Source organism: Lampropedia puyangensis (genome assembly GCF_004833285.1).
Lineage (GTDB): Bacteria > Pseudomonadota > Gammaproteobacteria > Burkholderiales > Burkholderiaceae_C > Lampropedia > Lampropedia puyangensis.
The window spans coordinates 1-57671 of record NZ_STFG01000019.1 but is presented as its reverse complement, the minus strand read 5'-3'; the positions used below and the strand labels follow the sequence as shown (position 1 = coordinate 57671).

Annotated in this window: 50 protein-coding genes and 1 tRNA gene (1 of these 51 running past the window's edge); 34 read left to right on the top strand and 17 right to left on the bottom strand. The window is 54.4% G+C overall.

Going from position 1 to position 57671, the window contains the following annotated elements:
• Positions 1-440, bottom strand: the beginning of a protein-coding gene (locus E9531_RS14095; protein WP_136574411.1) for an ATP-binding cassette domain-containing protein. Its footprint begins 1441 nt before the window's first position; only the first 440 of its 1881 coding nucleotides appear in the window; its start codon is at positions 438-440; its stop codon lies off the left edge, out of view.
• Positions 441-678: 238 nt separating this feature from the next.
• Between E9531_RS14095 and E9531_RS14090 the strand changes: the two genes are divergently transcribed.
• On the top strand, positions 679-1113 hold the full coding sequence (locus E9531_RS14090) for a cupin domain-containing protein (protein WP_136574410.1): 435 nt from the start codon (positions 679-681) through the stop codon (positions 1111-1113).
• A gap of 135 nt (positions 1114-1248) precedes the next feature.
• On the opposite strand, the gene E9531_RS14085 is transcribed toward E9531_RS14090, so the two are convergent.
• The gene (locus tag E9531_RS14085; RefSeq protein ID WP_136574409.1) at positions 1249-1950 is read right to left on the bottom strand and encodes a glutathione S-transferase; all 702 of its coding nucleotides are present in this window, start codon (positions 1948-1950) and stop codon (positions 1249-1251) included.
• Between the two features lie 153 nt (positions 1951-2103).
• Between E9531_RS14085 and E9531_RS14080 the strand changes: the two genes are divergently transcribed.
• Positions 2104-3321 (top strand): polyhydroxyalkanoate depolymerase, encoded by a 1218-nt coding sequence (locus E9531_RS14080; RefSeq protein WP_136574408.1) that lies wholly within the window; start codon positions 2104-2106, stop codon positions 3319-3321.
• Positions 3322-3460: 139 nt separating this feature from the next.
• Complete coding sequence (locus tag E9531_RS14075; protein ID WP_136574407.1) at positions 3461-4012, top strand: hypothetical protein; 552 nt, start codon at positions 3461-3463, stop codon at positions 4010-4012.
• 13 nt (positions 4013-4025) lie between these two features.
• Here E9531_RS14075 and E9531_RS14070 read toward each other — a convergent pair whose 3' ends face one another.
• Entirely contained in the window at positions 4026-6110 is a 2085-nt protein-coding gene (locus E9531_RS14070; protein ID WP_136574406.1) for an acetoacetate--CoA ligase, read from the bottom strand.
• Between the two features lie 141 nt (positions 6111-6251).
• Positions 6252-7820 (bottom strand): threonine ammonia-lyase, biosynthetic, encoded by a 1569-nt coding sequence (ilvA, locus tag E9531_RS14065; protein ID WP_136574405.1) that lies wholly within the window; start codon positions 7818-7820, stop codon positions 6252-6254.
• A 445-nt stretch (positions 7821-8265) separates the two neighbouring features.
• Here ilvA and E9531_RS14060 point away from each other — a divergent pair, with 445 nt between their 5' ends.
• Entirely contained in the window at positions 8266-8715 is a 450-nt protein-coding gene (locus E9531_RS14060) for an OsmC family protein (RefSeq protein ID WP_136574404.1), read from the top strand.
• A gap of 26 nt (positions 8716-8741) precedes the next feature.
• Here E9531_RS14060 and E9531_RS14055 read toward each other — a convergent pair whose 3' ends face one another.
• Complete coding sequence (locus E9531_RS14055; RefSeq protein WP_136574403.1) at positions 8742-9938, bottom strand: MFS transporter; 1197 nt, start codon at positions 9936-9938, stop codon at positions 8742-8744.
• A 213-nt stretch (positions 9939-10151) separates the two neighbouring features.
• On the opposite strand from E9531_RS14055, the gene E9531_RS14050 reads away from it, so the two are divergent.
• The 11 genes from E9531_RS14050 (at position 10152) to E9531_RS14000 (ending at position 21204) form a co-directional block, all read left to right on the top strand.
• Positions 10152-11111: a 2-hydroxyacid dehydrogenase gene (locus E9531_RS14050; protein ID WP_136574402.1), complete on the top strand. Its 960-nt coding sequence runs from the start codon at positions 10152-10154 to the stop codon at positions 11109-11111.
• A gap of 118 nt (positions 11112-11229) precedes the next feature.
• Positions 11230-12534: a replication-associated recombination protein A gene (locus E9531_RS14045; RefSeq protein WP_136574401.1), complete on the top strand. Its 1305-nt coding sequence runs from the start codon at positions 11230-11232 to the stop codon at positions 12532-12534.
• A 497-nt stretch (positions 12535-13031) separates the two neighbouring features.
• Entirely contained in the window at positions 13032-13418 is a 387-nt protein-coding gene (locus E9531_RS14040; protein WP_136574400.1) for a type IV pilin protein, read from the top strand.
• Positions 13412-13897, top strand: coding sequence for a pilus assembly FimT family protein (locus E9531_RS14035; RefSeq protein WP_136574399.1), 486 nt, complete (start codon positions 13412-13414; stop codon positions 13895-13897). The genes E9531_RS14040 and E9531_RS14035 overlap by 7 nt, the downstream gene beginning before the upstream one ends.
• Complete coding sequence (locus E9531_RS14030) at positions 13875-14315, top strand: PulJ/GspJ family protein (RefSeq protein WP_136574398.1); 441 nt, start codon at positions 13875-13877, stop codon at positions 14313-14315. Before E9531_RS14035 ends, E9531_RS14030 begins: the two co-directional genes overlap by 23 nt.
• Positions 14316-14377: 62 nt before the next feature.
• Complete coding sequence (locus tag E9531_RS14025; protein WP_136574397.1) at positions 14378-15157, top strand: PilW family protein; 780 nt, start codon at positions 14378-14380, stop codon at positions 15155-15157.
• Positions 15158-15168: 11 nt separating this feature from the next.
• Positions 15169-17427 (top strand): hypothetical protein, encoded by a 2259-nt coding sequence (locus tag E9531_RS14020; protein WP_158291797.1) that lies wholly within the window; start codon positions 15169-15171, stop codon positions 17425-17427.
• 172 nt (positions 17428-17599) lie between these two features.
• Positions 17600-18907, top strand: a complete 1308-nt coding sequence (gene serS / locus E9531_RS14015; protein WP_136574395.1) for a serine--tRNA ligase — start codon at positions 17600-17602, stop codon at positions 18905-18907.
• A gap of 261 nt (positions 18908-19168) precedes the next feature.
• Complete coding sequence (locus tag E9531_RS14010) at positions 19169-20011, top strand: AAA family ATPase (RefSeq protein ID WP_136574394.1); 843 nt, start codon at positions 19169-19171, stop codon at positions 20009-20011.
• Between the two features lie 112 nt (positions 20012-20123).
• The gene (locus E9531_RS14005; protein ID WP_158291796.1) at positions 20124-20594 is read left to right on the top strand and encodes a hypothetical protein; all 471 of its coding nucleotides are present in this window, start codon (positions 20124-20126) and stop codon (positions 20592-20594) included.
• A gap of 1 nt (position 20595) precedes the next feature.
• A complete protein-coding gene (locus tag E9531_RS14000) occupies positions 20596-21204 on the top strand; it encodes a GNAT family N-acetyltransferase (protein ID WP_136574392.1) in 609 nt (202 codons plus the stop codon).
• Positions 21205-21271: 67 nt separating this feature from the next.
• Here E9531_RS14000 and E9531_RS13995 read toward each other — a convergent pair whose 3' ends face one another.
• The gene (locus tag E9531_RS13995) at positions 21272-21853 is read right to left on the bottom strand and encodes a hypothetical protein (protein ID WP_136574391.1); all 582 of its coding nucleotides are present in this window, start codon (positions 21851-21853) and stop codon (positions 21272-21274) included.
• Positions 21854-21925: 72 nt separating this feature from the next.
• On the opposite strand from E9531_RS13995, the gene E9531_RS13990 reads away from it, so the two are divergent.
• Positions 21926-23113, top strand: coding sequence for a vWA domain-containing protein (locus E9531_RS13990; protein WP_136574390.1), 1188 nt, complete (start codon positions 21926-21928; stop codon positions 23111-23113).
• Between the two features lie 30 nt (positions 23114-23143).
• Here the strand turns inward: E9531_RS13990 and E9531_RS13985 are convergent, their stop codons facing one another.
• From E9531_RS13985 to pdxS, 4 genes are all read right to left on the bottom strand, one after another.
• Positions 23144-23614, bottom strand: a complete 471-nt coding sequence (locus E9531_RS13985) for a DUF6882 domain-containing protein (RefSeq protein WP_136574389.1) — start codon at positions 23612-23614, stop codon at positions 23144-23146.
• Between the two features lie 16 nt (positions 23615-23630).
• Positions 23631-25148 (bottom strand): succinyl-CoA:acetate CoA-transferase ScpC, encoded by a 1518-nt coding sequence (locus E9531_RS13980; protein WP_136574388.1) that lies wholly within the window; start codon positions 25146-25148, stop codon positions 23631-23633.
• A gap of 171 nt (positions 25149-25319) precedes the next feature.
• Positions 25320-25943, bottom strand: a complete 624-nt coding sequence (gene pdxT / locus E9531_RS13975; protein WP_136574387.1) for a pyridoxal 5'-phosphate synthase glutaminase subunit PdxT — start codon at positions 25941-25943, stop codon at positions 25320-25322.
• A 1-nt stretch (position 25944) separates the two neighbouring features.
• Positions 25945-26892 carry a pyridoxal 5'-phosphate synthase lyase subunit PdxS gene (pdxS, locus tag E9531_RS13970; RefSeq protein ID WP_136574386.1) on the bottom strand — a complete coding sequence of 316 codons (948 nt, stop codon included), beginning with the start codon at positions 26890-26892 and terminating at the stop codon, positions 25945-25947.
• A 230-nt stretch (positions 26893-27122) separates the two neighbouring features.
• Here pdxS and E9531_RS13965 point away from each other — a divergent pair, with 230 nt between their 5' ends.
• The 3 genes from E9531_RS13965 to E9531_RS13955 all read left to right on the top strand — a co-directional run bounded on the left by E9531_RS13965 (position 27123) and on the right by E9531_RS13955 (position 31061).
• Complete coding sequence (locus E9531_RS13965) at positions 27123-28574, top strand: aminotransferase-like domain-containing protein (RefSeq protein ID WP_136574385.1); 1452 nt, start codon at positions 27123-27125, stop codon at positions 28572-28574.
• A 440-nt stretch (positions 28575-29014) separates the two neighbouring features.
• Complete coding sequence (locus tag E9531_RS13960) at positions 29015-30193, top strand: acetyl-CoA C-acetyltransferase (RefSeq protein ID WP_136574384.1); 1179 nt, start codon at positions 29015-29017, stop codon at positions 30191-30193.
• A 43-nt stretch (positions 30194-30236) separates the two neighbouring features.
• Positions 30237-31061: a crotonase/enoyl-CoA hydratase family protein gene (locus tag E9531_RS13955; protein ID WP_211343448.1), complete on the top strand. Its 825-nt coding sequence runs from the start codon at positions 30237-30239 to the stop codon at positions 31059-31061.
• A gap of 17 nt (positions 31062-31078) precedes the next feature.
• On the opposite strand, the gene E9531_RS13950 is transcribed toward E9531_RS13955, so the two are convergent.
• Complete coding sequence (locus tag E9531_RS13950) at positions 31079-31996, bottom strand: NUDIX hydrolase (RefSeq protein WP_136574382.1); 918 nt, start codon at positions 31994-31996, stop codon at positions 31079-31081.
• A gap of 120 nt (positions 31997-32116) precedes the next feature.
• On the opposite strand from E9531_RS13950, the gene E9531_RS13945 reads away from it, so the two are divergent.
• The 8 genes from E9531_RS13945 to E9531_RS13910 all read left to right on the top strand — a co-directional run bounded on the left by E9531_RS13945 (position 32117) and on the right by E9531_RS13910 (position 41199).
• A complete protein-coding gene (locus E9531_RS13945; RefSeq protein ID WP_136574381.1) occupies positions 32117-33031 on the top strand; it encodes an SDR family NAD(P)-dependent oxidoreductase in 915 nt (304 codons plus the stop codon).
• A 345-nt stretch (positions 33032-33376) separates the two neighbouring features.
• A complete protein-coding gene (locus tag E9531_RS13940; RefSeq protein WP_136574380.1) occupies positions 33377-34351 on the top strand; it encodes a porin in 975 nt (324 codons plus the stop codon).
• Between the two features lie 211 nt (positions 34352-34562).
• Positions 34563-36602 (top strand): iron uptake system protein EfeO, encoded by a 2040-nt coding sequence (efeO, locus tag E9531_RS13935; protein WP_136574379.1) that lies wholly within the window; start codon positions 34563-34565, stop codon positions 36600-36602.
• A 72-nt stretch (positions 36603-36674) separates the two neighbouring features.
• On the top strand, positions 36675-38171 hold the full coding sequence (gene efeB, locus E9531_RS13930; protein WP_136574378.1) for an iron uptake transporter deferrochelatase/peroxidase subunit: 1497 nt from the start codon (positions 36675-36677) through the stop codon (positions 38169-38171).
• 229 nt (positions 38172-38400) lie between these two features.
• Positions 38401-39228 carry an iron uptake system protein EfeO gene (gene efeO / locus E9531_RS13925; protein ID WP_136574377.1) on the top strand — a complete coding sequence of 276 codons (828 nt, stop codon included), beginning with the start codon at positions 38401-38403 and terminating at the stop codon, positions 39226-39228.
• Positions 39229-39377: 149 nt separating this feature from the next.
• Positions 39378-40331: a ribosome biogenesis GTPase YlqF gene (gene ylqF / locus E9531_RS13920; protein ID WP_136574376.1), complete on the top strand. Its 954-nt coding sequence runs from the start codon at positions 39378-39380 to the stop codon at positions 40329-40331.
• A gap of 45 nt (positions 40332-40376) precedes the next feature.
• Positions 40377-40452, top strand: a tRNA-Thr gene (locus E9531_RS13915).
• 348 nt (positions 40453-40800) lie between these two features.
• On the top strand, positions 40801-41199 hold the full coding sequence (locus E9531_RS13910; RefSeq protein ID WP_136574375.1) for a PRC-barrel domain-containing protein: 399 nt from the start codon (positions 40801-40803) through the stop codon (positions 41197-41199).
• Positions 41200-41301: 102 nt separating this feature from the next.
• On the opposite strand, the gene E9531_RS13905 is transcribed toward E9531_RS13910, so the two are convergent.
• Positions 41302-41679 (bottom strand): DciA family protein, encoded by a 378-nt coding sequence (locus E9531_RS13905; protein ID WP_136574374.1) that lies wholly within the window; start codon positions 41677-41679, stop codon positions 41302-41304.
• A 111-nt stretch (positions 41680-41790) separates the two neighbouring features.
• Here E9531_RS13905 and E9531_RS13900 point away from each other — a divergent pair, with 111 nt between their 5' ends.
• Both E9531_RS13900 and secA read left to right on the top strand, forming a co-directional pair.
• Positions 41791-42753 carry a M23 family metallopeptidase gene (locus E9531_RS13900; RefSeq protein WP_136574373.1) on the top strand — a complete coding sequence of 321 codons (963 nt, stop codon included), beginning with the start codon at positions 41791-41793 and terminating at the stop codon, positions 42751-42753.
• Positions 42754-43097: 344 nt separating this feature from the next.
• Entirely contained in the window at positions 43098-45824 is a 2727-nt protein-coding gene (gene secA, locus E9531_RS13895) for a preprotein translocase subunit SecA (RefSeq protein ID WP_136574372.1), read from the top strand.
• A gap of 109 nt (positions 45825-45933) precedes the next feature.
• Here secA and E9531_RS13890 read toward each other — a convergent pair whose 3' ends face one another.
• Complete coding sequence (locus E9531_RS13890) at positions 45934-46692, bottom strand: sulfite exporter TauE/SafE family protein (RefSeq protein ID WP_136574371.1); 759 nt, start codon at positions 46690-46692, stop codon at positions 45934-45936.
• A 325-nt stretch (positions 46693-47017) separates the two neighbouring features.
• Here E9531_RS13890 and E9531_RS13885 point away from each other — a divergent pair, with 325 nt between their 5' ends.
• Positions 47018-48376: a branched-chain amino acid ABC transporter substrate-binding protein gene (locus tag E9531_RS13885; RefSeq protein ID WP_136574370.1), complete on the top strand. Its 1359-nt coding sequence runs from the start codon at positions 47018-47020 to the stop codon at positions 48374-48376.
• Between the two features lie 41 nt (positions 48377-48417).
• Here E9531_RS13885 and mltB read toward each other — a convergent pair whose 3' ends face one another.
• The 4 genes from mltB to E9531_RS13865 are packed head-to-tail and all read right to left on the bottom strand — an operon-like array spanning position 48418 to position 53722.
• The gene (gene mltB / locus E9531_RS13880) at positions 48418-49731 is read right to left on the bottom strand and encodes a lytic murein transglycosylase B (RefSeq protein WP_244610120.1); all 1314 of its coding nucleotides are present in this window, start codon (positions 49729-49731) and stop codon (positions 48418-48420) included.
• The gene (locus E9531_RS13875; protein WP_136574369.1) at positions 49692-51761 is read right to left on the bottom strand and encodes a transglutaminase TgpA family protein; all 2070 of its coding nucleotides are present in this window, start codon (positions 51759-51761) and stop codon (positions 49692-49694) included. Before E9531_RS13875 ends, mltB begins: the two co-directional genes overlap by 40 nt.
• A gap of 8 nt (positions 51762-51769) precedes the next feature.
• Positions 51770-52789 carry a DUF58 domain-containing protein gene (locus tag E9531_RS13870; RefSeq protein ID WP_136574368.1) on the bottom strand — a complete coding sequence of 340 codons (1020 nt, stop codon included), beginning with the start codon at positions 52787-52789 and terminating at the stop codon, positions 51770-51772.
• Between the two features lie 12 nt (positions 52790-52801).
• The gene (locus E9531_RS13865; RefSeq protein ID WP_136574367.1) at positions 52802-53722 is read right to left on the bottom strand and encodes an AAA family ATPase; all 921 of its coding nucleotides are present in this window, start codon (positions 53720-53722) and stop codon (positions 52802-52804) included.
• 161 nt (positions 53723-53883) lie between these two features.
• Between E9531_RS13865 and E9531_RS13860 the strand changes: the two genes are divergently transcribed.
• The 4 genes from E9531_RS13860 to E9531_RS13845 all read left to right on the top strand — a co-directional run.
• The gene (locus E9531_RS13860) at positions 53884-54834 is read left to right on the top strand and encodes a histone deacetylase family protein (RefSeq protein WP_244610119.1); all 951 of its coding nucleotides are present in this window, start codon (positions 53884-53886) and stop codon (positions 54832-54834) included.
• A gap of 83 nt (positions 54835-54917) precedes the next feature.
• Positions 54918-55694 carry an enoyl-CoA hydratase gene (locus E9531_RS13855; RefSeq protein WP_136574366.1) on the top strand — a complete coding sequence of 259 codons (777 nt, stop codon included), beginning with the start codon at positions 54918-54920 and terminating at the stop codon, positions 55692-55694.
• A gap of 28 nt (positions 55695-55722) precedes the next feature.
• The gene (locus E9531_RS13850; RefSeq protein ID WP_136574365.1) at positions 55723-57126 is read left to right on the top strand and encodes a mechanosensitive ion channel family protein; all 1404 of its coding nucleotides are present in this window, start codon (positions 55723-55725) and stop codon (positions 57124-57126) included.
• A 192-nt stretch (positions 57127-57318) separates the two neighbouring features.
• Positions 57319-57671 (top strand): electron transfer flavoprotein subunit beta/FixA family protein (locus E9531_RS13845; protein ID WP_425293583.1); only part of this gene is annotated, 353 nt, incomplete at its 3' end.

The window sequence follows — 57671 nt, the reverse complement described above, 5'->3', positions numbered from 1 at the left end:
AAGGTGCCGACCAGGGCATCTTTATCAAGGTGCAGGCGGTGCAGCGTTTCTTCAACGCGTTGCTCCCAGGTCCAGCCGTCGGCCGCTTCAATGCGAGTTTGCAGCGCATCAAGATCAACGCCGTCTTCATGGCGCAGGTACTGTTCACGCAACGCAATCACATCGGCCAAACCGGCGGAAACCGCCTCGAAAATAGTTTGCTGTACATCGAGCACAGGCTCTTGTGGCACATAGGCCATGCGCAGCCCACTTTGCAGGTGGATGGTGCCATCATCCGCATGGGCAATGCCCGCCATGATTTTCAACAGCGAGGATTTGCCCGCGCCGTTGCGGCCAATAAAGGCGATGCGTTCATTGGTTTCGACGGAAAAATCCGCCTTGTCCAGCAGGGCCACATCGCCAAAAGCCAGCTGCATGTTCAAAAGGGTAATCAGTGCCATGGGGCGTGATTATCCAGTGGAAGTGCGGACTAGGAAAGGTCTGCAAATTTGTTCTGCTACGGTCGTGAACATGCGTCTGGGAAATGCGGTGTGAAAACCTGCTGATGCACCAGAAGGCAGCACGGCAATAGGCACAAAAAGTGCTTAAAAAAATAAACACACTCCGCATAGGCCATTGAGTCAGGTGCTGCCATGCCGGTGTGCAACCCCATGGTCGAAATGAAGAGAGGAATTGAATATGAGCGATTCTGCAACTGAGTTTTCCCACGTTAAACCCGGCGATACCGCATTCAAAAGTGGAGGGCTGAGGGATTTTTTCCTCTATCGTGACTTAGGCGTTGCCGAGGCCACGCACGGCAAGGTCATTGCCCATTTGGTGAAAGCCAATATGGCACCAGAAAAAGGCACCGGGTGGCACCGCCATGAGGCGGACTTTCAAATCGTCATCATGGTAAAGGGCTGGGCACGTTTCATGTATGAAGACCGGGAAACCTTGGTGGAGGCCGGTGATGTGGTGCACCAACGGCCAGGTATTCGGCATTACTTGTTTGATTACTCCCCAGATATGGAGTATTTGGAAATTGTCTCCCCTGCGGATTTCAAAAGTGTCGATGTTGAGCCGGTTTGTGCCATTCCCGATCCAACCCCATGGCCTGAGGCCAAGGCCGCATGATGCACGGTTGAAAAGGCACACCAAAAGCACCATCGCAGCCACATCTGGATGGTGTTTTTTTTCATTGCCCATGGTGGTGAGAAAGAGGTGGGTGGGTTTGCAGTAAACCCAGCAGGGTTGACTTATGACGCCGCTTCAGAACTCTGCTTCCAACTCGTCAATGGCTTCAGGCTCCAACCTGGCTGCAGCCACCCACTCTTGCATGGCAGGCATGGCCATGATGGTGTTGCAGTAAGTGGCACACGCCGCATTCAACGCAATGTCGTAGGTGAGAAAGCGCGTAACGACTGGGGCGAACATGGCATCTGCCAGTGTGGGCTTGGAGCCGAAAAGATAAGGGCCGCCGTATTGCGCCAGACAGTCGTCCCAGATTTCAATGATGCGGTCAATGTCCGATTGCGCACGTGACCACACTTTGAAGCCAGGGCAATGTGCTTTGATATTCATGGGCAATGCGCCACGCATGGAGGCAAAGCCTGAATGCATTTCACCGCATACGGCGCGGCAATGTGCTTTGGCGGCGGTGCCAGCTGGCAGTAAGCCCGCTTTGGGAAACGTGTCGTTGAGGTATTCGCCAATGGCCATGGTGTCCCAGACCGTGATGCCTTGGTGAACCAACTTGGGCACTTGCATGGACGAGGCCAACAGCAAAATTTCAGCTTTCATGCGCGGGTCATCGGGCGAAATGGTCTCTTCCCTGAACGGCAACTGCGCCATTTTTGCCATGAGCCAGCCTCGCAGCGCCCATGCGCCATAGTTTTTGCTGCTGATGGTCAAAACCGCAAGGTTTTCTTTTTTGGTAGGTGCGGCAGGCGAGGATGATGGGGCGCGTGGCATGGCGAGTCTCCTTCATGGCAAAAGCAGAAACGGTGTTGAGAACCTGTGCTAAGAGACGCAAGCACTGTGCCAGCAGGTATGTACGGTTTGGGTGCATGGCATGTCGGCGCGAAACTTGCTGTGTAAAGGGAAACAGCCAACCTGACACTGCTTATGCTCTACCACGCATACCAACTCGCCAGTGACTCTCTTGCCCCTTGGCAGGCCCTTGCGCAATACAACAGTGCGGCCTCGTGGTGGGGCCAGACCGAACGCACGCTGCTGCGCCAATTCAGTGCGGCCAACCGCGTGTTCGCCCAGCTCAAGTTCACCCATGGCCGCCCTGACTACGATCTGGATGCGGTGGATGTGGATGGCCAATTGATGCCAGTGACGCAAACGGTAGTGGCGAGCAAGCCTTTCGCAAGTCTGTTGCAGTTCAAACGTGCGACTTCTGGCCACCAGCAGCTGCCAAAAGTGTTGCTGATGGCGCCCTTGTCGGGCCACTTTGCCACCTTGCTGCGCGATACGTTGCGCACCTTGCTGCAAGACCATGATGTGTATATGACCGATTGGCACAATGCCCGCGATGTGCCATTGCATGCAGGTGTTTTTGGCTTTGACGACTACGTGGACTATATGGTGCAGTTTTTACGCATGCTGGGGCCCGGCACGCATGTGATGGCTGTGTGCCAGCCCTGCCCTGCAACGTTGGCAGCTACGGCATTGCTGGCCGAAGACGATGACCCCGCGCAACCATTGAGCCTGACTTTGATGGCGGGCCCGGTGGATTGCCGTATCAACCCCACTGAAGTGAACAAGCTTGCAACCAGTAAACCGATTGACTGGTTTGAAAAAAATCTCATCAGCCATGTGCCGTTGCCACACCGTGGGTTTATGCGGCGTGTATACCCAGGTTTTGTGCAATTGAGCGCATTCATGAGCATGAACCTCGATCGGCACCAGGACTCGTTTACAGACCTTTACCACCACCTCTGCCAAGGTGAAATGGACAAAGCCACCACCACGGAGGTGTTCTACAAAGAGTACTTTGCCGTGAATGATTTGCCGGCGGAATTTTATTTGGAGACGGTTGAGCGGATTTTTCAAACCCACGACCTGCCCCGTGGGGTACTGACGGTAAAGGGGCGTGTGGTCGACCCCAGAGCCATTAGGCGCGCTGCCTTGTTGACGGTAGAAGGCGAGCGTGATGACATTTGCGCCGTTGGGCAAACGGTGGCTGCGCAAGATTTGTGCAGCAGCATTCGGCCTTATAAGAAGGTGCACCATGTACAAACTGGCGTAGGCCACTATGGCGTATTCAATGGTCGCAAATGGCAGCAGCAAATCTACCCGCGTGTGCGGGAGCTCATCCATGCAAGCCAAGGGTGAAAGAATGCTGGCGATGTGGGCTGCATAAGCCGATGTCTTGAGCAGTTCGATGCAATCCATACCAATGAGACACCTTACGCAACGCATGCTTTACAGAGCATGCGTATGCTGGATTGCGTTGCATTAGAAGGAGTCTCGCATGCATTCCAAAATCGTAGCCACAACGGCAGTGTCTGTGGCGCTGTTGCTGGGTAACGCAGCATCGGCACAATCCATACATGGGTATGACCGTGGCGGTTACGCCTATTACCCGGGCGCGAATTACCAAGGTGCCTATGGGCATGGGCCCGGGCAGCGACCATACAACGGATACTCTCATCGGCCGGACTACTCACATCGCCCTTCATCGGGCCGCAGCAGCCGTGATGCAGGCTTGGCATTAGGGGCGTTGGTTGTGGGGGGCATTTTGGGCTATGCGATCTCACAATCGAATGCGTCGCCCAGTGCTGCCTTATCTGGGCCTTATCCCTCTTACACGGCACCGCAGCCAAGCTACGGCGATGCCACTTATGGCCAGCCCTATCCGGTGGCCCCTTCTGCCAATGGGTATGCAGCACCCGTTTATTCGCAGCCTTATGCATCGGGTTCTGCTGTACCAGTCACTGCCATGCCGGTACAGGGGGCTGCCGTGCCTCAATACCAAACGGTGGTGGTCAATGGCCGCACCTACTATCGCCCCACCGCGCCTTGAGCTTTTGTGTTGGCTAGGCTTGGCCTTTTGATTGGTGCGCCAAGTGGTTCTGGGCAAACGCCACATACCAATCTAGACAATCTGGATTGGCCATGGTTTCGCGGTTGATGACTTTGTCCACGGGTTGGCCGAGCATGAGTTTTTTGATGGGTAACTCTTGCTTTTTGCCACTGAGGGTGCGGGGAATTTGGGCCACTTGTACGATGGCGTCTGGGACAAAACGTGGTGACAGGGCTTGGCGAATGGCGTTGGCCATGCGCTGCTGGAGAGCGTCATCAAGCTCAAGGCCTTCGCGCAGCACTACAAACAAAGGCATATAGCTCTCGCGGCCCAAGTATTCCAAGTCCACCACCATGGAGTCTAGTACTTCGGGCAAGGCTTCAATGGCACTGTAAAGCTCACTGGTACCCATGCGCAAACCATGGCGGTTGATGGTGGCGTCGGATCGGCCGTAAATCACGCAACTGCCGTCAGAGCCGATCGTGATCCAATCCCCATGGCGCCAAACTGCACCAGCGCTTGCAGGTAAATCACCACCATGGGGGTTACGCCCATGGCCTGCTGGAAAGCTATCGAAGTAGCTGCTGTGGTAGCGCTTGCCTTCGGGGTCATTCCACAGGTACAACGGCATGGAGGGGATGGGTTGTGTACACACCAGCTCGCCGACTTGGTCGAGCACAGGCTGGCCTACTTCGTCCCACGCTTGCACGGCAGCACCCAGCATGCGGCACTGCATGCGCCCAGGTGTTTGGGGCAGTTGGCGGTTGCCGCCCAGAAAGGCGCCTGCAAAGTCGGTACCGCCAGAAATATTGCACCACCAAATGCCTTGGCCGTTGTCGCCATGGACACCGGCTTTACGCATGAAGTCTGTGCCCCAGTTCTGCACATCTTCACTTAATGGCGAGCCCGTGCTGCCCAAGGCACGGATACGGCTTAAATCTCCGCAATCTGCCGGATCAATATTGGCTTTGGCACACAAGGCATAAAACGCGGCACCAACACCAAAAAACGTGACTCCATGGCGCGCGGCAAAGCGCCACAGTGTGGTCATGTCGGGCTTGTCTTTCGGGCCGCCTGGGTTACCGTCGTAAATCACAATAGTGCAGCCGCGCTGCAAACCTGCCACCTGCGCATTCCACATGACCCAGCCTGTGGAGCTGTACCAGTGGTAGCGTTCACCAAAGCTATTGGCGTCATAGCTGCATCCCAGATCGTTGTGCAAGGTCCCCAGTTGCATTTGCACCATCATCATGCCGCCGTGGCCGTGCACAATGGGCTTTGGCAAGCCGGTCGTGCCGCTGGAATAGACAATCCAGAGTGGGTGGTCAAACGGCAACCACAGCGGGGCAAAAGCGCGTGTGGCATCGTCTTGGCGCGCTGTGAGTTCAGCGAAATTGCGATAACCATCCCACTGCACAGCAGACGTGCGATTGCCCACCACAATGGCATGTTTCAGTGATGGCAAGGCCGCCCGAATCTGCGCACTCACGGTTTGTCGTTCCATGGCTTTGCCGCCATAGACCACGCCATCCACCGTGAATAACACCACCGGTTCGATTTGTTTAAAACGGTCAAGCACCGCATTGGTGCCCATATCGGGGGCGCATACGCTCCACACTCCGCCGACACTGATGGTTGCCATGAAGGCCACCACCGTTTGCGCAATATTGGGCAAATAAGCCGCAACGCGGTCTCCGGGTTGAACGCCCATTTCTTGCAAATGCACCGCCAGCGCAGCTACTTGCTGGCGCAATTGAGGCCATGTGAGTGTAGTGACCTGACCTTCTTCGTTGTCCGCAATGATGGCAGGCAAACCTGCCGCATCGGCGGCTTCAACGTGGCGCAGCATTTGCTGGGCCATGTTCACTTGCGCGCCTTCAAACCATTGCGCTCCGGGCATGACATTGGCTTTGAGTACTTGCTGGTAGGCTGTGGGAGATTGCACATCGCAGTACTCCCAAATGCTTTGCCAAAATGCCTCGATCTCGCTGGTGGACCATTGCCACAGCGCATCGTAATTTTCAAAATGCAAACCGCGGTTGCGTTCAAGCCACTCTTGGTAGAGCTGAATTTGGGGAGTGTAGGCAGGTTGTGTCATAGGCCTGAGGTTAAGGATTTGGCCTAGAGTTGCCTTCGGTGTTTCTACCAAGGAACTGTCACGCAGGGGATATTCAAACGACAAAAGCGGCCATGGTGGATGGCCGCTTTTGGAGGTGAGGACTTGGTTTTTACGGGACCTTTAGTCTGACGCTCTTAAAAAGAGTTGGTAGGCAGGGTTGCTGCTTTCTTCTACATACGGGTAGCCCAGTTCATTCAGAAAAGATTGGAAGGCGGCATCGTCTTCTTGGGGAACTTGAATACCTACCAGAATCTTGCCGTAATCAGCGCCTTGGTTGCGGTAGTGGAATAGTGAAATGTTCCAGCTCGGCTGCATCAGGCTGAGGAACTTGAACAGTGCGCCGGGCCGCTCCGGGAAGATAAAGCGCAAAAGTCGCTCGTTGTTGGCCAGAGGTGCTGGGCCGCCAATGAGGTGGCGCAAATGCTCTTTGGCCAATTCATCGTCAGTCAGATTAAGGGTTCTGAACCCGTTTTGGCCCAAATGGTCTGCGATTTGCTGAGACTCCCCTGGCCCGTTGGTTGACAGACCTACAAACACGTGCGCTGCTTGTTTGCCATTGAGGCGGTAGTTGAATTCCGTTACGTTGCGTGCAGCGCCTGGCAATTGCGCAATGGTTTCGCAGAAATTACGGAAACTGCCTCGCTCTTCTTTCATGGTGACGGCAAACAGTGCTTCACGCTGCTCACCGACCAGCGCCCTCTCGGCTACAAAGCGCAGGCGGTCAAAGTTCATGTTGGCGCCGCACAAAATCGCAGCATAGGTTTCCCCTTGCTTGTTTTGCAGGGCAGCATATTGCTTGGCAGCTGCGACTGCCAAGGCCCCTGCTGGCTCAACAATGCTGCGGGTGTCGATGAAGATGTCCTTAATTGCAGCGCACACTTCATCAGTGGTCACGGTGACATATCCATCCACTAGCGCACGGCTGATACGGAAGGTTTCTTCGCCAACCAGCTTCACGGCCGTGCCGTCGGAGAACAGGCCCACATCAGCCAACTCAACCCGGTGGCCGGCCTGGGCTGATTGCAGCATGGCGTCCGAATCGTTCATTTGTACGCCAATGACCTTGACATCAGGGCGCACGGCTTTGATGTAATTGGCTACTCCGGAAATCAACCCACCACCGCCAATGGCCACAAACACGGCATCGAGCCGATTGCTGCCCAAACTCTGCAACTGGCGCAGCATTTCCATGGCGATCGTGCCCTGCCCTGCAATCACGTCAGGGTCGTCAAAGGGGTGCACGAAAGTCAAGCCTTGCTCGTTTTGCAGTTTCAGTGCGTGCTGGTAGGCATCGCTGAAGCTGTCGCCTGAGAGCACCACTTCGCCACCAAAACCTCGCACCGCATCAATTTTGACTTGTGGCGTTGAAACGGGCATCACCACGACAGCCCGTGCGCCCAGTTTGCGCGCAGACAGTGCCACACCTTGTGCATGGTTGCCCGCTGAGGCACAAATCACCCCCCGCTCCAACTCTGCAGGGGTGAGTTTGGCCATTTTGTTGTAGGCTCCGCGCAGCTTGAAACTGAAGACAGGTTGCTGGTCCTCGCGCTTGAGCAATACGTGGTTGCCAATGCGTGCGGATAATTGACGTGCGGGCTCTAAGGCTGTTTCCACAGCCACGTCGTAAACGCGCGCTGTGAGAATTTTCTTCAGATAATCAGAAGGAGTGAGGCTAGATACAGTGGTCATGTGGGGCAAATACCGTTCCAAGTGACTGCCATGCCATGAAAAATGGCTAATGGCAGTGATGGGCAGTTGCAGCAATGCGGGTCCATCTGATGCGCCGAGCGCACAAGAGTTACCGCTAAGTGAAAAGAACCATCATAGGGCGATTCAGTGTGGCTATGCTAAAGAGCGCCAGACAAATCTGCCCAAATGCTTTAAAAAGCACGATCAAAGCCACAATTTCCGGTGCAATGCACAAGAAAAAAGCCCCGTAATCATTGCTGATTGCGGGGCGAATCCACCATTTGAGAAGGTGGAGGAGACAAATTGCTGTCAAAAGGCATTAATCGAAACCAAGATTGGGATCAATAGGGTTAATACCGTTTAACAATGGCGCTATTGTAGATCGGTTTTTGATTTTTGTGCTGCGTTGCAGCAAGCATTTGACTAATTCACAAAGGATTCAAACATGGAATGCACAGTTAGTTGGACTGGCGCAACAGGTGCGCGCTCTGGGATGGGATTTATTGCAGAAACTGGCAGCGGCCATGTGCTCACGATGGATGGAGCGCCAGATGCTGTGAAACCCGAAAATGGTGGGCAAAATTTGGCGCCCCGCCCGATGGAGACCTTGTTGGCCGGAACCGGTGGATGCACAGCCTATGATGTGGTGCTGATTCTCAAGCGGGGCCGCCACAACGTGAAAGGCTGCAGCGTCAAACTCACGTCAGAGCGGGCCGAAACCGATCCCAAAGTGTTCACCAAAATTCATATGCATTTCACCTTGCAGGGCACCGGTTTGCCTGAGGCTGCTGTGGCCAGGGCCGTGGAATTGAGCCATGAGAAATACTGCTCGGCCAGCATCATGCTGGGCAAGACGGCAGAGATTACGACCAGCTTTGAGATATTGGAAGCGTAAAGCACCCCGCCACCGAATGTTTTGAGCTAGAGGTTTTTTTCAGGTGGCATCTCGTTGTCCCGCAGTTGAATTTTTCCAACTACGGGAGTGCCCACAGCCACGATGGAAGCTACCACCCAAAAGACGGCGCCCACTCCAATCAGGGCGCCGAATGAACCTGCCACCATCGGCATCAGAAAGCTCGAAGCATTGATGAACATCAGCCGAATGCCCAGCGCTTCGCCTTGGCGGTGCGCTGGCGTGACTTGGGTAAGCAAGCTCATGACCATAGGCTGCACGCAGCCAAGGGATGCACCCAACACAATGGCGCACACCACCATCTCGGCAGCATGCGAAACCATGGGATAAATCGCAAATACGCCTACGGTGATGATGCAGGAGGCAGCGATGACCCGTTTTTCTGAATAGCGCGCAGCAATCACCGGCAAGGCCATGCGAATCAAAGCAGCTGCAAGAGCAAAAGCGCCCAGAATGGTGCCGATGGTCGAAGCACTTAAACCGCGTTCATAGCCCAAAATTGGAACCAGAAAAGAGTGGATATCCCAACTGGCCGATTGCAGCCAGTTCACAAACAAGATGTAGCGGAAGTTGGCGGATTTGAGTAAATCCCAGGCATGGGTTGGCGCAGCTTTCGGGTCGTAAGGCTCAAACGGCAATTCACGCACCCGCATGACCAGTAACCAAGTCAGCAGCGGCAATACGGCCAGTACGGCAAAACATATGCGATAGGCCAGCAGGTCGCCGGAAGCTTGCCCGGCATGGTCGATGATCAACCCTGCACCAAAAGGACCGATGAAGTTGGAGATGGCCGGGGCGATGGCCAGCCAACTGAAAAACTGCTTGCGTTGTGCGTTGGACGTAGCCGCACGGCCAATATGGCGCTGCAGCACAATGACGGTGATGCCCGCAGCGGCACCTGTCAGCATGGCCCCTAAACACAGCACGGGGATGGTGGGAAATGCTGTTGCCAGCACAAGTGCTACGGCAGCGGCCAAGACCGCAAAGCCCATAGGCCGACGCACACCATGGTGATCTGCGTACTTGCCAGCAGGAATGGCCAAAAAAATCTGACTGAGTGCGAACAAGGCAATCAAGGCTCCCACTGCCCCTGCGCTATACCCTTTGGACAACGCCAATAGAGGGGCCGCCAGGCGCAACCCCGTCATCGTGGCATGCAAGAAAATCTGGGCGAAAACCAGTCGCAGTAGTTCAGTGCGTGACATGCACTTGTCTCCGTCGTTGTGTCGCGAAAAGAGCTCAACAAGCATTACAACAGTGCAGGTGTATGCATGGTGGGCTGGCAATGGCTCCTTATGTTCAGCATTGCCGGGGTCGCTCCGGATTGTAGATGGCCTGGTCAAAATCGTCTTGCCCTCCCAATCTATGTATGCCCCCGCACAGGTCAACAACATGGGTTCTGCGCGATACTCCCGACCATGTCACACACTCACACTACAACGTCTGCCGCAGATCAAGGCCAGGTCGCCGTGTTTTTTCCCGTTGAAGGCCGGGCCCATTGGTTGCAAGCTTTGCAAGAGGCTTGGCCCGATGCCCATTTTGTGGTTTGGCCTGAGGTTGCACCACATGCGACCCAAGCAGTCGCGTGGAGCCCTACGCAAGAATTCGTCGACCACCATCCACAGTTGCAATACCTGTTCAATATGGGTGCGGGGGTGGACGCCATCTTGCGTTTGCAGCTTCCTCAGCAACTGCAGATTGTGCGTATTGAAGATGGTGGCATGGCCGCGCAGATGGCGGAATATGTGTGCCATGCTGTGCTGCGGCATGTGCGTGAATTTGACCATTATGCAAGCAGTCAAGCCAAGCAGCTATGGCAACCTCGCCGGGCACAAGCAAAGGCAGATTTTCCCATTGGCATCATGGGTCTTGGGGTGTTGGGCACCCATGTCGCCCAGTGTCTGAGAGGGTTTGGTTTTAACGTGAACGGCTGGAGCCAAAGCGCCAAACAGATAGATGGCATTAGCAGTTTTGCAGGACAAAAGGCGCTTGCTGAATTTTTACAGCGCAGTCGCATTCTGGTGTGCCTGCTGCCTTTAACACCGGCAACTCAGGGTATTCTCAACCGCCACCATTTGTCGCAATTGCAGCGTGGCGCGTATCTCATCAATGTGGCCCGTGGAGGCCATTTGGTTGAGGCCGATTTGCTGGAGCTTTTGGAGCAAGGACATATGGCTGGAGCCATGTTGGATGTCACGCAGCAAGAGCCGTTGCCTGCAGAGCACCCATTTTGGTCACACCCATGCATCACAATCACCCCGCATATTTCTGCACAAACACAAGCAGTGCAAGCGGCAGCGCAAATTGCTGACAATGTGCGGCGAATTGCGGCGGGGCAAACCCCATCTGGTTTGGTCGATCGTGGCGGGGGCTATTGACGAGTCGAACGAGGAGGGGGAGCTGCACGCTTTTTGTACTAGCCCTGCTTGAGTGCTTGCTTTATGCGATATTGGATGGTTAGCGGCGCATGGTTGCCGCGCTTGCAAAAGCCTTCGTATGTCTGATCTGTTTTCACAAGAACCTGTTGCCCCGCTTGCCGAAGCACTTCGCCCACACACTTTGGACGAGGTCATTGGGCAAACGCATTTGCTCGGTGCTGGCAAACCGCTGCGTTTGGCCTTTCAATCAGGCAAACCGCATTCGATGATTTTCTGGGGTCCACCGGGTGTGGGCAAAACCACCCTGGCGCGGTTGACTGCGACGGCTTTTGCATGCGAATTCATTGCCCTTTCGGCTGTTTTCTCAGGCGTGAAAGACATCCGTGCGGCGATGGAGCAAGCTGAGCGCAACCTCGCAATGGGCAAGCACACCATTTTGTTTGTCGATGAAATCCACCGTTTCAACAAATCCCAACAAGATGCATTGCTGCCTTATGCAGAAAGTGGTTTGGTGACATTCATTGGTGCCACCACTGAAAACCCTTCCTTTGAAGTCAATTCCGCATTGCTGTCACGCGCACAAGTCTATGTGCTGCAATCACTCACCGATGAGGAGTTAAAGCAATTGCTCGCGCGAGCGCAGCAAAAAGCACTGTCTGATTTGCAGTTTGAAACGCAAGCCGTCGACACCCTCATTGGCTATGCTGATGGTGATGCACGGCGCTTTTTGAATTTGCTGGAGCAAACCCAGACCGCAGCCAAAACATCAGGCATCTCCACCATCACTGCCGTTTTTTTGGAAAATGCACTCACCCTGAATGCACGGCGCTTTGACAAAGGCGGGGACAATTTTTACGACCAGATTTCGGCCCTGCACAAATCAGTGCGAGGCTCACACCCCGATGCAGCGTTGTATTGGCTCACCCGCATGCTCGATGGCGGAGCCGATGCGCGCTATTTGGCACGCCGCATCGTGCGTATGGCCTGGGAGGACATTGGCTTGGCTGACCCCAAAGCTATGCAAATTGCCAATGACGCGGCGCTGACCTATGAACGTTTAGGCAGCCCAGAAGGGGAGCTGGCCTTGGGGCAGGCCGTGATCTATCTCGCTATCGCGCCTAAAAGCAATGCAGGCTATAACGCTTACAACCAAGCCAAGGCCTTTGTTAAAAATGACAAAAGTCGCGAAGTGCCCGTGCATTTACGTAATGCGCCAACAAAACTGATGAAAGAGCTTGGCTATGGCCACGCCTACCGCTACGCACATGATGAGCCGCATGCCTATGCAGCGGGGGAATCCTATTTCCCTGAAGGCATTGCCGAGCCAGGCTGGTACCAACCCGTTCCTAGAGGGTTAGAAATCAAAATCGCAGACAAGCTGGCCTTTTTAAGGCAGCTAGACAACGACGCACAAGAATCCTGAGTCAATAGCCATTGCGGCCGTCTGCTGGCGCAGAGTTTTCTCTCTGCGCTCCAGCAGTCTGTGCGCCAGATCAACACGCAGCATCTGTGGCTCAAATGCTGGGATATGGCCGCCTCAGCAGACTACTTAACCTAACGCAAAAGCTAAAAATTGTCATTTGTACCCTTGTGTTTTTTATGAAAATATTTTGTCAAGGATGATAAATGCTTATTGCAACATTTATTTGCATTTTTTCTGGTCTAATATTTAATTAACCAATTGAAAAATAAAGAGTTTATTGCATCGCTCGTCTTTTTAGATCAACTGCAAAAAGTCAAAAGAATCTACATATCCTCATTTGCAAGATTGATATTTGTTACATAAACATATAAAATTATGTCAAAAATTTATTAATTGTCTTGCCTGGGTGTTTTGTCGTGTTTCCTTTCTGTGGTCGTGCAACGTGCCGACCTATTCAAAAAATTTCCAACGCACGCGGCTTCACTTTGATAGAAGTGATGGTGGTGGTTGCCGTCATTGCGATTTTGGCGGCCATTGCCTTGCCTTCTTATGAGAGCTATATCCGCAAAAGTCGAGCACGGACAGCAGCAGCCGATTTAGCTGCTCTGAGTCTCAATGTAGAAAATGACTTCCGTCGCAAGCTGGTCTACCCTCAATCGAGTGAGGACAAAAGCAATACGGCAGATATCCATGCACGCTTTCCAGGGTGGAATGCGGCTACAGCGCAGTACTTTAATTTTTCCATCAAATTCAACGCTGACGACTATGTGCTCACAGCACAAGGGATAAAAACCTTGACGAGCTGTGATCTGACGATGACGGTCGAACATAGCGGCTCGACAGCCACACAAGCAACAACATTTTGTGGGTTTTCAACATGGTAAGCCGCAGTCGACCCTTGCAGCGAGGGGTTTCGCTGATTGAACTGATGGTCACTATCACGGTGATGTTTTTCCTCCTCTTGGTGGCTGTTCCATTGACGGCCAGTTGGATTCATAGCGCACAAGTAGGGAAAAGCAAAGGTCTTTTGATGCAGGCGACCAGTCAAGCGAAGGCGATCGCGTTGCGCAATCCTGCGCGCGTTAAAACAGATTCATCAGAAGCAGCAGTGACCGCGGGGATCAAGCTTTTACCCAATGCCGTTGTACTGGTGTGCAAGAGTGACCCTACTGATAGCAATTGCGCAGAAGGTGGCGCCAACGTGCAGTGGCGCACTGATTTAAGCCGCGGCGCAGGTGTTGCCGTGACCATCAACGACAAAGAACAAGGCACGATTGGGTTCGATTACGCTGGAATGTTAGTGGCTGCAGCTGATTTCAAGATTTCGAAAGGGGCTGAGCATGAAACAGGCCAATTGCATTGAGTTGAAGGGGCGTAGTCAACAAGGCGACGCACTAATCGAAGCGCTGGTTGCGCTCTTGCTGGCATCAGTGATTGGCTTGGGGCTAACCTACTCTTTAGGGCGTATGACCAATGCACAACGCACGATGAACGCCCAAAACATGGCCGTGCAAACCATGCGCGAGTCGTTGGTTGAAAAAGGTTTCTCTACAAGCGAAGTTTGCCGCAAAGCCGATGGGAGCGAAGAAACGGGACTGGTGAGTTCATCACCGTTTAACAACAGTGATATTTCTTTCGCACTGGAGTGCGAATCCACCACTGTCACGGTCAATGGCGAGGCCATCTCAATGGATGCAATCAAATCAATTCGTACGGGAGAGAGCGACAGTAACGCGGATCTGTACGGTGGTGATGGTGATCTAGTGATTTCAACCCAATGATGTCGATTCCATCTTCGCTTCTTTCTCAAGACACAGGTATCCGGGGAGAACCTCAACAAGCCATGAAGCAATCAGGAGTCACCCTGATTGGTTTACTGGTTGGCATGGTGATCTCGTTGATTGTGGTGTTAGGCATGGTGATGCTCTACCGCACCAGTATCGCTATAGCGCTCGATGCGACACAAAGTGCGCAGCGTGATGGGCAATTGGCATCGGGGTTGTTGGCTGCCAACATCAGTGCACAAGGCGCTGGTTTTGAATTGGTTAGTCCTCAATACGGACAAGACTTGGTTGTACTGGGGCTGCCAAACGGTACCGTAGAGTGGGGTGGCGATTGGTCGCAATGGAGTCTTGTTGCATCTGATGGCAGCACAGGCACGGTTGTGCATGGCGCGGCAGTGGTGTGGCGCAGTAAAGACCTCAGTGGCCAGGAAATTTGTGAAGCCTTGGTTCCTAACCCTAATCTGAATGGTGTACGCAATGGAGGGGGTCTTGCGCATTACCGAAGCCCTGCCGACAGCGCATGCGCCAGTGCTTCAAATTGGACCAGTATCAGTTGGGGAGAGCCCAGACTACTGATTGATAAAGCGCGTATCGATATGCAATTGCGCTTTACACCCTGCAAACCCTTTGGCATTGAAAAGGGAGATGGGGGAGCGCAGCTGACGCTATTTGCATTGAATTCAAACCAAGTCGCAAAGTACTACGACCAGCGCACAAAAGAAATTGGCCCACAGGACACTGAGTCACTGAGCCCCCAGGCCATTGCCTCCACGTTAGTGAATGGTAAAGCACAAGAAGTTACGCGCAGCTCAGTGTGCTTGGCCAACTACCCATCATGAAAGTCTCTCCCATGAAGCTAGCCATTGCCAATCGCATGCGCTATTCGAGCCGCATTGCGCGCAACCAGCAAGGCATTGCGACCATTCTGATTATCCTGCTGACAGGCTTGACTATGACTGCGGTCGTCTTGGGTTTAAGCAGCTTTATGCGAGCGACCCAAGAACAAGGATTGGCATTGCAGTCGCAATCACAATCGCAAATCAAGGCATGGACTGGCGCTGAAGTGGTACGCCGGTATCTGGACATGCTTTTGCAAAATGAGAAACAGAATAAAGAGCCGAATCTATCAATTCTTTCCACAACCCTTCAAAGCGGAGACGCCTTGCCTATTGATGGGATTGCTGGCTTGTTTGCGCAAGTGGTCAGTATCGATACTGGCGCACACGAGTATGTGATTGATGTCACCAGTGAAAGCGCCAAAAACACACGCGCACAATCGAGCTCAACTTTGCGACTGGTATACCGTATTGGAGAAGAAATCACCAACGATGGCCAAAGCGATGGCTTACGAGGGGTTTTAGATTTCCGGCGTAACCTTGATTTGCGTGGAGGCATCGAGGTCAAAGTACCTCCTGGCCAAACCTACGACATTTGGGTCGATGGTGACTTAACCACTGGGGGCAACAGCATTCGGGGAGTGAACGCTATTCGCGCTACCGGATCGGTCTCTATTGGCAGTGGGTCGACATTTGAGAGTCTATATGCCAACGGAGATATCGAAGTCACTGGGGGCGTAACTGTGAGCAAGTCCATCATGGCGATGGGAAATATCTGTGTCAACGGCGGTGTTTCTGGCTCAGGTGAAATTCAAGCCAATGGGGTGGTGATCTCCAGTAGTGGTCAAAAATTAGGGGCCATCTCAAGTCGCGGAGACGATCTGGACCATCCATTTACCAAACTGTGCACGGTGGGCTCTTGGGGATCGCTTGCCGTTGATGCCTACGCGAATGTTTTCGGCGTAGATCTGCGTGGAGGCGGTTCTGGTGCGTCCAGCGTGAAAACCATGAAATCAATGCGTGTGCTCAGCGGCGCTGTTGATAACCTACAAGTACAAGATGACCTCGTAGTAGCCAACTGGAATGAGAACTTACATGGCAATGTAGGCAAGGTACTGCGCATCAAAGACACCAATCGCTACAACGCAAAATTACCTCAACAAGTGCAGGCCCAGGCGAATGATTTGGATGCATCGTTTGACCCTTCTGCAACCAGAACAAGTAATGTGCCTGTCCAAGTCACCAAACTACAACCTTTGCAAGACGCAGGGCTTTCTGGTCTGTATTTCAGCGCATATTGGCCCGTAGTGCCAGAAACTGCAGAGGCTGTACAAAGCAAAAGCAATTACCCGTACCAGTCGGTCGCAAACTATGTTTTTGAAGTCAATCCAGACGGCTACCGCACCGTGACCATTCAAGCGGTCAGTGTGAATGGAATTGCTGTGAGTGGGACCTACTTTTTAGGCTCTTACCCTGGCACAGTACAAAACCCTTATGCGAAAGTCTTCGACTACTTGTGCACGCAATTGGTGGCCGGGACATCTGCCAGTGATCCCAGCTGCGCAGGGCCAGTGACTGACTCTATCGGTACGCTGTGCCGAGGATACAGCCCACAGAACCCTTGTATTACCTATAAAAATGGGCAATGGACCATTCAGGGCAATACCCTTGCAGCGGGTATTCATTGGTTTGACGGAGATCTCAACGTCAGCTCAGGAACCTTTTATGGCACTTTGATCGCAACGGGCAATATCGTAACCAGTGGTTCCACCAAGGTGTATGCCCCTAACTACGCAGGTTACGACGGGTACTCCATGAAAGACGGGCAGAAAAAGCAGTATGCCCCCGCAGGGATGTGCCAGAACTTGCCGATAGAAGGCTGGATCCCTACCAACCTGTGTAACCTCACCCAACATGAACTGATCCACAATTTTGCCTTTGGCGTAGGCAATTTTGCATTGCTCGCAGGCAGTTGCCAGGCATTGGCTGCAAATGGCAGTTGCAGCCAATACCATGGGGGGGACATTCAATTACAAGCCTCTAACACTATCTATGGCCGCGTATTGGCTGGCAACAGCCTCTCCACAGGAGGTGGCACCGTGGTGCATGGACAAATCGGCGCATTGGGTGGCGGAGAAACACAAAAAAATGGCTTGAGTGGGAGTACTACACTGGATTTGAGAGACATCCCTAGCAGTTACACCCCCAGTACCAATACCAACACATCCAGCACCAATACGTTCATTCAGGTTCGCTGGAGTCGCTATTTGTAGGCCCATTGTTGACAGCTCAATGCATATGAATTCGGGCAGGGGCCTAAGCTTTGTACGGGTGTTGCATGATCTTGTAGCAGTACATCAGCGACAATAGAACATTGTTTGACCCAAGAGAGTGCGACCCCTGCTGGTGGTTTGCTCTCTTTCTTTTGGACCCTGTTGTACTGCCATGCTAGACATTACGCTGCTTCGCAAAGAACTCGATTCGGTGGTTGCCCGTTTGCAAACGCGCAAAAATCCCCAGGCTTTTTTGAATGTCGAGGCGTTTACCGCGCTCGAAACTGAACGCAAAACCATCCAATCGCGCACGGAGGAATTGCAAGCGCAGCGCAACAGCCTATCCAAGCAAATTGGCCAGCTCAAAGCCAAGGGTGAAAACGCCGATGCGGTGATGGCCCAAGTGGCTGAACTCAAGGCAGAGTTGGAAACCTCGGCAAGCCGTTTGGAGCAAATTCAAGCAGAACTGCAAACACTGGTATTGGCGGTACCAAACCTGCCTCATGCATCGGTGCCGGTAGGCAAAGATGAGGCAGACAACGTCGAAGTGCGCCGCTGGGGCCAGCCACGCGAGTTTGATTTCACACTCAAAGACCATGTTGACGTGGGCGAGCCATTGGGCTTGGATTTTGAGATGGGAGCCAAACTCACTGGCGCACGCTTTACCGTCATGAAAGGCCCTGTAGCCCGTTTGCACCGCGCTCTGGCCCAGTTCATGCTGGATATGCAAACCGAACAGCATGGCTACCAGGAAGCCTATGTGCCCTACATCGTCAATGCCGATTCTTTGCGTGGCACAGGGCAACTGCCTAAGTTCGCCGATGATTTGTTTGCAGCGCAAAAAGGAGGGCAAGATGCCGAGCCAGAGCCTGACCAAAGCGCGCTGTATCTCATTCCCACCAGCGAAGTGCCGCTGACCAACTTCATGCGCGACACCATCGTGGCCGAAGCTCAGCTGCCCATCAAACTCACCGCCCACACACCGTGTTTTCGTTCAGAAGCCGGCAGCTATGGGCGCGACACCCGTGGCCTGATTCGCCAGCACCAGTTCGACAAAGTGGAAATGGTGCAAATCACCCATCCAGAAAAAAGCTACGAAGCGCTGGAAGCGATGGTGGGCCATGCGGAAGCGGTACTGCAAGCGCTGGAATTGCCTTATCGGGTAGTGAGTTTGTGCACAGGCGATATGGGGTTTGGCGCGGCCAAGACGTATGACTTGGAAGTTTGGGTTCCAGCCCAAAATACCTTCCGCGAAATCAGCTCTGTGAGCAACTGCGAGGCCTTTCAGGCGCGCCGTATGCAAGCGCGTTTCAAAAATGCGGCTGGCAAAAACGAATTGGTGCACACCCTCAATGGCTCAGGTCTGGCAGTCGGGCGTGCGCTGGTGGCCGTGCTTGAAAACCACCAAAACGCGGATGGCAGTGTGACCATTCCTGCGGCATTGCGCCCCTATATGGGCGGTGTGGAGTCGATTGGTTAAACTCCATCTATTCATGATTGCGCAAACGCGCTTAAACTAAGCATCAAAAGGCACGTCTTCGTGCCTTTTTTCTTGCCTACTTTTTTCAGTTTTTGTTATGGCAGGCTGTGCCTGTCATGTAGGCGCTTGTCGTCAACACCATCTGGCATAGACAATCTCGATACTAACTACCGCTGATGCGGCAGTACCCATGCAGCCAGCGCGGCTGGCACAATAGTTTTGAGCAGCCTCTTGCCTTCGCCCTCTAAGGATTGTTTTCACATGAAGTTCCAAGGTTCAGACAACTACGTCGCTACACAAGATTTGACATTGGCCGTCAATGCAGCCATCGCGCTGGAGCGGCCTTTGCTCGTCAAAGGCGAGCCCGGTACCGGTAAAACCATGTTGGCCGAAGAAGTGGCCAAATCATTGGGGTTGAACCTGCTGCAATGGCACATCAAATCCACCACCAAGGCCCAGCAAGGCCTGTATGAATACGATGCGGTGAGCCGTTTACGCGATTCGCAGTTGGGCGACGATCGTGTCAAAGATATCCACAACTACATTGTCAAGGGAGTGTTGTGGCAGGCGTTCACTGCCGAACAACCTACGGCCTTGTTGATCGACGAAATCGACAAGGCCGATATTGAATTTCCCAATGATTTGCTGCGCGAACTCGATCGCATGGAGTTCTATGTTTACGAGACCCGTGAGCTGGTCAAAGCGCGTCAACGCCCTATCGTGTTCATCACCTCGAACAACGAAAAAGAATTGCCAGACGCATTCTTGCGCCGTTGCTTTTTCCATTACATCAAGTTCCCTGAAGCGGAAACGATGAAAAACATCGTCAAGGTGCACTTCCCTACCCTCAAGGGGGAGTTGCTCGCTGCTGCAATGAAAAGCTTTTACGAAGTGCGCAGCATTCCTGGCTTGAAGAAAAAACCGTCTACCAGTGAATTGATTGACTGGCTCAAGTTGCTGGTGGCCGAAGACATTCCTGTGGAAGCCTTGCGCAGCCAAGATGACAAAATTGCCATGCCCCCATTGCTTGGGGCCTTATTGAAAAATGAACAGGATGTTTCGCTATTTGAGAAGCTGGTGTTCATGAATCAACGCAACCGCTGATAAGTGCCCGCAAGTTGATTTCTAAGAACGTGTTTACTCATCTAATGGATGGTCGCCTTCGGCTTTAAGCATTCACTTGCCCAATGCAATCTCCATTCCATGCCTGCTGACCATGCACAAGCTTTCGTTCTGCTCCATGCCCTTTAGTTTGCGGATATGCCTGCCAGCCATTGCCTTGTTTTTAACTGGGTGTGGCGATGGCTACAGCGGCCATTTTGTGTGGGGTAACCAACCAGATGATGACGATCCCGGATTGGTCGTTGTAGTCACGCGTGTGGCATCCTATGGTGAAGAGACGGCAGTCTCATGGGACTCGCAGTCAGCAGTGCAAGCGCAAAACATACGCAGCACCAGTGTGGCCGCACAGGCAGCATTCGCCCAATTACAAACCACCGATACATTGCGTTGCGACACAAGCGAACCGATCTGGCGATTGACGCTACAGGTGCCAGATCGCCAGCCGCGACACTACCTGTCCAGCCATGGTGCTTGCGCAGCATTCAATGATGGCTCCGTGGCCGGTTGGATTGCCACGCAGGAGCTTGCTGCGTTTGCCCAACTTCTTTCCCAAAAGGACGATTGAGATGGCCTTTGTAGAACCTGTGCGTTTAAGTGCCAACGGTGTGGTGCTCAAGCCCTTGGCGTTGGAACACGAAGAAGGTTTGCGTGCTGCCGCCTGTGATGGGCAATTGTGGAACCTGCGCGTGACGGGAGTGCCTGAACCCGAACAAGTACGCAGCTATATTGAAACGGCACTTGAGGCGCGTGAGCAAGGTCATCGTTTTGCCTTTGTGGTACTGGAAGAGACCTCCGACACCGTGCTGGGCACCACCAGCTACCACGATATCGTGCCTGCAGTGCATCGCCTGGAGATTGGCTACACCTGGTACGCCAAACGCGTGCAGCGCTCGCATGTCAATACCACGTGCAAATTACTGCTGCTCAGCCATGCCTTTGACACTTTGCTGTGCCGAGTTGTGGGCTGGCGCACCGACCAATTCAACTTTGCCAGTCAGCAAGCCATTGAGCGGTTGGGGGCCAAAAAGGACGGTGTGATTCGTGGGCATGCACTGCGCCGCGACGGCACGATCCGAGACACCGTGATGTACAGCATGACCGCATTTGAATGGCCAGAAGCGCGTGCGCAATTGCAATACAGGCAAGCGATGCACCATCGCACGGACGCTGGTTGAGCGTGCCAGAAAGAACAATGACAATGTCCCAAAGGTTCTGGCTGCTCTCCCCCTGCTTGGGGCCTGCTCACACGGCTTCAAGCAGCCCCACATACTGCCGGGCAACCAGATCCAGAATGGGAATGTGCAGCTCAAAGGTCAGACGGATAAAAAGGTTGAGGTGCTCATCAGGCACGATCTCAAACACACGGTTGGCCACCCGCTCTACATACCGCTCGCCCGAGCGCTCTAGGATCAAATCCAGAGCAACCAATAACAACTCCAGAATGTGCTTGGCGTCATCGCTTTCGCGCAGTGACTGGACAATATGCCGAGCGCCCTCGTTTTGCTGCAGTTGCAGCACGTCCATCACATATATTTTGCAGGCAGCCAAACTGCGGTTTTTAGCCCGTTTTGGCCCTGCAGGCAGATCGTTACGGATAGGCGCCGATGCTGAGGATGCTTTGGGCATTGCTCGCTGCACACCACGCAGCAAACCATCGGCTTGGAGCTTTTCCAAAAGTGCCAGGCAATCGCTCCCAAAAATATCAACCAGATCCTGCAGCGAGCGCTTGCCATTGCTCAGGATCAGCAATTGCCGCTCCTTGGGGGCCATCTTGTTTCGCTCTTCCAGTGCGAACACGCCTCTGGCAGTTTTTTCGATGTTCATGGGCCTTTCTCTCTCTGCGCGAGATGAAAGAACCACTGTAGGCTTCAATTGTTAAACAATTATTAAATTTCCATGCTGATCGACTTCTTCTACACCTTGCGCGCCGGCAAATTACCGGTTTCAGTGAAAGAGTTTCTGGCGCTGCTGGAGGCTTTGGACCGTGGCGTGATTGGGCCCAAGGCATCAGAAGGCACGAGCCTGGATGATTTCTATCATCTCAGCCGCACGATTCTTGTCAAAGACGAAAAGCATTACGACAAGTTTGACCGCGCTTTTGCCGCTTACTTCAAGGGCGTGGACATGCTGACCGACTACAGCAAAGAAATTCCTGATGACTGGTTACGCAAGCTGCTCGAGAAGGAGCTCACTGCAGAAGAAAAAGCCGCGTTGGAGGCCATGGGCTGGGATGAATTGATGGAGACCTTCAAAAAACGCCTGGAAGAACAACAGGAGCGGCATGAAGGCGGCAACAAATGGATTGGTACGGGAGGTACCTCGCCCTTTGGCCATGGTGGTTACAACCCACGTGGCATTCGCATTGGCGGCAAAGGGGGCAACAAAAGCGCAGTCAAGGTATGGGATGCACGTATGTACCGCGACTACGATGACACCCAAGAGCTGGGCACGCGCAACATCAAAGTCGCGCTGCGGCGTTTGCGCAAGTTTGCACGCACTAGCCATGAGTTAGAGTTGGACCTGCAAGGCACGATCCAATCTACTGCTGCCAATGCAGGCTACCTGGACATCAAAATGGTGCCTGAGCGGCACAACAACGTCAAAGTACTGCTGCTCATGGATGTAGGTGGCACGATGGATGAACACATCAAGCGCGTGGAAGAGTTGTTTTCCGCTGTGAAAACAGAATTCAAACATCTGGAGTTTTATTACTTCCACAACTGCGTTTACGACTTCGTGTGGAAGAACAACAAACGCCGCTTTGCCGAGAAATTCGACACTTGGGATGTGATTCGCAAATACAACAAAGACTACAAACTGATTTTTGTAGGCGACGCAACCATGAGCCCGTATGAAATTCTGCAACCTGGTGGCAGTGTGGAATACAACAACCCGGAAGCAGGGGCTGAATGGATTCAACGCCTGACCAATGCATTTCCCCATCACGCCTGGGTCAACCCCGAGCCCCAAGGCGTTTGGGGCTACCGCCAAAGCATTTCCCTGATTCAGCAATTGGTAGGCAACCGCATGTATCCACTCACCCTCAAAGGGTTGGAAGACGCGATGCGCCTGCTCTCAAAATGAATTTGCAGGTGCTTTTTACGCGGTGTTGTGTCAATGCAGTGGAGGCTGCGCCATTTGAAAATGCAGCAGTGTGAAGTACAGCGTCACGTCACCTTCTTCATCCACAAAGGTGCCTAAGGCATTTTGCAGCCGCCCGGCAATGCACAGGCATTCAAGCGCTTCGGGTTGGCCACCGGAAATTTCTGGGGTGGTGAGTAATGCCAGGCCATGGGTTTCGCCAAATTCACGCACGGCAGCGAGTGCCTGGCCATGCTGCGCAGGAATCGCATCATTGGCCCATGCCCATAGAAATGTGCCACCACTGCGCGATGTCGTACCAACCAAGCATACGGTGGCCACCACATCGCCCAACGGGCTGTCAAAAGTCAAAGTTGCGGCGTTCAAGTCCCAGCGGTAAGGCGCACCTTGCAAAGCAAAGCGCTGTTGCCATGTTTTGTTGCTCTCGAACATGGCGTTGACAGCATCCTTGCTCCATTGCGTCCAATCCTTCTCTGTCGTCATCGGCTGGCCCTTGGTTTCAGGGTTTCATGCTGCCGGTGCGTTGCGCACGGTCATGCCAGCTCAAGGCTTCAGTCAGCAGCATGGGCGTGTGCTTGCCCACGGACTGGTGCAGCGCACGGTCGTAATAGTCTTGCAATAACGGCTGGTAATCTGGGTGCGCACAATTGGCAATGATGCTCTTGGCACGCTCTTTAGGCGAGAGGCCGCGCAAATCAGCCAAGCCTTGATCGGTCACGATGATTTGCACATCGTGTTCGGTGTGGTCTACGTGCGAGACGCATGGCACGACGCAGGAAACATCTCCATTCTTGGCAATGGAGTTGGCCATGAAGATGGACAGGTATGCATTGCGGGCAAAGTCACCTGAGCCGCCAATGCCATTCATGATGGCGGAGCCATTGACATGGGTTGAATTGACGTTGCCGTATATATCGGCCTCAATCATGGCATTCATGGCAATCACCCCCAAGCGGCGAATCAACTCGGGGTGGTTGCTCATTTCCTGTGGGCGCAGCACGACTTTATCGCGGTAAAAACCGATGTTGTCGATGAATTCACGCTCGCCTTCAGGGCTCAGCGACAAGGCCGTGCATGACGCGCTGGCCAGTTTGCCCGATTGCAGCATGGCCAGCATGCCGTCTTGCAGCACTTCGGTATACGCCGTGAGATGATCAAAGGGCCCATTGTTCAAACCTGCAAGCACCGCATTGGCAATATTGCCCACGCCCGATTGCAAAGGCAGCAGATTTTTTGGTAACCGGCCCAATGCCACTTCGTTCTTGAAAAACTCAATCAAATGGCCGGCAATGCGGGTTGAGGACGCGTCAGGGTCTTTGAAGGGCGAATTGCGGTCTGATTTGTTGGTAGGGACAACCGCGATCACTTTGCTCGGATCGCAGCGCAGGTACTGTTCACCAATACGATCATCGGGTTTGATCAATGGAATAGGCACGCGGTGCGGTGGCAATTGGGTACCGTAGTAAATATCGTGCATACCGGCCAGCTCCAAAGGTGGGTATGCGTTGACTTCCAAAATCACCATATCGGCCTGGTCCAGCCAGGTCTTGTTATTGCCTACCGAGGTCGATGGAATCAAACGGCCATCAGGCAAGATACCGGCCACTTCAATCACGGCCACATCCAATTTTCCAAAGAAGCCAAACCACACATATTGCGCAACGTGTGAGAGGTGCATGTCAATGTATTGCATGCTGCCTTCATTGATGCGTTTGCGACCAATAGGGTCGGACTGGTAAGGCAGGCGCGTTTGGATGCCGTTGACTTTGGCCAGCGCACCATCAATTTCGGGCGCTGTAGAGGCGCCTGTCCATAAATCAATTTTGAAGGTTTTGCCCTGCTCGTAGAGCTTTTCAATGCGGGCAGCCAAAGCCATAGGCACTTCTTTGGGCGAGCCCGATCCCGTGAAACCGCTCATACCCACATTGGCGCCTTCGGGGATGAGTTCTGCCGCTTGGGCTGCGGTCATGATTTTGCTTTGCAAAGCGGTGCATTGGATGCGATCGAATTCAGGCATAGCTACGCTCTTGTATCGTGGGTCAAGAATGGAGGCTTGCATCCTACGCCTGAAGCTTTTTGCTCAATCGGATTGTTAAGGGTTATTGAGTAGGTGTTATCCCTAGATTTTTGGTGTCCTTGGCCTAGTAAGACGAAGTTTTGTCACTTTTAGTGTGCTGGTTGGCAGGTTTCATGAACCTGACGCGGGGCTCATTTTCACCGCCTCGCAGGCCTGCAATAAGCGTGTATGGATGCGCGTATCTTTGCCCAATTCGGGGTGGAAGCTGCACCCCATCACCCTGCCCTGTTGCACCAGCACAGGATCGCCATCGCACTGCGCCAGTATCTGCACATCAGCCCCCCAAGCCACGATGCGTGGCGCGCGAATCAAAACAACTTCTATTGGCCCGCCAGCCAATGCTGTGCTGGCCGTGGTAACACGAGACTCACGCTGGCGCCCATAGGCATTGCGCTGCACGCGCACCTGCAACGCACCCAGGCTTGCTTGAGGCGGCTGCACCTGTTGCGCCAACACAATCAAACCAGCGCAGGTGCCCAAGCATGGGTATTGGTGGACAAACGCCAGTAAGGCTTGCCACAACCCCTCTTCCTGCTGCAATTGGTGCAGCATGGTGGTGGATTCCCCGCCAGGCACAATCAACCCATCCACGGTTTGCAGGTCTGCGGCGGTACGCACCAGCCGATGCTTGGCCCCAATAACGTCCAGCATTCGGACATGGGCTTCGTAGGCGCCCTGCAACGCCAAAATGCCAATGACAACAGGAACGTTGGAGGTAGCAGGCGTGGGCAACATCTCAGTCCCCTCGTGTTTGCAGCAGCGCGGTCGGTTCGAGCGTCGAAACCGCCAGTCCGCGCATAGCTCCTTGGCATTGCGCGCTGCATTCAGCCACAACGGCTGCATCATCAAAATAGGTACAGGCACGGACGATGGCATTGGCGCGTTCGGCCGCTTCTTGCGCACTGGCCAGTATTTGCCCGTCGTTCATGAAAATGCCTGAACCAACAAAAATCGCCTGTGCGCCCAATTGCCGCATCAATGCCGCATCGGCCGGTGTCGCAATACCGCCTGCTGAAAAATTGGGGACCGGCAATGCGCCTGTTTTGGCCACTTGCTGTACCAATGCAAACGGTACACGCAAGTCACGTGCGGCAACGTACAGTTCATCAGCACGCAATGCAGTTAATGCGCGAATGTCGGCCATGATCTGGCGCATGTGTTTCACCGCGTGCACAACGTCCCCCGTACCAGCTTCGCCTTTGGTGCGGATCATCGCTGCGCCTTCATTGATGCGGCGCAGTGCCTCGCCCAAATTGCGCGCCCCGCACACAAAAGGCGTTTTGAATGCCTGCTTATCGATGTGATGGACTTCGTCTGCTGGGGTCAATACCTCGCTCTCATCAATGAAGTCAACACCCAGGTGGGCCAACACCTGCGCCTCCGCAAAGTGACCTATACGCGCTTTGGCCATGACCGGAATGGTGACTGCAGCCATGATGTCTTGAATCAAACGCGGATTGGCCATGCGCGCAACACCGCCTTGCGCCCGAATTTGTGCCGGCACGCGTTCGAGTGCCATCACCGCGCATGCACCTGCAGCTTGCGCAATATGGGCTTGCTCTACCGTGCACACATCCATGATGACGCCGCCTTTGAGCATTTCTGCCAACCCCACCTTCAAACGGTGTTCGGTACTGATGGAATGGGCCATTTCTGGCGTTGAAGATGCTGCTGCAGTAGTCATAAAAACCAGTCGATTCGGGTATGAGTGAGAAAGATAAACAGGCGGCAATGGTAGAAAAATGCCTGGGCGATGACCAGATATGATGGCAGTACGGTTTGCCTAAACTGTACTGATAATCCAACCATACAGTTGGTGCGGCGTGCGACGGCGTGATTGACTTGCTCAAATGTCGACTTGGCATGGTTTTGGCCTATTCAACAATCAATTTTTATTCTTGTTTTCATACCGCTATGGCATCGCCCGATCCTCTTGCAAGCGTCCCACAAAACATCCCAAGCGCAGCCTCCCTTACCCGCGTGGAAGAAGTCATGCAAGACATTCGCCAGCGGATACAAATGCGGCATTTGTGCGTTGGCAAAAAACTTCCCTCCATTCGTGTCCAAGCCGATAGCCTTGGCGTCTCGCGTTCTACGGTGGTTGAGGCGTATGCGCGTTTAGTGGCTGAAGGGGTAATCGAATCGCGTCCGGGTTCTGGCTTTTACGTGGGGCGGCAAGTCAGCCCATTTAAGGTTGCCGAAACTGCCGCGGGCTTGAGCCCTGCCAGCGATCCGGTGTGGGTTACACGCCAAGCCTTGTTGGCCCCTGCAACCAGCTTGCAGCCAGGCTGTGGTTGGTTGCCTGATTCGTGGATGCCTGAGCAAGAAATCCGGCGTGCTTTACGCGCGGTTTCACGCAAACCCTTGGCCCCGTTAACAGGCTATGGAACGCCACAAGGCTCCCCCGCTTTGCGGCAGCTGCTGGCCCACCGTTTGGGCGAGCGTGGCATGCATGTAGCGCCAGAACAGTTGATGTTGACCGAGTCCAGCACCCAAGCCGTGGATTTACTGTGCCGGTTCTTTCTGCAACCGGGCGATACGGTGCTGGTCGATGACCCGTGCTACTTTAGTTTTCAGGCAATGTTGCGAGCCCACCGTGCGAATGTAGTGAGTGTTCCCTATACCCCGCACGGACCTGATGTACAAGCCATGGCCGCGTGCCTGGCCCAACACCGCCCACGTGTGTACATCACCAATGCCGCACTGCACAACCCCACCGGGGCGAGTTTGAGTGTGGAGATTGCGCACCAAGTCTTGGTGCTGGCGGCACAACACGACTTAACCATCATTGAAGACGATGTGTTTGCCGATTTTGAAAACCACCGTGCCCCTCGCTATGCCGCGCTCGATGGTTTGCGCCGTGTGGTGTACGTTGGCAGTTTTTCCAAAACCTTATCGGCCTCGGTTCGCGTGGGGCATATCGCTACCAGACCTGATTGGGTTGAACAATTGGTGGATTTGAAGCTGGCCATTGCCTTTGAATCAGGCCATTTTTCAGCGGAACTGCTGCATACCTTGCTGGGCAGTGGCACATACCAGCGGCACATGAACAGCTTGCGAGCCCGACTGGCAGATGCCATGGGGTTGACCTTGCAGCGGCTAGAGAAATTGGGCGTCCATGCATGGCACCAACCTAGCGCAGGCATGTTTGTCTGGTGTGCGTTACCAGAAGGACTGGATGCGGCCACCTTATCTGAGTACGCCCTGCACCACCATCAACTGCTACTTGCGCCGGGCAATAGCTTCAGCCCCTCACAACAAGCGAATGGTTATTTGCGTTTCAATGTGGCCCAAAGTCTCTCTCCTGCCGTGTTCAATGCATTGGCAAAGAGCATGCAGGCTTGTAGGAGAGGACGTGCCACGTGAATGATGGCATTGCCTGTTGGAAACGATCAAAACCCATGCTGTGTGCAGTTGTCCTGTTGTCTACTGACTATTTCTTTTTTTGAATAAATAAAAGAATAATGATAGTAATAAGGGTGCCATCGTTCTGTGGATAAGTAATTATTTTGTATTTATATCAATATGTTACGAAATTGACGAGTCTGTGTGTGGATAGGGGCAATGTCGATCACAGAATTGGGGATAACTTGAGCCCCTTTCACAAAGGGGGTTGTCATCCCCAAACCATGCAACAGCCATCACATGCGTTATCCACAGCTTATGCGTTTTGGCGTGGGGTTGTTCAAGGCTGTGTTTTCACGTAAGTGACAGCGCTGCTCGCTAACTCTGGCACGATCGACAACCAACAGCAGGTTTGGGGCTCGCGCGCCCCAAACCTCAACACACAAGACAAGGAGACAGTGATGCATCAGGCATACATCGTGGATGCAGTACGCACTGCAGGCGGGCGACGAAACGGGCGTCTTTCCGGTTGGCACCCGGTGGATTTGGCCGCGCAAGTGCTCAATGCTTTGGTCGATCGCAATAGCGTGGATCCTGCACTGGTGGAGGATGTGTTCATGGGCTGCGTAAGTCAAATTGGCGAGCAAGCCGCCAACGTAGGGCGTAACGCGGTGCTGGCTTCCAAGTTGCCCCAGTCGGTGCCGGGGACGTCCATTGATCGGCAGTGTGGTTCGTCGCAACAAGCCATTCACTTTGCGGCCCAGGCGGTCATGTCAGGGGTGATGGATGTGGTGATCGCTGCTGGTGTGGAATCCATGAGCCGTGTGCCCATGGGCAGTCCCATGGTGTTGCCGCGCAAAGCGGACATGGGCTACTACCAAAGTCCGGCGATACAGGAGCGCTATGGTGCGCAAGATTTCAGCCAGTTTGTGGGCGCAGAAATGGTGGCGCACAAATACGGTTTGCATAAAGAGCAGCTCGATGCTTTTGCCCTGCAAAGCCATCAAAAGGGCGTTGCTGCCACGCAGACCGGGGTTTTCAAAAATGAAATCGTGCCGATTGCCATGCGCGATGCTCAAGGCCAAGTGAGCGGGCAATGGCACACCCAAGATGAAGGTTTGCGCCCTGACGCCACGCTGGAGGCCATCGCCAACGTGAAGCTATTGCAAGAAGGGGGCGTGACCACTGCGGCCAATGCCAGTCAAGTGTGCGATGGGGCCAGTGGCGTGTTAATTGTGAATGAGCGTGGCCTGAAAGCTTTAGGGGCGCAGCCATTGGCGCGTATTCACCACATGACAGTGCTGGGGCATGATCCGGTCATCATGCTCGAAGCCCCTATCCCGGCGACGCAGCGTGCTTTGCAAAAGGCGGGCATGCGTTTGACCGATATCGATCTCTACGAAGTCAACGAAGCGTTTGCTGCGGTGCCCCTGGCATGGCTGCAGGCGTTGGATGCAGACCCTGCAAAACTCAATGTCCATGGTGGGGCCATCGCATTGGGTCATCCGTTAGGGGCATCTGGTGCCAAGCTGATGGCAACGTTGGTGCACGCGCTGCATTCGCGTGGCCAGCGCTGGGGTTTGCAAACCATGTGCGAAGGCGGCGGTATGGCCAACGTCACCATTCTTGAGCGTTTGTGATGCGGCACTGACTGCCATGCGCACCGCAATCAAGGAGTCTTCTATGCAAGAAATATGTTTTAAAGACCGTGTCAGCGTGTGCTTGGCGCCAACAGGGGTGGCCACGGTGACCTTGCGGCGGGCCGATAAGATGAACACCCTTGATGGGGCGATGTTCCAAGGCTTGATGGATGCTGGCGCCTGGCTGCGCGATGCGGCAGGTTTGCGGGCCGTGGTGCTGGCTGGGGAAGGCAAGGCTTTTTGCGCAGGCCTGGATATGGCCAATTTCGAAGGCATCTTGCATGGCCAAGGCGTTGACCCGGTATTGGGCCGCTTGGCTCAAAGGCGTTTTGGCCCTGCTAACTTGCCCCAAGCCATTGGCTGGCAGTGGCGTGCGCTGGAGGTTCCCGTGGTCGCAGCGGTGCATGGCGTTGCTTTGGGTGGAGGCATGCAATTGGCGCTAGGCGCAGATGTGCGTTTGGTTGCACCGGCCACGCGCTTGTCAGTGCGCGAAATCCATTGGGGTTTGGTGCCCGATATGGCCGGCATGCCGCTGCTGCGTGAATTGGTACGTGCGGATATTGCGCGGGAGTTGGTATTTACCGGGCGCATGGTGGATGCACAAGAAGCTTGCCAGATTGGTTTGGCCACCCGCATTGAACCAGAGCCTTTGCAGGCCGCGCAAGCCCTGGCTGCTGAAATGGCCAGCTTTCATCCGCAGGCCATTCGTGCTGCTAAGCGCCTGCTCAACAGCAGTTTTGATGCATCAGCTGGCGATTTGCTGATGGCCGAGTCGCTTGAGCAGATGCTGCTATTGGGCTCGCCCAACCAGCGTGAAGCGGTGGCAGCAGGGTTGCAAAGGCGTGCGCCCGTTTTTGACGATGTCTAGCCGCCTGCGCGCAGGTGTTACACAAACAAATCGTCGAAAGCATGTTTGGGCTCAAACCAGCGGTTGCGCATGACCAGCCGTTGTGGGCCTGGCATCACGGTGGTGGTTTCTTCATGCAACGGATCACCCGGAAAGCAGACCATGCGCTGGCCATCCACATCCACACTGACAGGGGTTATGCAGTAGGGCGCCTGGGTGCTGGCATGCGTTTGCACAGCAGCAATACTGGCAAAGCGGCTCAAGTGTGCCAAGGTCATGATTTGTGGTGGCGGGAGCAATATCTCGCGCCGTTGGTGGCTTGCAAGCAAGGCGCGCGGTGTGCCCCATACCAGCCGTACAGCTTCGCTGGTATCGGCCTGTGCAGTTTGCTCTGCAGGCGCTTGTGCCAATAAAAACCAAGTGTCAAAACGCTTGCTGCTGAAGTTAGGAACTTTGGGCGTGATCCAGCGCGAAAAAGGCAATAGGTTTTGCACGCTACAGGCCAATGGTTGCGCCTGCGTGGCTTGGGCCCAGGGCGTGCCGTTGAGTAAGGCGTGGCGCAACGGCTGCCATTGGGCGGTTTGTGGGGCTTGGCCATCGGCTGTCCAGACCAGACCGACTTCTTCCAACGTTTCTCGCAACGCCGCACCGTATAGGCTGGCTGCTGTTGGGGCATCAAGCTGGTGGCGAGTGAATGCGTGTTGGTGCGCAGCCCACACGTTGGCAAAACCTGCAGCGTTGGCGATGGCTTCGTCACCTGCATCGACCTTGCCACCAGGAAACACCAAGGTGCCTGCAAAATTGCGCGACGTGGCCGCGCGTTCCATCAACAGCACTTCAAAGCCGTCTTGCGCGTGGGGGCGCAGCACAATCACACTGGCCGCAGCAATAGGCTCAGGAGCCTGCGTGTGCTGGGACTGATTGGCCGGTTCCTGGGGGTCACGAGTTTGACGCATGAAAAAGTCTCCGATCGTTATGATGGCCGCATTCCGTGGGGCCTAGCGTATTTTCAGATGATCCGATGTTGATTTGAACGCTGGCTGCATACACCAACGATACAACAAGGAGCAAAGAGCATGGCATTGGATTTTCAGGGCCGCGTAGCGATTGTGACAGGCGCCGGGGGCGGTTTAGGGCGCGAGCATGCATTGGCGTTGGCGCGGCGGGGTGCCAAAGTGTTGGTCAATGATTTAGGAGGCAGTGTCAAGGGCGAAGGCGGCTCCCTCTCTGCAGCGCAGCAGGTGGTGGATGAAATCACCGCGTTGGGTGGGCAGGCCATGGCCAATGGTGCTTCTGTTACTGATTTTGATGCAGTGCAAGCCATGGTGGCCCAAGTGATGGAGACCTGGGGCAGGGTAGACATCTTGGTCAACAATGCAGGCATCTTGCGCGACAAGAGCTTTGCCAAGATGGACATGGCAGATTTCCGTCTGGTGCTTGATGTGCACTTGATGGGGGCCGTGCATTGCGCCAAAGCGGTTTGGGAACACATGGTGGCCCAGCAATACGGCCGTATTGTGATGACCACATCATCCTCTGGTTTGTATGGCAATTTTGGGCAAACCAACTACGGCGCAGCGAAACTAGCGCAAGTGGGCTTGATGCAAACGCTGGCGCTCGAAGGTGCCAAGCACCATATCCATGTGAATGCTTTGGCCCCTACGGCAGCTACACGCATGACCGAAGGCTTGATGCCTGAGGCCGTATTGGCCCAACTCAACCCTGCAGCGGTGGTACCTGCTATGTTGGTTTTAGCCCATGAAAGCGCGCCAACGCGCGCCATTGTGTGTGCTGGGGCTGGCAGTTTTGAAGCGGCACACATCACGCTGACGCAGGGAATTCATTTGGGCTCAGGGCCTGACGTGGACACCGACTTGGCTGCGCGTTTGCATGAGGTGCTTGACCGCGCAAATGAAACAGTGCCCTCCAGCGGCCAAGCGCAGGGTGAGTCGGAAATCAAAAAAGCCATGGCGGCACACCAAGCTGCTTAGCACGTGTTCTTCACGCACCAAGAACATGGTGGCGCTTCAACGTCTTGGTGCGTCTGAAATACCAAACTCCATCTGCATTGGTGCAGTGCTGGTTAGGTTTGTATGCGAAGGTTATTTTCAATACAGAATTTTTATAAATAACAACCATTCCCATTAATATTTGTTGGGCGTATACTGAAAAAACGATAAAGACACCTCTGCTCCAGCGTGTGCACGCGCCTTTACCGCGGTTGCTCGCGGCCAGCTTCGCTGTTTTGCCGGGCAGTTTATTGGCTTGCGATTGGGGGCAAAGGCGCAGTCTTAAGAGGACGAACCGCCTTAAGCCTTCTTGGACAGGTGGACGGTATGCACAAAAGAGTGGGTTTGGGAGTACTGCTGTTGTCTTTGAGTGTGAGCGCTTTCGCGCAAAGTGCGGTCACCATTTATGGCCGTGTTAACACGACGGTGGAAAGCAGCAAGTTGTCTGGCGATTCTGCGCAAAATCAAATGCGCAACAACGGCTCCAATCTGGGTTTTCTAGGCGAAGAAGACTTGGGCGCTGGCCTCAAAGCAGGGTTCCAGTTTGAGCGTGATATTGACAGTACTGATGGAGCTTCAGCTGGTTATGAAGCCCAGTCTGAGGTGTGGTTGGGTGGCGACTGGGGGCGTATCCGCTTGGGCAACTACGGCGGACAATCGTTCAAAACCATTGTTGAGGCCGTGAGTCTGCATAACGACAACGTCGGCACATCGGCAGACTGGTTGTTTGCTGACGTGATGCCTGCTGATCACCATATTGGTTATGTCTCACCAGATATCGGGGGCTTGGTGCTGGAGTTGGGTTACAGCACCAAAGACGACCGCCAAGCCGTAGATGGCACACGCAAAAACGCCTATGAAGCCATTGCCAATTACGACTGGGGCAATTGGTCCTTGGCCGCAGCCTATGCCAAGTATGGCGATGCCAATCAATGGAGTTTGCGCGCCTTGTATGCAATGGGTGACTTCCTGTTCGGAGGCTACTACCAGCGGGATAAAAACGGCTTGCTGCCTGATGCAGGCAACCGCAACAACTACCGTTTCGTGGGTATTTACACCCTGGGTGCGAATGAGATCCACCTCAATGCGGGCTATGCAGATGATTACAGCAACCAATCAGGCAGCGGTGCGACGCAATGGACGGTGGCGTGGAACCACAATCTGAGCAAGCGCACCAAAATTTATGCGCAGTACACCGCGCTGAACAACCGCCGCAATGGTTTGTATGGCGAGGATTTGGGGGTGCACACACCTGGGCAAGATTTCCGTTCATTTGGAGTAGGCTTGCGCCACTATTTTTAACTTGAATGGAGGTTTTGACTATGCCAACCAACCACTGGATGGATTTGCTGGCGCTGTGGCCATTGCTACCGCTGATGCCTTTGGTACTTCTTTAATGTTGGGTTGAGGGTGGCACACGAACAGGTGTTCTGCGCTGCCTTTGTGCCATTGATTCAAAGCGCGGCATGGCCTGCGCGTTGTTGTGTTTCTTTTTTGTCGTTCGGGTGTGTTGATGCTGGCTCCTTTTTTGATCATGTTGCGCGAGGGCATTGAAGCCGCGCTGATAGTCGGCATCATTGCCAGTTACCTCAAGCAGACTGGCCGCTCGCGCTGGTTACCCGCCATCTGGGTCGGCGTGTTACTGGCAGTGTCTTTGTCGTTGTTTGTAGGTGCCGCAGTATTGTTTGCGGGGCGCGAGTTTCCGCAGCAAACGCAGGAATGGTTTGAAGCCATTGTCGGGCTGGTTGCCGTTGGGCTACTGACCTATATGGTGCTGTGGATGCGCAAGGCTGCACGCTCCATCAAAGGGCAGTTGCAGCATGCCGTTGACCAAGCCATGGTTGCTGAGCGGGGGCATTCAGCCACATGGGGGCTGATTGGAATGGCCTTTTTTGCCGTCGCCCGCGAAGGACTGGAGTCGGTGTTTTTCCTGCTGGCGATTTTTCAGCAAAGCTCAGGTTGGGGCGCTCCCATGGGCGCTTTGGCAGGGGTGGTTGTGGCCGCAGTTCTTGGCGTGGTGATTTTTTGGGCTGGGGTGCGTTTGGACTTGCGCCGTTTTTTCCGCTGGACGGGCTTATTCATCTTGCTGGTTGCTGCAGGCTTACTCTCTGGCGTACTGCGCAACTTGCACGAAGCGGGCGCTTGGAACAGTTTGCAAACAGTGGCGTTTGACTGGAGTGCGTGGCTGCCCAATTCCAGCGTACTTGGCACCGTGCTTTCCGGCCTGTTGGGTTACCACGAATCCCCAACGGTGGGCGAGGTGCTGATTTGGGCTTTGTACTTGGTTGCTGCCGCTGTGCTGCTGTGGCTCACTCGCGAGCGTGGAGCGCAACCGCCGCTCCATCGCGCTGAGGCCAAGCCCGCAACGGTACCGCAAGGCATAGCAACGGCTGCGCCTTCTGCGTGGGTGGCTTGGGCCATTGTGGGCTCTGCCTTGTTGGTAGCCGCTGGTGTTGCGGCGTTTTATTACGCCACCAAAACCGCCAAAGGCCCGCAGCGCGGCGAAATGCACCGTGTGGTGGTGCGCGATGGGTTGTGCGAACCAATGAACTTCAGCTTGCCTGCTGGCGTGACAACATTTGAAATCCATAACGCCTCCAAACGCACGCTGGAGTGGGAAATTCTCGATGGCGTGATGGTGGTGGCTGAGCGGGAAAACATTGCGCCGGGTTTTCATTCGTTGCTCACAGTCAAGCTCAAGCCGGGTACTTTTGCCATTACCTGTGGTTTGCTCTCCAACCCGCGTGGCCAATTGGTTGTGACGCCATCGGCCTCGTCCGAGGCCGAACGCCTGCGGCCACCGGTACAGGCTTTCATTGGGCCGCTGTCAGAAAATCGGGTGTTCCTCATCATGCAAACCAACGCCTTGGTGCGGCACATCAAAACACTTGAAGAGGCTATTACCGCAGGTGATTTAGCCCAAGCCCAAGTGCAATGGCTAGCCGCTCGCGTGCCCTACAAGCGCATGGAGGCGGTGGTGGGTCGTATGGCAGATATAGACAACCGTATCGACATTCAAGCGCGTTATTTGGCGCAAGGTGAAGACGACCCCGAGTTCCGCGGATTCCATCGCCTTGAAAAACAATTGTTTGGTCAGCGTAGCCTGCAGGGCAGTGCTGCCGTGGCCGAACAACTGCGCCTTGATGCAGAGCAGCTGCAGCAGCGCCTCAAGCAATGGCAACAAGCACCAGAAGATTTAGCTGGCAGTGCGGTATGGCAAGCGCAGCGCTTGCAGGAAAGCGGCATCACAGAGCCAGAAAACCTATACGCCTTGAGCGACTTGGCAGACCTGCAAGCCAACCTTGATGGCATGCAAAAAAGCGTATTGCTGGTAGATGAGTTGCTGCAAGGCGCCAAAGCCCCGTTGGCAGAAGAAGTACGCCAGCATTTTCAGGCGCTGCAAAGCGCACTCGATGCACTCAAAAACCATGACCAGAGCAGTTTCTTACCTTATTCGGAGGTGACTGCAACACAGCGGCAACAGCTCAGTGCGTTGGTCGCGGCATTGGCTGGCCGTGTGGAACAAGTCAATCCCGCCTTGGGATTGGAGTGATGTGCACGACCAGTATTGAGGCTGCAGATTCTGAATAACGACAACACAACACCCGTTACCACCACGATTTTTATGAAAACGAACGAACCACAAAACCATGGCGGTTGCCCGTTTAACCTGTTGGGGCAGACTACAGATTCACAGCGCCTGGACTCAGCAAGCGCGCAACCCAACGCGTCACGTAATCGGCCAGGCAACCCATCGCGACGGCTTGCTTTGCGGCACATGGGCGGCGGTATGGTGGCAGGTTTGGCGGGGGCCAGCTTGGCTGGCTGCGCTGCCACGGCACAAACTCAAGCCAGTGCTGCACATGCAGCCAACGTGACCAATGCGCCGCTGAGTAATGCGGCCCGTCCGCAAGACCGCGTGCCTTTTTACGGGGTACACCAAGCAGGCATTACCACTGCACGCCCAGCCAATGGCATGGTCGCCAGCTTTGCTGTTTTGGCTGATACGCCTGAGGAGCTGGAGCGCTTGTTTCAACGCTTAACCGAACGGGCCGCTTTCCTCACCCAAGGTGGGGAAGTGCCTGAGCAAGACCCGCGCTTGCCGCCGGTGGATTCAGGCATCCTAGGCCCTACGGTTGAGCCCGATGCGCTCACCATCACGGTCTCGTTGGGGGCTTCTTTGTTTGATGAGCGTCCTTGGCTGGCACCGCACAAACCCAGACATTTGCAGCGTATGACGCGCTTTCATAACGATGCGCTTGATGCCAGTCTCTGCCACGGCGATTTGAACCTGCAAATTTGTGCCAATACCGCCGATACGGCCATCCATGCACTGCGCGACATGATTAAAAATCTGGCCGATCAAATGGTGTTGCGTTGGAAGCAAGAGGGCCATGTGCCTATCGTGCAGCCCAGTGCGGATGGCAGCGTCGCCAGCGCCCGTAATTTCCTGGGCTTCCGCGATGGTTCGGCCAACCCTGATGCGGGCGACGCCGCTGTCATGAACCAAGTGGTGTGGGTTGGTGCTGCACGCAACGAACCGACATGGGCCGAGGGCGGCACATACCAGGCCGTGCGCATCATCCGCAACTTTGTAGAACGGTGGGATAGAACACCCCTGCGTGAACAGGAGCAGATTTTTGGTCGCACCAAAATGACAGGTGCCCCGTTGGATGCGGCAGAGAGCACAGAGTTTGAAGTGCCCGACTACACCAAAGACCCTGAAGGCTTGCAAACCCGATTGGATTCGCACATTCGTCTGGCCAACCCGCGTACACCAGAGTCTGAGGAGAACCTCATGCTGCGCAGGCCTTTTAACTACTCCAATGGCGTAGCCAAGAACGGCCAGCTTGACCAGGGCCTGCTGTTCATTTGCTATCAGGCTAATCTGGAAAAAGGCTTCATCGAAGTGCAGCGCCGTTTGGATGGTGAGCCGCTGGAAGAATACATCAAGCCCGTAGGTGGCGGCTACTTCTTCACGCTGCCCGGTGTGCGCGATGCAGGCGATTTTTATGGCAGTGGCTTGATGGCGGTGGTAAGGGATGCCGGGCATAAAGGCGCAAACAATTCCGCTCCCCACAATGCCGCTTCTATGAACCCGACTTCGACTGGCTTAGTCTGAACGGAGTGGGGATGCTCAAACCTGTACTTTGCGCGAGTTCACCATGCAGTCGACGCCACCACACACCGCTCGCCCTGAGCCCTTCGACCATGCTCAGGACAGGCCTGTCGAAGGGCATGGATAAAGCACCAAGCAAAACACCAACAAGCCCAGATTTCCAAGAGCAATCGCAAAACTTGCTAACCCTTTTTTTCATCACCCACCGCCGCAATGGCAAAGGAGATCACGCATGACATTCCCATTCAAACACCTGCTGGTGGCCGTTGGCTTAGTGGCCAGTGCCGCCGCCATGGCACAAAAAGCCCAGCCTCTCGACTTGGTTGCGCCTATTGCCGAGTACAAAATCTACGTGACCGAAAACGTGGACCAACTCGTGACCGACACCGCTGCCTTTGTTGCTGCAGTCAAGAAGGGCGATGTGGAAAAAGCCAAAGCCTTGTATGCACCTACCCGCGTGAGTTACGAGCGTATCGAACCCATTGCCGAGCTGTTCAGCGATATGGATGTGGCCATTGATTCACGCGCCGACGACTACGAAGGTGCTGAGAAAGACCCCGCATTCCCCGGCTTTCACCGTATTGAATACAGCCTGTGGCAGCACAACACCACTAAAGACGTGGGTGACGTTGCCGATAAACTGCTGGCCAACGTCAAAGAACTGCAAGGCCGCATTGCCAAGCTGACTTTCCCGCCGGAAGTCGTCGTCGGAGGCGCCGCCGTATTGATGGAGGAAGTCGCTGCCACCAAAATCTCCGGCGAAGAAAACCGCTACAGCAAAGTCGACCTGTGGGACTTTCAAGCCAATACCGAAGGCTCTTACAAAATCGTTGAGCTGGTGCGCCCTTTGATCGAGAAAACGGAAGCTCCATTTTTGGCCGAAGTCGACAAAAACTTCAAAACCGTTTTCGACATTCTGAAAACCTACCGCACCGCCGATGGCAAAGGCTTTGTTTCGTACGAAAAGCTGACCGACAAAGACCGCACCGTCATGGCTGCTGCCATCAATAAACTGGCAGAAGACCTCTCCACCCTGCGCGGTAAGCTCGGTCTGGATTGAAGTTCAAAGGTGACGATTAGGGGGCACTGTGCAAGTTTGGCAAAAAGTGTATATAGGGCAAGTAAGCGGTTTGCCTCCCGTTTTGCCGCACAGGGGGCTGAGCTAGGCGATACTTGGCACTTTCCTTTTGACCTAGCACATTTGCTTTTATGAGTATCCAATGGTTCCCCGGCCACATGCACCTGACCCGCAAAGCCATTGGCGAGCGGGTCAAAACCATTGATGTGGTGATTGAAATGGTCGATGCGCGTTTGCCTGCGTCCAGTGCAAACCCCATGCTGCGTGAATTGCTGGAGCACAAGCCGAACCTGAAGGTGCTTAACAAGGCCGATTTGGCGGATGCTGCACGCACGCACGAGTGGCTCGATTGGTATAACCAGCAACACAACACCAAAGCGGTGGCGATGGACGGCCACCATACAGCGCCTGCTCGGGCGCTGATTGATGCATGCATGGCGTTGGCGCCTTCGCGTGGAACGATGGACAAGCCCATGCGGGTGCTGATTTGTGGCATTCCCAATGTGGGCAAGTCCACATTGATCAACACCATGGTGGGGCGCCGTGCAGCCAAAGCCGCTAACGAGCCGGGCGTAACTAGGCAAGAGCAGCGGTTTTCCTTGCAGGACGGTTTTTATTTATTTGATACACCGGGGGTGTTATGGCCGCGCATTATCGTGGCGCAAAGTGGCTATAACTTGGCTGCGGCTGGCTCGATTGGTCGCAACGCATTTGACGATGAACTGGTGGCGCTGGAGCTGGTTGCGTACTTGCAGCGGCACTACCCGCAGGCGTTGTTGGCCCGCTACCCTGTGGCAGATAATGTGCAGGCCTTGACGGCTATGGCTGACCATGTGCTGTTTGACGAGGTGGGGCGCAAACGCGGTGCGTTGTTGCCGGGTGGGCGGGTGAATGCGCAAAAAGCAGCAGAAATTATTTTGCAGGACTTCCGCTCAGGGGTCTTGGGGCGTTTGACCATTGAAACCCCAGCAGAGTTTCAAGAGTGGCTGGCCACTGGCGAACGATTGGATGCCGAGCGCCAATTGCGCAAAGAGCAGTACGAGCAAGAGCGGGAGAAAAATAAGAAGCGCCGCAAGAAAAAATGATTTTTCGTTCAAGACGCATTTTTTTCATATACAATGCCGTCTTTCGCCGGATTAGCTCAGTTGGTAGAGCACCCGCCTTGTAAGCGGTAGGTCGTCAGTTCGAATCCGACATCCGGCACCAAACACATAAACCCTCATGCATTTGCATGGGGGTTTTTTGTTTTGTACGTTTGTTCAAGAGCCGTTTGAAAAGCGCCCGGGTTTGTGTATTCCCTGCGGTGATGAAAAAAACAGTGCCCGCCCGCTGGCTTGAGTCCGTCAAAAGCTATGCGAAAGAGGTAACTTCGGCAGGAGCAATGCCTCCATCAAAGCGGTCTGCATCATCTGCATGCCGGTAGAGCTTGTCCTATAGCCACGTAGGACAATGAGTACGCCAGAAGACAAATACAGCTGACATCCGCTTGGTATTCAGGACTCTAAGATGAAGTCTCCTATCAATCGTTGCAGGGCAACATATCAAGGAGCCATTATGAATAGCCAAAAATTTTTCATTGCGAGTGCAATTTCTCTGGGGTTGGTTTGCGGCGTAGCGACTGCTCAGCCTGTTGCAGGAACTGCTACTTTGGGTGTGTCTGCCACTGAAGTTCAGGCCGTGGCTTCAGGGTGGAGCTTGAAGGATTCGATTTTGGGCAAGACCGTGCACAATGATGGGGATGAGTCTGTTGGTAAGGTGGAGGACGTGATCGTGGCTCCTGATGGCACCGTTTCCTATGCCATTTTGAGTGTGGGTGGATTCTTGGGCATGGGGGCACATGATGTGGCCATTCCCGTTAAAAATTTCCGCATCAATAACGACAAAATCACGCTTGCAGGAGCGACAAAAGATGCGCTGAAAACACTGCCAAAATTTGAATACGCCAAGAAGTAATCGTCTTCAAGGAATAAAGAACCCCCCGCAAGGATGTAGTCCTTGCGGGGGGGCGTTTTTGCATGCAGGTTGTAGAGCGTGTGGATGCTCTTGAATATGTTTTCAGGTTGGGGTGGTTGCCACACGCAATCGAATGTGCGTAATCGTAGGCATGGCAGGAGTGTTTCCTGCTTTCAATGCCTCCAGCAGAAGCGGGCTGAGATGGCGAAGTTTGGCTGCAACGGCAGAGTTTGGCACAATCACACACCACTCGTGCCCTTCTACAGGGCCTGCTTGAACGCTGGCGCGTAACCCCATGGGCAGCGCAGGCTGTATGCATTCGAGCAATTGACTGGACAGTTTGGCGTGTGCGGTGAGCTGTGTCAGCAGTGGGGACTGGCCGATCAATGTGCCAATATCTGTGCGCGCTGTTGTGTGGCCGCTGCCGTAGTGCTGGGTTACGCGCGATGGGCGTGGGCGTGATGGGCGATCGGATTGCACGTGTACGTCCAGTGCCAAGTAGGCGTTGATGCGTGAAAAGCTGCGAGCAGGTGGCTGTTTGAGCGCCGCTGCGCAGCTTCTTTCATTGAAGCGAGAGGTTAAGACACCGTTATGCAATTGATTATGACTGATGCGCGTTGGTCGCGCAGCTACACGCTGAACTTTCCGTTGGCCGCACTGGTGCTGGCATTGGTGTTCACTTTGTGTGCGGGCGCGGCGGCTTTGCTGATGTTGCAAGCGCAGTCGCGTGTGAGTGATTGGAATGTGCAGACCTCAGCCATGAGTCGGGTGCTTGGTTTGGCCAACCGGGCCAGCGAATCGCTGGAGACAGAGCGGGCGGTGATGCGCCAGAGCATGGATGAAATGGCGAGAAAAGTCGGTGAGATGCAAGCAAGGCTGGTGCAGTTGCAAACTCAGTCTGAGCGGGTGTCTGATTTGGCTGGAGTGCCAGCCCCAGCGGATGGTGCTTTAGATGTTTTGTCTTTGGATGCAGGTGGCCCCTTGGTCAATGATGTACCGATGGAGCGGCAAGAGTTGCTTGATTTGCTTGCGCGCATGGATCGCCAATTGACGGATCAGTCTGACTATTTGATGGTTGCCCAAACGCATTTGTATGCAGATGTGCTGGCACGGCGCATGATCCCAACGCAAGAGCCCGTACCTGGTCGGCAGGTTGGTTCGGCCTTTGGAACGCGGATCGACCCGCTCACGGGGCGCAAAGCGCGGCACACTGGCTTGGACTTTCAGGCGCCAACTGGCACTCCAATTTTGGCCGCTGCTGGCGGTATTGTGATTACGCAACAATACCACTCGGCTTACGGCAACATGCTGGAAATTGACCATGGCAATGGCGTGATCAGCCGCTATGCCCATGCCTCTAAACTGCTGGCACAACGCGGTGATGTTGTGCGGCGAGGGGAAAAAGTGGCTGAAGTGGGCAGTACAGGGCGTTCCACTGGCCCACATTTGCATTTTGAGGTGCTGGTCAACGGCCAGCAGCAAAATCCCCAGCGTTTTCTTGCTGCGGGTAAAAAAGCGTCGTGGTCAGATTTGCTGGCCCAGCACCAGCAATAGGCCATTACGCCTGGGCCTTGGCAATTAGCAAGGTGCTTCATGACTTGTGTTGCGCAGTTGGGCCGAAGTCTTTTTCTGATGGACACGTCTTGAAACAGCACTGGTTGCCCCCAAGCTGATGGAGCATGGGGAGCGTATTGCGTTCACATCGCTGCAAGGCGCAAGACTTCTGACTGCCAGAAAGCTGCGCGTTAGAATGCGCGATACTGCAAAACCTGACTGCATTGATTGAGTGCGCCGTGCCGCTACTTGAAAGCACAGTTTGGTTTTGACTTTTTTATTTGGACTTGACTTTTGAGGAACCGGCCGCCCGTACCAATCAGGCGTGCGGGACGGTAATTTTCATGGCGAACTTTCTCACCAAGCTTTTCGGCAGCCGCAACGACAGGTTGCTCAAACAGTACCGCAAAACCGTTGCACGCATCAATGCAATGGAGTCTGAATTTGAAAAACTCAGTGATGAAGACTTGACCGGGAAAACCGCGCATTTCAAAGCGCGTTTGGACAAAGGCGAGAGCCTGGATGATTTGTTGCCAGAAGCATTTGCGGTTGTGCGCGAGGCCTCCAAGCGCGTGATGAAAATGCGCCATTTTGATGTGCAGCTCATTGGTGGCATGGCTTTGCACTACGGAAAAATCGCCGAGATGCGCACGGGCGAAGGCAAGACTTTGACCTCAACGCTGCCGGTCTATCTCAATGCATTGACAGGGCAAGGCGTTCACGTGGTCACGGTGAATGATTACCTGGCCCGCCGCGATGCCGAGAGTATGGGGCGCCTCTACAACTTTTTGGGCTTGACCGTAGGCATCAACTTGGCGACTTTGCCTAAAGAGGTCAAACAAGCCGCTTACCAGGCAGACATCACCTACGGCACCAACAACGAGTATGGCTTTGACTATTTGCGCGACAACATGGTCTATGAAGCCGCAGACCGGGTGCAGCGTGGTCTGAACTTTGCGATTGTCGATGAGGTGGACTCGATTTTGATCGATGAGGCACGCACGCCTTTGATCATCAGCGGCCCGGCAGAAGACAACACCAAAATCTATTTGACGATGAACGCCATTGCCCCGCAATTGACGCGGCAAGAAGGCGAGGCGGATCCTCGCACTGGCGAAGGCGTTATTACACCGGGTGACTACACGGTTGATGAGAAAGCCCGTCAGGTGCATTTGACCGACCAAGGCTACGAAACGGCTGAGCGCATTTTGTCAGAGCAGGGTTTGCTGGCCGAAGGCACTTCGCTGTACGACCCGGGCAACATCATGCTGGTGCACCATTTGTATGCCTCATTGCGTGCGCATACGCTGTTCAACCGTGATGAGCACTATGTGGTGCAAAACAACGAAGTGGTGATTGTGGATGAGTTCACAGGACGATTGATGTCTGGTCGCCGCTGGAGTGATGGCTTGCACCAAGCCGTTGAAGCGAAAGAGGGCGTGCGGATTCAGGCCGAGAACACCACCATGGCCTCCATCACGTTCCAGAATTACTTCCGCATGTACAACAAGCTCTCGGGGATGACCGGGACAGCAGATACAGAGGCGTACGAATTCCAGGAAATCTACGGTCTGGAGACCGTGATCATTCCTCCTAACCGCAAGAGCGTGCGCGACGACCAACTCGACCGCGTCTACAAAACCACTAAAGAAAAATACAACGCAGCCATTGCCGATATCCGTGAATGCTATGAGCGCGGTCAACCTGTGTTGGTGGGCACCAGTTCGATTGAGAATTCTGAGATCATTGCGAACTTGCTCAATCAGGCCAAGTTACCCCACCAAGTGCTCAATGCCAAACAGCACGAGCGTGAAGCAGACATCATTGCCCAGGCAGGTCGCTCGGGCATGATCACGATTGCCACGAACATGGCAGGCCGCGGGACAGACATTGTGCTGGGCGGAAATATCGAAAAAGACGTTGCGGCTATTGAAGCCAACGAAAATCTCTCTGAGGAAGACAAACGCATCCAAATCGAGGGTTTGCGCGAGCAGTGGAAGCAAGACAACGCCAAAGTCAAAGAGCTCGGTGGCTTGCGCATCATCGCGACAGAGCGCCACGAGTCACGCCGCATCGACAATCAGCTGCGCGGTCGTTCAGGCCGTCAGGGCGATCCAGGCTCTTCCCGCTTTTACCTTGGGCTGGATGATCCGCTGATGCGCATTTTTGCTGGCGATCGTGTGCGTGCAATCATGGACCGACTCAAAATGCCAGAAGGTGAGGCTATTGAGGCGGGCATGGTGACACGCAGTATCGAGTCAGCTCAGCGCAAGGTGGAAGCACGCAACTTCGATATTCGCAAGCAATTGCTGGACTACGACGATGTGTCCAATGAACAGCGTAAAGTCATTTATGCACAGCGCAATGAAATCTTGGATGCGACGAGCGTGAATGACACCATCGCTGGCATGCGAGAGGCGACATTCTCCGATTTGCTCAACCGCCATGTGCCGCCAGAGTCCATGGAAGAGCAGTGGGATTTGGTGGCATTGGATGCAGAGTTGGCCAATGAATGGGACTTGCATTTGAATCTGGCAGCCAAGGTAGAAGCTTCGGACTCCATTTCTGCAGAAGATATCCATGACTTGGTGATGAATGCGGCCAACGCAGCCTATGCTGAGAAGGTTGCGCGTGCAGGGGCTGAACAATTCAACAATTTTGAGCGTGTGGTGCTGCTGCAAACCTTTGACAATGCATGGCGTGACCATCTCAGCGCATTGGATTATTTGCGCCAAGGCATCCATTTGCGTGGTTTTGCGCAGAAACAACCGAAACAGGAATACAAGCGCGAGTCGTTTGAGCTGTTCCGTTTAATGGTCAACACCGCCAGTGCTGAAATCACCCGCATCATCATGCGCGTGAAAATTCAGGATCCGCAGCAGGTCGAACAAGCCGCTGCTCAAATGGAGGATGCCGCTGAAGCGTTGGCCCAGCGCGCCATTGACCACACCAATGCGGAGGCCGCTTTTGAGCAAGCGACTGCTGATGGTGTACCGCGTGTGGGCCGTAACGATCCGTGCCCATGTGGCAGTGGCAAAAAATACAAGCAATGCCACGGCCAATTGACTTGAATGGCAGTGCCTCGGTAGGCTTGCAAGACCTACTGAGGACTTGTTATGTTGTTTTTTAAAAGGTGCCATATGGCACCTTTTTTAGTTCATGGCCGTTCGATGGTGATGCTCAACTGAAAAAGCCATCCCAAGCAGAGCGGGCAATCAACACCGTGACCACGGCAATAAACATCCATCGCACGAAGCCTGAGCCGTAACGCAAGGCCATGGCCGTGCCTAAAAAGCTTCCGATAATGTTGGACAGGGCCAGTGGAATTGCCAAATGCCACCAAATATGGCCTTTCCAGCCCAATAGCAACAGGGCTGCGAAATTGGTGGCAATGTTGAGCAGCTTGGCATTGGCTGAGGCATTGAGAAAATCAAACCCCAGTATGCGTACAAAAGCGAAGACCAGAAAACTGCCTGTGCCTGGGCCAAAAAAACCGTCGTAAAAACCAATCAACAAACCAATCAGCATGCCCAACGCAATTTCCTTGTGTGGGTTTGCAATCGGTTGGTTGTTTTGCCCCATGTCTTTACGTGCCAAGGTGTAAACAAGCACGGCCAGCAGAATAAAAGGCAATGCCTTGCGCAAGAAGTCTGCGGAGATTTGGGTCAATGCCCAAGCGCCGAGCATGGAGCCCACAAACGCTGCCGCAATGGCTGGCACAAGTGTGCGCCAGCGGAATTGAACGCGCTTGGCGTATTTCCATGCAGCAAACGATGTACCCCAAATGGAGCCAGACTTATTGGTGCCCAATAACGTTGCTGGTACAGCGCTGGGGTAGACCGCAAAAAGAGCAGGTACAAGCACCAGACCTCCGCCGCCAACGATGGCATCGACAAAGCCTGCGAAAAGAGATGCGAGAGAGACGATGATCCATTCCATGGCGCGCGATTATCGTGCCATTTGCCGTTCAGCATGTACTGCAGCTGAGTGTTTGCATCAGTTGTTTTACTGAGTTTTATTGAAAATGCAGAATAAATTTTCAATTTTGCACAACATGACCCATGTACTGTATTGGATTCGATAGCCGAAAATAAATAACATATGCGCTTGATTGTTTGAATATCAGCTAACTTCTTCTAATTATCATTAATTTAGTGTGCATATATGCAGATTAAATAATCAAACATAAGCAAAAACACACAACCATAATAAACACCACGTTCAATCGAACGTCAAGATCGCTTGAATGCATTGAAGGATATACATGGTGTTGAGAAAAAAACGTTGGCTTCGCGCAGCAGGCCGACTTCGGGCGGGGATGCTGGCTATCACCGCTGTTGGGGTATTGCTGGCTGCGCCACAGGTGTTGGCACAAACGGCAGCGCAAGCCGTAGAGGACAAATCGCATGCGGCAATGGGCGTGCCCATTGAGCTGGCATTGGTGGAAAGTCTTTCTGGCCCCTTTGCCAATACAGGCGAGGCCGTGTTTCGCAATCTGTCGTGGGCTATAGAGCGTGTCAATGCCCGTGGTGGCGTGCATTTACCTGCCGAACAAGGTGGGGCACGTCCATTGAAGTTGCTGCGTTTTGACAGCAAGGGCCAAAATGAAGAGGCTTTGGCCGCTTTGCAAGCTGCCCGTGATGCGGGAGCCTATTTTGTGTTGCAAGGCAATTCATCGGCAACGGCTGAAGCCATTTTGAATGCGGTGGAAAAGAACAACCAGCGCACGCCTGAGCAATCGATGCTGTTTTTGAACTATTCGGCGGTGGATCCGGCGCTAACCAATGAAAAGTGCAGCTTTTGGCACTTTCGCTTTGATGCCCACGCCAATATGCGCATGAATGCGTTAATGGATGTGTTGCAAGCCGATCGTGACCTGAAAAAAGTCTACTTGTTTGGGCAAGACTACAGCTTTGGCCATGCGGTGCTGCGTGAAGCACGCCGCCAGTTGGAGCAACGCAGACCTGACATTGAGATCGTGGCGGAGGAATACCACCCGATTGGCCGCATCAAAGACTTTGCTCCTTATGGTGCCAAAATCAAGGCCAGTGGCGCGCAAGCGGTGATCACGGGCAATTGGGGCAACGATTTGACGCTGTTCGTGAAAGCCGCCAATGAGGTGGGTTTCAACGGGAATTTCTACACCTTTTACGGCAATGCACTGGGCGCGCCAGCGGCTATTGGCGATGCTGGTGTGGGTAAGGTGATTGCCGTTGCCGATTGGCTACCCAACAATCCAACGACACAAAGTCGCGCGTTCTACCAAGCGTTTCGCGAGCGTTTTCCGCGCCCTGCGGATGACTATGTGCACATGCGCATGCAGCTGTTGATTGAGTCCGTGGCCGCGGCGATGGAAAAGGCGCAGAGCACGGATCCAAAGGCGGTGGCCTTTGCGCTGGAAAACGTAGCCGTGTCACTATATGGGCAGCAAGGCCATATGCGCGCAGCCGACCACCAGTTTCAGCAATCGTTGTTGGTTGGGCGGATGCAGAAATCAGGCACAGAGGCCGTGCCGTTTGATGTAGAAGGCTCGGGCTATGGGTTTGAGGTGATTCAATCCCTGACACCAGCACAAGCCGAAATGCCGCAAAGCTGCCAGATGCAGCGGCCTAGCGCTAGCTGACAGAGCGCAGGGCTTTAGAACGTCAACACGTAAACACGGTTTTACGGCGCATCGGTAGGCAGTGAGGAGGCTGCCACTGGTGCCGCCGGTGCCGCTGTAGGTTGCAGTAGGTCGAAGCGGCGCTGCACAGCTTCACCGAGTTGCAAAACCGCCAAGGCGTAGTAGCTCGACTGGTTGTAGCGGGTGACGGCGTAAAAGTTTTCGGTTCCGGCAATGTATTCAGGCGGGTTTTCACCGTTTTTGAGCTCTACCAAGGCCATTTGCCCTTCATAGCGCTGGCCTGATGGCATGAGCTGCGCACCCAGTGCCGTCAATGCCGCTTGGTCGAACGTGGGCAGGATATCGGGGGCCAGCAAAGTGGCCATTTGCGCTGCAGTGGTTTGCCTTAAATCGATATTGAAATAGGCGGGCTGGTCTGGCTTCCAGCCATGCGCGCGCAAGTAATTGGCAACCGAGGCAATCGCATCGTGGGCACTGGTGAGCAAGTTCACGCCGCCGCTGCTGTCGTAGTCTTCGCCGTAAAGCATCCAGCTCGATGGCATGAATTGGGGAATGCCCATCGCCCCAGCGAAGCTGCCTGTGATGGACAGTGGGTCCAAGCCGTTGGCACGGCACAGGCGCAGGAATTGCTCGAGCTCCTTACGGAAATAAGCGGCACGCTCAAGGGCGCGCGGGTGCTCTTGCGGATAGTCAAAGGCCAGGGTGCTCAACGCGTCCAACACGCGGATGTTGCCCACGTTCTGCCCATACGAGGTTTCGATGCCAATGATTCCCACAATCACACTCGCTGGCACCCCCCACTGTTTTTGCACTTCTTGCAGCACTTGTTGGTTGCGCCGCCAAAACTGCACGCCAGCATCAATGCGGGCGGGGCTGACCAGGCGGGCGCGGTAGCCTTGCCAGTCGCGCACTGTAGAGGTACTGCCTTGCGCGGGTGTCATCAGGCGTTTTACACGTGCGTTGTACTGCGCCTGTGCCAAGATTTGGCTGGCCCATTCAGAGGGAATATCTGGGTCGGCAGCAAAAGTGCCGGCAAAGGCTCGTACTTGTTCAGCCCAACTGCTGACGGAGGGCGCTGGCTCCATGTTGGGGGTGACTGTTTCGCTGGGCGTTACGCTGACAGGGGCAAGTGTGGCGATGGGGGCATCTGGCCCGGTCTGGGCGTATGCTGCGCCACCAAGCCAGATGCTGATGGCCAAAGCCGTGGCATGCACCACCGCTTTGCTTGGTGCTGGGCGTTTGCAAGCAGGCATCTCGCAGTGCATTGCAAGAGGAGCAGAAGCGAAGGTGGAGGGCAACAGCATAGGGCGAATCATCATGAATGGGGCTTGGTGGGCCAATTCAGGCGCCGCCATCGGCGCTTGAGTTCAGGCAATGTCTCAGTGGTCTGGCGTGCATAGCGTTGTGCATCCATTGCGAGCAACCATTGTGATACATCGGTTGCGGCTTGCGGACCAAAAAAACCTTCGGCTGCTTGCGCCATGCGTCTAGGTGGCGTTTGGACTGGAATATGTAAACCAAGTTGTGCTAATCGACTATGGGTGTCACGTAACAGAAGTGACCAAGGGTCACGGTTTCGGCGGCGTAGGTATGGCCACACCATATATGCAGCGCTGGTTGCGACCACCAAAGCCACGGTGATCAGGGCCACATGCGCCCAATTCAAGCGGCGCAGGCCCAGACTCTCTAGCAGCGACTGCTGGTTGCGTTGGTCGTAGTTGAGCACCCATTGTGTCCAGCGGTAGTCCATGGCATCGCTGATGGCTTGCAGGCGGGCAACCCAGGCCATGTTGCCGTCCCAGCCCGCAGCGCGGGCATCCGCGCCTGCTAAACGTGCGGCAGATTGGGACAGGCTGATGCGTTCTGGCGCAATCGCCCCTGTGGGGTCAATGCGCTTCCAGCCTTCGCCTGGGAGCCACACCTCAACCCAGGCATGGGCATCGGACTGGCGCACAATCCACACCCCATCGACGGGATTGACTTCGCCGCCTTGGTAGCCCGTGACAATGCGTGCAGGAATGCCTGCTGCGCGCATCAAAACGGCGTAGGCCGAGGCAATGTGCTCACAAAAACCTGCACGGTGTACAAACCAGAAGTCGTCAGCCGTATCGTTGCCGTACAACGGTGGTTGCAGGGTGTAGTGAAAAGGTTCACGGCGCAGCCACTGCAACACGTGTTCCACCAAAGCGCTGTCGCGGTCATGTTCAGCGATGCTGGGGTTGGCTTGAATCTCTGCACGCAGTTGATGGGCCCATTCACGGGTGCGTGGGTTGTCGTTGGGGGGCAGTTCCAAATAAGGGGCTAGATCAGGCTGTTTGGCCGTGCGTGCGTAGGTGCCTTGTGTGAAGCTGACAGCGCTGTAGCGGGTCGTGTTGTTGATGGGGCGAAAGCTGTTCCATACCAATTCCTGATTGAGCAAGCCGGTTGGCACGCTGCTTTCACTGCGCTCAGGGGCTTGGGGCATCCAGTCCAGCGGCAGTAACCAGCGTTGGCGATGGGCTTCAAGCACAGTCTCATACCGAATTGCTGGACCTTGCGGTTCAAAAGGGTTGGCGTAGGTGCCTGCTTTGGCATCACTGAGGACGGGGCCGACTTCTCTTGCGATCCAGTTGCGACCTTGGATGCGTGAGAGCACCGGGCCGCGGAAGTACATGTCAGACTGCGCTGGCGTTGGGGAGTCTGGTGCAAAGCGCACACGCAGGGCAATTTCTCGGCTTTGGGCCAAGTCGGCAATTGTGCCCACTTCCATGGAGCCTGACAGGCCTGTGCGCGCTTGTGTTGGGGCATTGGGCACACCCCATAGCGGCGCGAAACGTGGAAACAAAATATAAAGCGCGCCAATCAACGGCAGGCCAATGACCAGCAGCAGCAAGGCTGATTTGGCAGATTCCCACAGCGGAGGTCGTCCCACGGGCTTGTGCGCATTGACCAATGCGGTGAGCAGGCCACAAAACACCAGCACCATCAGCAACGCCACCATCATGGTTTGGGCGAACAGAAAGGTTGTGACGATGCTGAAAAAGCCAAGGAAAAATAAAACGAACGAGTCGCGCCTAGCTTGCATTTCCAGTGTTTTGAGCGCCAATAAGAGTAACAAAAACGTTAATGCAGCACCGGAAATGGAGGCATTGACGAGCAACTCAAATGCAATGCCAGCGATGGCCAGCAGCAGCAGCGTGACCACCTGCCATCGTTTAGGCAGGGACTTGCCACGCAAGCTGATGCTGATGCGCCATACCAACAGACCGAAGGCAAACACGCCTGCCCAGGTGGGCAGTACACGGCTCATTTGCAGGGTCAGTACGGTGAGCACAGAGAGCAAAAACACATCGTCTCGTGCTTGGCGAGAGAGGCGTTGGTGCCAAGAAATGGTTGCGGCCGTCATGTGTGCTTTCAACTCAAGGCCAATGCTTTAAGGCATTGGTGCTTATGGTTTGGCCCGTTGGCGGGCTCGATCTTTTGGTGTGGTAGGCGCAGGCCATAAGTCAGGCCTTGGGCGTCGGCCATCAAAATCCAGGCGCATAGCCGCGAGAGCACGGCTTCAGGTTGCTGCAGCCCGGTGGCGGCGTGGTCCAGCCACACCTGCGTCGTATCCAATTGGGTTTGGTCTCTGCGAATCCAGTCGCCTGAGCCCGTGGCGATGGCGGTGGCGGTTTTTTTCCACAGGATGGATTTGAGCGGATCACCCCGCTGGTAGGTGCGAAAGCCCTCCATCTCAAAAGAGGGCGAGCGTGAGGATGCCACGCCGGCGTCTCCTGCCAAGCCGCTTTGGGCAATGCTGGGCGCATTCGGTTCGGGAGCAGGGTAGACCCACAGTTGCACATTGGGGCGCCACAGCGACCAAACCCGAAAAGCCCCGATGGGATAGCGTGTCTCCACGCTGATGGTCGGGCAGTCATGCCTGCCGCGCACAGGCATGGGCAGCAGCACTTGGGCAGTGGTTGGTTGTTCCTTTTGTGCGTCCACCAGCAAAGGCGGGCTAGCTAGGGGGGCTGCAGTTACGGGCAGTTGCGGCGCCAGACCAATGGCGAATTTGGTGTTGGCGCTGGTGTGTTGCAAATACACCGTCAGCACCGCTGGTGAGGCGGCAAAAACTGGGGGGGGCTCGTGCGTGTTGAGTTCCAGCCCCCGCAAGTTGCTGTGGGCCACCAAGATGCTGATGAAGGTCACGCCTGCGAGCATGAAGGTAAACAAGAAGCCCAGGTTGATTTGGTAATTGATTGCGGCAATCAGCAGCAAGGTGGCCGTCAATCCTAGCATCCAGCCTGCGCGGGTAGGCAGCACATACAGGTTGCGTTGTGACAGCACCCAATGGTTGGTGCGTGGCAGGCGTTGCTGAATCCAGCGGTCAATGCGCAGGCGCAATGGGGTGAAAGGCGAAATGCCTAGCAAGCGTTTGAGGGGGGAGGGCATGGACGCATGCCTTTAACGCAATGGGGTGGCTTGAACCATGGCCTGCACTTGCGCGCCCGCACTGCGCCCCGACTGTGCCAGCGGCACCAAACGGTGTGCAATGGTTTGCTCAATGGTGTCTTGCACATCTTCGGGGGAGACATGGTCACGCCCTAGGATCAAGGCGCGCGCTTTGGCCGTGCGCACCAAAGCAATGGCAGCGCGTGGGCTCAACCCCTGCACAAACCATTGGCCAGAACGGCTGGCCTCAACCAAATCGAGAACGTAATCGAGTAAGGCATCAGAGGCATGCACCTGCAGCACGGCTTGCTGGATGTGCTGAATCTCTTGCGCGTTCATGATGGCGTGCAATTGCTGCACATGTTGGCGGTGCCCATTGGCGCTGAGCAACTGGCGCTCGGCTTGGCGATCAGGGTAGCCAAGTGAGACGCGCATCAGAAAGCGATCCAGTTGTGATTCTGGAAGAGGGTAGGTGCCCAATTGTTCGCGGGGGTTTTGCGTGGCAATCACAAAAAAAGGCTGAGGCAATGGCCGGGTAGCGCCTTCTGCTGAGACCTGCTGCTCTTCCATCGCTTCGAGCAAGGCACTTTGCGATTTTGGGCTGGCGCGGTTGATTTCATCGGCCAGCAGAATTTGCGAAAAAATAGGCCCCGGATGAAAGACAAAGCCCTCTTGACTGCGTTCGTAGACAGAAACTCCAGTCAAGTCACTGGGCATCAAATCAGCGGTGAACTGCACCCGTGAGAACTGCAGTCCGAAGGTGTGTGCCAGACCGTGCGCCAGCGTGGTTTTTCCAACCCCGGGAACATCTTCCAGCAGCAAATGACCGCCTGCCAATAGGCACGTAACGCAATCCAATACCTGGGTGTTTTTACCTACGATCAGTGTGTTGAGTTGGGCAAGGACTGAGTTGATTTGAGATTGAATAGACATTTTGACGTTACAGTAATCACAACCCACAGGCGAGGGAGAAGGCGGATCATGGAGCTACCGTCAGAGCGCAACCGACGGTTATGCATGTGAGCCAATGCAGTGTAAGAGCCTGTAATTGAATGCGTAAAAGCGTTGATTCTAAAGAGCTAAAGAGACAAACCATGGCTACTGGATATATCACCCACCGCGATTGCTGGTTACATGAAATGGGGCCGGCACACCCCGAGTGCGCAGCCCGGCTGGATGCGATCGAAGACCGTTTGCTCATCTCCGGTGTGATGGATGCCTTGCAGCGCTTTGATGCGCCTAAAGCATCTGTGCATGATTTGGAGTTGGCCCACACCCGCTTGCACGTAGCCGCAATGCGTGGTTTGGATTTGTTGATGCAAGAAGAGCTCCAAGCCGGGGGGGATGGGCATTCGCAAATTGACACCGATACCATGCTGGGCCCGCATACGTGGAATGCCGCCTTGCGCTCGGCAGGGGCCGTGCTGTTGGCCACCGATATGGTGATGTCGGGGCAGTTGAATAATGCCTTTTGCGCGACTCGCCCTCCCGGGCATCATGCAGAGCATGACAAGGCCATGGGCTTTTGCTTTTTCAACAACATTGCAGTGGGCGTGATGTATGCCTTGCACCGTTATCAACTCCAGCGCGTGGCGGTGGTGGATTTTGATGTGCACCATGGCAATGGCACGGAAGACATTTTGGCGAAAGAGCCTAAGGCGTTGATGGTCGGTTTCTTTCAGCACCCCTTCTACCCCAACAGTGGTGAAGTGGCCAAGGGCGAGAACATGCTCAACATCCCCATTCCTGCCTACACCAAAGGCATGGATGTGCGCGAGATGATTGATATGTTGTGGACGCCACGACTGGAGGCGTTCAAGCCAGAGATGATCTTCATCAGTGCAGGGTTCGACGCACACCGCGAAGACGACATGGGGCAACTGATGCTCAATGAGAGCGATTACACCTGGATCACCCGCATGGTGATGGATGTGGCAGAACGCCACGCCAAAGGGCGCATCGTTTCCAGCCTAGAGGGCGGCTATGTGCCTGATGCTCTGGCCCGTAGCGTAGAAGCACATGTGCGTGTTCTGGCAGGACTGTGACACTGCCGCCCATCTGGTGCGCGTATAAAAGCCTAGAGCAGGCTTAGAACAGAACATCAATCAGAGAAGATAAAGGAGACGCCATGAGTGACGATTTGCTGCATTTGAGCCAACCCCGTGCAGGGGTCGTGCAGGTAACGTTGAACGATCCAGCGCGTTTTAATGCGCTTGGCGGTGACATGCTGGAGCAGCTGATTGCCACCTTTAAAACCTTAGCTGCTGATGAAAGCCTGAGGGCAGTAGTGCTGGCAGGCAATGGCAAGGCCTTTTGTGCAGGGCATAACCTCAAGGAGATGGCCGCGCACCCTGATATGCAGTGGTACCAGGCGCTATTTGCCCAGTGCTCGCGATTGATGCTGGCCATCCACCATTTGCCAGTACCGGTGATTGCCAAAGTGCAAGGCATTGCCACGGCAGCAGGGTGTCAATTGGTGGCGCAATGCGATTTGGCGGTGGCTTCGCAAGAGGCACGTTTTGCGGTCAGTGGCATTCAATATGGTCTGTTTTGTTCCACGCCCAGCGTTCCTTTGGTACGCAACGTGCCTTTGAAGAAAGCCATGGAAATGCTGGTGACAGGGGCGTTTATCTCTGCTCAAGAGGCGCTTCAGGCAGGACTGCTCAACCGGGTGGTGCCTGCTGATGAATTGGAGCAAGGCGTTGATGCATTACTCGACGCGATTGTTTCGAAACCGCGCATTTCGTTGGCGCGGGGCAAGGAACTGCTGTATGCACAAAAAAACATGGGTATTGAAGCGGCTTATCAGCTGGCAGCGCAAACTATGGCGATTAATATGATGGACGATGCGGCGCAAGAAGGTGCGCAGGCGTTTGTACAAAAGCGAGCGCCGCACTGGTCTTGAGCTTGATTGATGATTGCTCACACGGTCTATGGCAAACGAATCCACCACTTCAGCTCTTTCCTCCACCTCAATAGCAGCCCCTCCTGTTGGAGAGGCGTTGGCCGGAACGTCGTTTTTAGATTGGCTTGACCAATTCAGTGGGCCGCAAGCGCTGGTTGAATTGGCCATCATTGCAGCTACTTTGTTGGTGATCTTTTTTGCCTTGCGTAGCTTGCGCAATGGCGCCGATTACGACAATCCAGACTCTGTGCTGTTTGGTCGCAAGGTGGTCGATGGTGTTCTATTCCCTTTGCTGGGGCTACTGGCGCTATCGGTTGTACGTACTGCGTTGGCACCGCACCAAAGCATTTTGCTGTTGACGCTCGCCATTCCGCTGCTGACATCACTCTTATTGATCCGTGCAGGCGTAAAGGTTCTTAAGTTGGCCTTTCCTGGCAAACGTTGGGTGGAGCCAGTCTCGCGCAGCTTTTCCTGGCTGATCTGGGCTTGTGTTGCGCTGTGGATCATTGGTTTAGGCCCTACGTTACTCAATAGCCTTGACGCCATCCATTGGGGCATCGGGGGCAAGCAAGTTTCAGTATTGCGGTTGCTGGAATCGCTTTTGACTGCGGGTTTGTTTTTGCTGGGCAGTTTGTGGATTTCTTCAGCCATTGAGAACAAGTTGATGGCGTCAGCCTCTGCAGCCCATTTGCCGGGGCGCAAAGCCATCACCACAGCAGTGCGCGCGGTGCTGCTTTTCATTGGCCTGCTGGTGGCCATGAATATGGCGGGCATTGATTTGACTGCGCTGTCGGTGTTTGGTGGTGCTTTGGGCGTCGGTATTGGTTTGGGGTTGCAGCGCTTGGCTGCCAACTACGTCAGTGGGTTTGTGCTGTTTACCGAGCGTGTCATTCGTGTAGGAGACACCATTAAGGTCGGTGGATTTGAAGGCACGGTGGTGGAAATGTCGGGGCGTTACACCGCTATTTTGGCCAGCAGTGGGCGCCAAGCTATCGTTCCGCACGACATGCTTACCAGCACGATGGTCGAAAAAATCTCGACAACAGCCTCGCGTGCATTGCAATCGATTTCCATGACTGTGGATGGAGGCAACGATGCGGCAGTTGTGGCACGCATGCTGGTCGAGGCTGCGCAAAGCCAGCCCAGAGTACTGACGGCACCCGCGCCCTTTGCCAATTTGCTCAATGTGAGTGCGTCTGGGCTGGAGTTCAAGCTCAATTACTACATTGGGGATTTGTCTGCGGGTGGCACCGAGAGCTTGCGTTCGGCCATCAATTTGGCCATTTTGTCTGCATTTGATGCCGGGCAAGTCACGATTGCGGCACCGCAAACCAGTTTGAACTGGCAGGATTTGAATGCTTGGCTGGCGCAGGCTACCGAGTCTAAAAGCGCTTCGCAAGCGCCGCAGGCCAACGACAACCCAATCGATTGATGCATTAGGTCAATCGTGCAGCACAACAACAGGCATGAAGAAGCCATGTTCACACAAGGATTTTCTTCCAGACACGCGAACAGTGACTAAAATAGAACGTTCGTGCGATTTTTTAAAACTGAAGGCGGTGGCGCTGGTGGTGCCCTGCTCTGATCAACCTGCCTATCGAGGCCATTTAGGAGAGACAACCCAATGACCAAGGTCCTAGTACCCGTCAAACGCGTGGTCGACAAAGACATCAAAGTGCGCGTGAAGTCTGACAACAGCGGTGTAGACATAGCCAATGTCAAGCACAGCATGAACCCCTTCGATGAAATCGCCGTAGAAGAAGCTGTTCGTCTCAAAGAAAAAGGCGCCGCCTCTGAAGTCATCGTCGTCTCCATTGGTGTGAGCCAAGCGCAAGAAACCCTGCGCACAGCGCTGGCCATTGGTGCAGACCGCGCCATTTTGGTGGAAACCGCAGAAGAAGTGCAGCCACTGGCTGTTGCCAAAATCCTCAAAGCCTTGGTCGATAAAGAGCAACCCGGCCTTGTGCTGCTGGGCAA

Coding starts and splice junctions, on each gene's coding strand:
- E9531_RS14020 (WP_158291797.1), top strand. CDS start 15,169: ATGAAGCTAGCCATTGCCAATCGCATGCGCTATTCGAGCCGCATTGCG.
- E9531_RS14075 (WP_136574407.1), top strand. CDS start 3,461: ATGCATTCCAAAATCGTAGCCACAACGGCAGTGTCTGTGGCGCTGTTG.
- E9531_RS14030 (WP_136574398.1), top strand. CDS start 13,875: ATGAAACAGGCCAATTGCATTGAGTTGAAGGGGCGTAGTCAACAAGGC.
- E9531_RS13960 (WP_136574384.1), top strand. CDS start 29,015: ATGCATCAGGCATACATCGTGGATGCAGTACGCACTGCAGGCGGGCGA.
- E9531_RS13860 (WP_244610119.1), top strand. CDS start 53,884: ATGGCTACTGGATATATCACCCACCGCGATTGCTGGTTACATGAAATG.
- E9531_RS13885 (WP_136574370.1), top strand. CDS start 47,018: ATGGTGTTGAGAAAAAAACGTTGGCTTCGCGCAGCAGGCCGACTTCGG.
- mltB (WP_244610120.1), bottom strand. CDS start 49,731: ATGGCGGCGCCTGAATTGGCCCACCAAGCCCCATTCATGATGATTCGC.
- E9531_RS13850 (WP_136574365.1), top strand. CDS start 55,723: ATGGCAAACGAATCCACCACTTCAGCTCTTTCCTCCACCTCAATAGCA.
- E9531_RS13875 (WP_136574369.1), bottom strand. CDS start 51,761: ATGACGGCCGCAACCATTTCTTGGCACCAACGCCTCTCTCGCCAAGCA.
- E9531_RS14090 (WP_136574410.1), top strand. CDS start 679: ATGAGCGATTCTGCAACTGAGTTTTCCCACGTTAAACCCGGCGATACC.
- E9531_RS13955 (WP_211343448.1), top strand. CDS start 30,237: ATGCAAGAAATATGTTTTAAAGACCGTGTCAGCGTGTGCTTGGCGCCA.
- E9531_RS13995 (WP_136574391.1), bottom strand. CDS start 21,853: ATGAACATCGAAAAAACTGCCAGAGGCGTGTTCGCACTGGAAGAGCGA.
- E9531_RS13870 (WP_136574368.1), bottom strand. CDS start 52,789: ATGCCCTCCCCCCTCAAACGCTTGCTAGGCATTTCGCCTTTCACCCCA.
- E9531_RS13865 (WP_136574367.1), bottom strand. CDS start 53,722: ATGTCTATTCAATCTCAAATCAACTCAGTCCTTGCCCAACTCAACACA.
- E9531_RS14035 (WP_136574399.1), top strand. CDS start 13,412: ATGGTAAGCCGCAGTCGACCCTTGCAGCGAGGGGTTTCGCTGATTGAA.
- E9531_RS14000 (WP_136574392.1), top strand. CDS start 20,596: ATGGCCTTTGTAGAACCTGTGCGTTTAAGTGCCAACGGTGTGGTGCTC.
- E9531_RS13940 (WP_136574380.1), top strand. CDS start 33,377: ATGCACAAAAGAGTGGGTTTGGGAGTACTGCTGTTGTCTTTGAGTGTG.
- E9531_RS14040 (WP_136574400.1), top strand. CDS start 13,032: ATGGTGGTGGTTGCCGTCATTGCGATTTTGGCGGCCATTGCCTTGCCT.
- E9531_RS13855 (WP_136574366.1), top strand. CDS start 54,918: ATGAGTGACGATTTGCTGCATTTGAGCCAACCCCGTGCAGGGGTCGTG.
- E9531_RS13900 (WP_136574373.1), top strand. CDS start 41,791: ATGCAATTGATTATGACTGATGCGCGTTGGTCGCGCAGCTACACGCTG.
- E9531_RS13945 (WP_136574381.1), top strand. CDS start 32,117: ATGGCATTGGATTTTCAGGGCCGCGTAGCGATTGTGACAGGCGCCGGG.
- E9531_RS13990 (WP_136574390.1), top strand. CDS start 21,926: ATGCTGATCGACTTCTTCTACACCTTGCGCGCCGGCAAATTACCGGTT.
- pdxS (WP_136574386.1), bottom strand. CDS start 26,892: ATGACTACTGCAGCAGCATCTTCAACGCCAGAAATGGCCCATTCCATC.
- E9531_RS14080 (WP_136574408.1), top strand. CDS start 2,104: ATGCTCTACCACGCATACCAACTCGCCAGTGACTCTCTTGCCCCTTGG.
- E9531_RS14070 (WP_136574406.1), bottom strand. CDS start 6,110: ATGACACAACCTGCCTACACTCCCCAAATTCAGCTCTACCAAGAGTGG.
- E9531_RS13965 (WP_136574385.1), top strand. CDS start 27,123: ATGGCATCGCCCGATCCTCTTGCAAGCGTCCCACAAAACATCCCAAGC.
- E9531_RS14025 (WP_136574397.1), top strand. CDS start 14,378: ATGAAGCAATCAGGAGTCACCCTGATTGGTTTACTGGTTGGCATGGTG.
- ilvA (WP_136574405.1), bottom strand. CDS start 7,820: ATGACCACTGTATCTAGCCTCACTCCTTCTGATTATCTGAAGAAAATT.
- ylqF (WP_136574376.1), top strand. CDS start 39,378: ATGAGTATCCAATGGTTCCCCGGCCACATGCACCTGACCCGCAAAGCC.
- E9531_RS14085 (WP_136574409.1), bottom strand. CDS start 1,950: ATGCCACGCGCCCCATCATCCTCGCCTGCCGCACCTACCAAAAAAGAA.
- efeO (WP_136574377.1), top strand. CDS start 38,401: ATGACATTCCCATTCAAACACCTGCTGGTGGCCGTTGGCTTAGTGGCC.
- pdxT (WP_136574387.1), bottom strand. CDS start 25,943: ATGTTGCCCACGCCTGCTACCTCCAACGTTCCTGTTGTCATTGGCATT.
- E9531_RS13910 (WP_136574375.1), top strand. CDS start 40,801: ATGAATAGCCAAAAATTTTTCATTGCGAGTGCAATTTCTCTGGGGTTG.
- E9531_RS14045 (WP_136574401.1), top strand. CDS start 11,230: ATGTCTGATCTGTTTTCACAAGAACCTGTTGCCCCGCTTGCCGAAGCA.
- E9531_RS13985 (WP_136574389.1), bottom strand. CDS start 23,614: ATGACGACAGAGAAGGATTGGACGCAATGGAGCAAGGATGCTGTCAAC.
- efeB (WP_136574378.1), top strand. CDS start 36,675: ATGAAAACGAACGAACCACAAAACCATGGCGGTTGCCCGTTTAACCTG.
- E9531_RS14010 (WP_136574394.1), top strand. CDS start 19,169: ATGAAGTTCCAAGGTTCAGACAACTACGTCGCTACACAAGATTTGACA.
- E9531_RS13980 (WP_136574388.1), bottom strand. CDS start 25,148: ATGCCTGAATTCGATCGCATCCAATGCACCGCTTTGCAAAGCAAAATC.
- E9531_RS14005 (WP_158291796.1), top strand. CDS start 20,124: ATGCACAAGCTTTCGTTCTGCTCCATGCCCTTTAGTTTGCGGATATGC.
- E9531_RS14055 (WP_136574403.1), bottom strand. CDS start 9,938: ATGTCACGCACTGAACTACTGCGACTGGTTTTCGCCCAGATTTTCTTG.
- E9531_RS13890 (WP_136574371.1), bottom strand. CDS start 46,692: ATGGAATGGATCATCGTCTCTCTCGCATCTCTTTTCGCAGGCTTTGTC.
- secA (WP_136574372.1), top strand. CDS start 43,098: ATGGCGAACTTTCTCACCAAGCTTTTCGGCAGCCGCAACGACAGGTTG.
- E9531_RS14060 (WP_136574404.1), top strand. CDS start 8,266: ATGGAATGCACAGTTAGTTGGACTGGCGCAACAGGTGCGCGCTCTGGG.
- E9531_RS14050 (WP_136574402.1), top strand. CDS start 10,152: ATGTCACACACTCACACTACAACGTCTGCCGCAGATCAAGGCCAGGTC.
- efeO (WP_136574379.1), top strand. CDS start 34,563: ATGCTGGCTCCTTTTTTGATCATGTTGCGCGAGGGCATTGAAGCCGCG.
- E9531_RS13950 (WP_136574382.1), bottom strand. CDS start 31,996: ATGCGTCAAACTCGTGACCCCCAGGAACCGGCCAATCAGTCCCAGCAC.
- serS (WP_136574395.1), top strand. CDS start 17,600: ATGCTAGACATTACGCTGCTTCGCAAAGAACTCGATTCGGTGGTTGCC.